This is a genomic window from Frigoribacterium sp. VKM Ac-2859, assembly GCF_013204925.1.
Lineage (GTDB): Bacteria > Actinomycetota > Actinomycetes > Actinomycetales > Microbacteriaceae > Frigoribacterium.
In genome coordinates, this window is the sequence record NZ_JABMLC010000001.1 from 399,622 (window position 1) to 457,292 (window position 57,671).

Here is a 57,671-nt window from a genome sequence, read left to right on the forward strand (position 1 = left end):
CGATCGCGTCACGTGCCTGGACCGAGATCTTCGGCCCGTAGAACGCCGCGCCGGCCGGGTCGGGTACGAGTTCGAGGCCGGTCTCTTCTGCGACCTGCCTCAGCGTCGCCGTCGCCTCGTCCCAGGTGGCGTCGTCGCCCACGTACTTCTCGGGGTCCTTGGTGGACAGCTCGAGGTAGAAGTCGTCGAGGCCGTAGTCGCGCAGCAGGCTGAGGACGAAGTCGAGCGTGCCCTTGAGCTCGGCCGCCATGTCGTCACGGGTGGTGAAGATGTGCGCGTCGTCCTGGGTCATGCCGCGCACGCGGGTGAGCCCGTGGATGACGCCGGACTTCTCGTTGCGGTACACGGTGCCGAACTCGAACAGGCGCTGTGGCAGGTCACGGTAGGACTTGGCCGACGAACGGTACGCCAGGATGTGCATCGGGCAGTTCATCGGCTTGAGGTAGTAGTCCGCACCCTGGCGGGTGATCTCGCCCTCGTCGTTGCGTGCCTCGTCGAGGTGCATCGCCGGGAACATGCCGTCCTTGTACCAACCCAGGTGGCCCGAGGTCTCGAACAGGGCCGCCTTGGTGATGTGCGGCGTGTAGACGAACTCGTACCCGGCCTTCTCGTGGCGCTCGCGCGAGTAGTCCTCCATCTGGCGACGGATGATGCCGCCCTTCGGGTGGAAGATCGCGAGACCCGAGCCGATCTCGTCGGGGAACGAGAAGAGGTCGAGCTCGGCGCCGAGCTTGCGGTGGTCGCGCTTGGCGGCCTCCTCGAGCCGGGCCTGGTAGGCGCGCAGGTCGTCCTTGGTGGGCCACGCCGTGCCGTAGATGCGCTGCAGCTGGGGGTTCTTCTCGGACCCGCGCCAGTAGGCGGCCGCCACGCGCATCAGCTTCGTGGCGTTGCCGAGGAGGCGCGTGCTGGGCACGTGGGGACCGCGGCAGAGGTCGAACCAGACGACCTCGCCGGTCTTCGGGTCGAGGTTGTCGTAGACCGTGAGCTCGGCCCCGCCCACCTCGACCGACTCGCCGTCGGCGCCGAGCTCGTCGGCCGACCCGCCCTTGAGCCCGATGAGCTCGAGCTTGAACGGTTCGTGGGCGAGCAGCTCGCGGGCCTCGTCGTCGGTCACGACGCGACGACGGAAGCGCTGGCCCTGACGGATGATGCGCTCCATGCCCTTCTCGATGGCCTTGAGGTCGTCGGGGGTGAAGGGCTCCGCGACGTCGAAGTCGTAGTAGAAGCCGTCGGTGACGGGCGGTCCGATGCCGAGCCTGGCCTCGGGGTTGATCTGCTGCACCGCCTGGGCCATCACGTGCGCAGCCGAGTGCCGGAGGATGGCCAGGCCGTCGGGCGAGTCGATCGTGACCGGCTCGGCCACGTCGCCCGCGTGCAGTTCGGTCGCGAGGTCGCGGAGCTCGCCGGACACGCGGACGGCCACGACCGACTTGTCGGTGAACAGCTCGGAGCCGGTCGTCGTCGCGGTGGCCTCGACGGCCGAGAGGCCGGTCGCGGCTGAGGAGGCGGTCGGGTCGATGTCGGTCTGGTCGGACACGGCGGTGGTTCCTATCGTCGAGGGGCGGGGACCACTTTAGTCGCCGACCGACCGCCGACCGGTCGACCAGGGCCTCGACGGGCGACGAGGCCCGGGTCGGCTCAGACGGCGCGCAGTTCGGTCGAACAGGCCTCCGCCGCGACCCACGCGAGCATGCCGCACTTCACCCTCATGACGAACTTCGAGACCCCGTGGAACACGACCGCGTCGCCGAGGACCTCGTCGTCGGGCTCCCCGGCGCCCCGGGACCGCATCATCTCGCGGAACTCCCCGACGAGTGCGTCGAGCTCGGTCAGCGTGCGACCCGGAGCCAGCTGCGCCAGCACCGAGGCGGAGGCCATCGAGATGCTGCAGCCGGCGCCCTGCCAGCGGAGGTCGGCGATGCGGTCGGTCCCGGGCTCGAGGGCGACGCGGACGGTGATCTCGTCACCGCAGGTCGGGTTGCGTTCGTGGTGCTGCGCGTCGGCCCCGGGCAGCTCGCCGTCGCCGTGCCGCGCCTTGGCGTGGTCGAGGATGACCTGCTGGTACAGGCCGTCGAGGGCGGCGCTCACCGCGCCTCCTCGGCCTTATCGTCGACGGGCTCCGGGCCGACGACGCCGAAGTAGCCGCGGACCTCGGCGACCCCGGCGACCAGCCGGTCGACCTCGTCGCTCGACGAGTACAGGTAGGTGCTGGCCCGCGTCGTGGCCGTCACCCCGAGACGACGGTGCAGTGGCTGGGCGCAGTGGTGGCCGACCCGCACGGCGATGCCGCGCGCGTCGAGGAACTGGCCGACGTCGTGGGCGTGCACCCCGTCGACGACGAAGCTGGCGAGTCCCGATCGCGGCACGCCGGCGGGCGGGCCCACGACCGTGACGCCGTCGACGGCCTCGAGGCCGCGGACGAGCAGGTCGGCGAGGGCCTCCTCGTGGGCGCGCACCCGGTCCATGCCGACGGCGTCGAGGTAGCGCACGGCCTCGGCCAGGGCGACGGCCTGGGACACGGGCTGCGTGCCGGCCTCGAAGCGCTGCGGAGCGGGGAGGTACTCGGAGCCCTCCATCGTCACCGTCGTGATCATCGAGCCGCCGGTCCGGAACGGCGGCAGGGCGTTCAGCAGTTCGGCCCGGCCGTAGAGGACGCCGATGCCCGTGGGCCCCAGCATCTTGTGGCCCGAGAAGGCGGCGAAGTCGACGTCGAGGTCGTGGAGGTCGACGGGGCGGTGCGGGACCGACTGGCAGGCGTCGAGGACGACGAGGGCGCCGACGTCGTGCGCCAGCGCCACCAGCTCGGCGACGGGCGCGACGAGGCCGGTGACGTTCGAGACGTGGGCGAAGGCGAGGAGGCGCGTGCGGGGTCCGATCACGGTGGCCGCGTCGGCGGTGGTCCAGGTGCCGTCGCCGCGGACCGGCACGAATCGCAGGCTGGCACCGGTCGTCGCGGCGAGTTCTTGCCACGGGACGAGGTTCGCGTGGTGTTCGGCCTCGGTGACGACGATCTCGTCGCCGGGCGCGAGGGCGAAGCGTCGCGCGGCCTCACCACCCCGCCCGTGCGTCGCGTTCGCGACGCCGTACGCGACGAGGTTGAGGGCGTCGGTGGCGTTGGAGGTCCAGACGATCTCGTCGACGTCGGCACCGACGAAGCGGCCGACCGTCTCGCGTGCCTCTTCGTAGGCCTCGGTCGACAGGGCGGCGAGCGTGTGGGCGCCCCGGTGCACGGCCGAGTTCGTCGTCTCGAGGAAGCGCCGCTCGGCGTCGAGCACGGACGCCGGCCGTTGGGCGGTCGCCCCCGAGTCGAGGTAGGCGAGCGGCTCGCCGTTGACGTCCTGCCCGAGGAGCGGGAAGTCGGCGCGCAGACGGCGGGCGTCGTCGTCGGACAGCCCCGGACGGTGGGTGGATGGTGCGGAGGAGGTGGTGGTCACGGTGTCCCTTCCCGTCGATCGTACCGAGGCCCCCCGAGGGGCCCGGCTCCGGCCGACACGGGACGCAACGGACGACGGCCGCCCGGTGTTCCCGAGCGCACGGCTGTGACGTCCCGTGTCGTGCCCGTCGCACTCGTCGGGGGTCGGGGGCCAGAGTGGTGGCGACGAACGGAGCACCCCATGACGACCACCCCCGGCCGCATCGAGACCACCCACGCGGGAAGCCTGCCGCGCACGCCCGAGCTGATCGCCGCGAACGACGCACGCGCCCTCGGCGAGGACGGCTTCACCCTCGAGCGCACCCCCGAGTTCGACACCCTGCTGACCGACGCCGTCGTCGATCTCGTCCGGCGCCAGAGCGATCTCGGCATCACGATCGTCGGCGACGGCGAGTACGGGAAGGCCATGACGAGCGCGGTCGACTACGGCGCCTGGTGGTCGTACTCGTTCCAGAGGGTCGGCGGGCTGTCGCTGACCGGGTCGGACATCTTCAGCCAGCCGGCCGTGCGTTCCTCGCCCGGCGACGTACGACTGACGTCGTTCCCCGACCGCCGGGACTGGCGGGCCTTCCACGACGCCTACACCGACCCGACCTCGGGCATCGGCACGGGCTCGGGTGCCACGCCGTTCCCGAGCACGACGGGGCCCCTGGCCTACGTCGGACACGCCGCCATCGCCTCGGACATCGCCAACCTGAAGGCCGGGCTCGAGGCGAGCGGTTCGACCTCGGGCTTCCTCACGTCGTTGTCCCCGGGCAGCGGTGCCCGCATCGCCAACGACTTCTACGCCACCGAGGAGGAGCACATCTGGGCCTGGGCCGACGTGCTGCGCGAGGAGTACACGGCGATCGTCGAGGCCGGCCTGACCGTCCAGATCGACGACCCCTCGATCGCCGAGAACTGGGACCAGATCAACCCGGAGCCGAGCGTCGAGGACTACCGGGCGTTCACCCGCATCCGCGTCGACGCGCTCAACCACGCCCTCCGTGGCCTGCCGCCGGAGCAGGTGCGCTTCCACCTCTGTTGGGGCTCGTGGCACGGTCCCCACACGACCGACGTCGAGTTCCGTCACATCGTCGACCTCATGCTCGAGATCGAGGCCGGCTCGTACTCGTTCGAGGCGGCCAACGTCCGTCACGAGCACGAGTGGAAGCTCTGGCGCGACGTCGAGCTGCCGACCGGCAAGACGATCGTGCCGGGCGTCGTCAGCCACGCCACGAACGTGGTCGAACACCCCGAACTCGTGGCCGACCGCATCGAACGGTTCGCCTCGCTGGTCGGCCCCGAGAACGTCGTCGCCTCGACCGACTGCGGCCTGGGTGGTCGGATCCACCCGCAGATCGCGGTGGCCAAGCTGGCCGCGCTCGGCGAGGGCGCGCGCATCGCCTCGCACCGCCTGTTCGGCTGAGCGTCCCGGACCGCGTCGACCCGCGCCTCCTGGTCCCCGATCGAGGAGGCGCGGGTCGATCGTCGCGCCGACGTCCCGTCAGTCGTCGAGCGGCTTGAGCACCCGTTGCAGGAACTGCTGCGTGCGGGCCTCGCGGGGGCGGGACAGCACGTCGGCCGGGCGGCCCCGCTCGACGACGACGCCGGCGTCCATGAAGAGCAGCTCGTCGGCCACCCGGCGGGCGAACTCGAGCTCGTGGGTGACGACGATCATCGTCCAGCCCTCGTCGGCGAGTTCCTTCACGACGGTGAGCACGTCACCGACCAGTTCGGGGTCGAGGGCAGAGGTCGGCTCGTCGAAGAGCAGGAGTTCGGGCCGCAGGGCGAGCGCGCGCACGATGCCCACGCGCTGCTGCTGGCCGCCCGAGAGCTCGGCCGGGTAGGCGTCGGCCTTCTCGGCGAGGCCCACGCGCGCGAGGAGTGCCCCGGCCTCGGCCCGCGCCTCCTTCGGATCGCGTCCCTGGACGCGCACCGGTCCCTCGACGACGTTCTGCAGCACCGTGAGGTGCGGGAACAGGTTGAAGTGCTGGAACACCATCGACGAGCGGTCGCGGAGGGCGAGGAGGTCGCGCTTGCCGACCGTGGTGCCGAAGTCGATGGAGCGGCCGTCGGAGAGCGTGACGACTCCCCCGTCGGGCACCTCGAGGCTGTTGAGCGACCGCAGCACGGTCGTCTTGCCCGAACCCGAGGGCCCGATGATGGCGACGACGCGTCCGCGGCGCACCTCGAGGTCGATGCCGCGCAGCACCTCGTTCGCGCCGAACGCCTTGTGCAGCCCGCGGACGGTCAGCACGGGGGCACCGGTCTCGTCGGCCGGCCGGGGCGGGGTGACGTCAGCGGGCAACGTGGCGGTCCAATCTCTTCTCGAGGGCGTCCTGCCCGAACGACAGGATCAGGCAGATCACCCAGTAGACCAGGGCGGCCTCGAGGTAGATCAGCAGGAACTGGTTCGAGACGGTCGCGATCTGCTCTGCCTGACGGAACAGCTCGACGACGAGGATGACGCTCGCCAACGAGGTGTCCTTGACCAGGCTGATGAAGGTGTTCGACAGCGGGGGCACCGAGACGCGCGCCGCCTGCGGCAGGATGATCCGCCGGAGGGCGAGCCCCCGCGACATGCCGATCGTGTGGGCGGCCTCCCACTGGCCCTTGGGCACCGAGAGGATGGCCGCGCGGATGACCTCGGCCGCGTACCCGCCGACGTTCAAGGAGAACGCGATGATGGCGCTGGGCCACGGATCGAGCTTGACGCCGATCGACGGGAGGCCGTAGAACACGACGAAGAGCTGCACGAGCAGCGGCGTGCCCCGGATGATCGAGATGTAGACCCGGGCGATGCCCGCGAGCGCCGCTTTGCCCGACAGGCGCATCAGCGCGATGACGACGGCGATGACCAGCCCGATCGCCATCGATGCGAAGGCGAGCGGGATCGACGCGACGAGCGCCCCCGACACGATCGGCCAGAGCGACCGCCAGAAGAGGTCGAGGGAGGACTGCACGCCTACTCGCTGACGTCCTGGCCGAAGTACTTCTCGCTGATGGTCGCCAGCGTGCCGTCGGTCTTTAGCTCGGCGAGGGCGTCGTCGATCGCCGACACGAGGTCGTCGCTGCCCTTCGTGGTGACCAGGGCCGAGCGCGAGACGTCGTCCGTGGTCGCCGCGATCTTGATGCCGGCGGCCTGGTCGGGGTTGGTCTTGACGTAGTCGAGGAAGGTCAGTTCGTCGTTGACGGTCGCGTCGATGCGACCCTGCTCGAGGAGCGCGACCGACTGGGCCCAGCCGTCGACGACCTGCACGTCCGCGCCCGCGTCCTTGGCGGTCGTGTAGAAGTTGCTCGACTGCGACTGGGCCGTCGTCTTGCCCTCGAGGTCGGAGAGCGAGGTGATGTCGGTGTTGTCGGCGGCCGTGATCACGACACCGCGGCTGACCGTGTAGGGCGTCGAGAAGTCGTACGTGGCCTCACGCTCGTCGGTGATCGAGATCTGGTTCGCCACGAGGTCGAAGCGGCCGGCGGTGAGTCCGGCGAGCAGGGCGTCGAACTGCGTCTCCTCGAAGGTCGGCGTGACGCCGAGCTTCTCGGCGACGGCCGTGGCGACGTCGACGTCGTAGCCGGTCAGTGCGCCGGCCCCGCCCTCGTGGTAGGTGAACGGCTGGTAGGTGCCCTCGGTGCCGATGACGAGCTCGCCGGCGGCCTGGATGTCGGACAGGCTCTTCGCCGCGCTCGTGTCGGCGGTCGCACTGCCGGTGGACTGGACGACCCCGTCGGTGGAGGCGGGCGCGCAGGCGGCCAGCGCGATGGCGGCGGCGGCGGCGACGACGCCGACGGAGGCGAGTCGACGGACGGTGCGGACGGCGGTGATCTTCACGAGGGTTCCTTTGCTGCGGCTCGGGGGTCGGACGAGCCTCCCGACACTAACGCCGCGGGGGCGGGCGTGATTCCCGATGACTCCGCATGACCTGGCGGCCACGGAGGCCGGGCGTCGTCGCACACCCGTCGGCGTCGCCACGCGCCCGTCAGCGTCGCGCGATCGCCTCCGCCACCGAGGGGGCGCCGTCGAGTCGCACGTGCCGGTGGGCCACGTCGTCGGCCGAGACGGCGACGGTGCTCAGCGACAGCGAATGGAAGAGGTGTCCGTCGACCAGGTCGGCCCGCACGAGCGCGTCGTCGTCGTCGGTCGGCAGTGCGCTGCTCTCGCGCAGCAGGTCGAGCCACGGCGTCCAGCTGCCCTCGCCCTCGGCCCTCGTCGGCAGCGGACCGGTCGGAGGCGCGACGTCACGGAACCGAGGCAGCCAGCGGTCGACGCGCGGCACGGACCGGTCGTCGGGGGCGGCGTGCGTGAGCAGATGCACCCCGGGGGCGAGGCGGGCCGTCTCGGTGGCGGTGCCGTCCCAGACGGAGTGCACCGCGCCTCCTGCGTCGGCGGTGAGCAGGTTGAAGGTGCGGGTCGTCTGCGGCCCGTCGGGAAGGACGCCGTCGGCGGCCGCCCGGAGGGGCAGAGCACCGCGGGTGGTCCATCCCCCGGGCGGCGACGCGGGCGCCTCGTGACGGTTGAGCACGACGCTCGCCCGGCTCGGGCCCCGGGCGGTCGCCAACCAGGCCCCGCCCGCCTCGCGGTCGTGCACCCCGGTCACCCGCTCACCGAGGTCGGGCCACCAGGCGCCGGGCTCGTCCCAGGGGCGGTCGGGCGACTCGTCCCGGAGCCCGAGGAAGACGACGGGCCAGGGCGCGTCCGGCTGGACGGCGACGACGACGGTGCACATGGGGTCCTCAGGGTGGGGGCTCGTCGGGGCGGGTGCCGACGCTCGACCGCGGGATGCGGCATCGTGGTGGGCAACGCTACCGACCCGGCACCGGGTCGGCCGACCGACGCATCGATCGACGAGGCCCACCGTGACGCACGACCACCCCCGATCCTCCCCCGCCGGCGCCCCGCGTCGCCTGTCCGTCGTCGTCGGCGTCTCGGGCGGCATCGCGGCGTACAAGGCCGTCGGGGTCGTCCGCGGCCTCGTGCTGCGGGGGCACGACGTCCACGTCGTGCCGACCGAGGCCGCCCTGCGCTTCGTCGGGGCGCCCACCTGGGAGGCCACGAGCCGCAACCCCGTGCACACGTCCGTCTTCGACGACGTCGCCGAGGTGCGGCACGTGGCCCTGGGGCAGCGCGCCGACCTCATCGTCGTGGCCCCCGCGACCGCCCACACCCTGGCGAAGATCGCCCACGGGCTGTCCGACGACCTGCTCGGCACGACGATCCTCGCGAGCACCGCGCCGCTCGTCGTCGCGCCCGCCATGCACACCGAGATGTGGCGGAACCCGGCGACGGTCGCGAACGTCGACCTGCTGAGGTCGCGCGGGGTGACCGTCGTCGGGCCGGACGACGGCCCGCTGACCGGGGGCGACGTGGGGCCCGGCCGGCTGAGCGAACCCGACGAGATCGTCGCCGCGGCACTCGCCCTCGTGACCGGCCCGGGCTCCCCCGACGCCCCGCCCGCCGTCGCCCCGCCCGCCGTCGTCTCGGGTGCTCGGGACCAGGAGGCGCGGGTCGGCGACCTGGACGGCCTCCGGTTGGTCGTCTCGGCCGGCGGCACCCGTGAGCCCCTAGACCCCGTGCGGTTCGTCGGCAACCGGTCGAGCGGTACGCAGGGGGCGGCGCTCGCCCTCGGGGCGGCCCGCCGCGGTGCCCACGTCACCGTCGTCGCGGCCGCACTCGACGGAGCCGTGCGGCAGACGCTCGAGACGGAGGGGACGATCGACGTCGTCGAGGTCGGCACCGCCCTCGAGCTCGACGCCGCGATGGGCGAGCACGCCCCGGCGGCGGACGTCGTGATCATGGCGGCCGCGGTGGCGGACTACCGGCCGTCGTCGGTGGCCGACGGGAAGATCCGGAAGGACGACTCGGGCGACGAGCTGACCGTCCGTCTCGTCCGGACCCCGGACGTCCTGGCCGGGCTCGTCTCCCGTCGGGCCGTGGGGCAGGTGGTCGTCGGCTTCGCGGCCGAGACGGCCGCCGACCGGGACGAACTGCTCTCGCTCGGGCGCGCCAAGCAGCGGCGGAAGGGAGCGGACCTGCTCGTCCTCAACACGGTGGGCTGGACGACCGGCTTCGGCAGCGACGACACGGCCGTCGTCGTGATCGACGCCGACGGTGACGTGGTGTCCGAGGCCGAGGGGTCGAAGACCGCCGTGGCCGAGACGGTGCTCGACGCCGTGGTGTCCCGTCGGGTCGCGAGTCGGGGGTCGGGTGGCGGCACTCCTCCCGTGCTCCCCGGCGCGTCGACGGGAGCGGGCGCATGAGCCCCCGCGAGCAGGCCGATCCCCGCCTCGGCACGACCGTCGGCGGTCGCTACCGCCTCGACGCGATCGTCGGGCGCGGAGGCATGGGGGCCGTCTACCGGGCGAGCGACCTCGAGCTCGGCCGGGTCGTCGCCGTCAAGCTCTTCTCCTCGGATGGGCACGACGTCCACGACCTCAGCCGCCAGGTCAGCGAGGTGCGCCTCCTCGCCTCCCTCAACCACCCGGGGCTCGTCACGCTCTACGACGCCCGGGTCGAGGGCGACGGCCACGACGACGACGCCTACCTCGTGATGGAGTACGTCGACGGCCCCACCCTGCAGACCGTGCTCGCCGACTGTCCGTTGTCGCACGCCGAGGCCGCGGCGTTGCTCGGCGACGTCGCGGACGGCCTGGCGGCGGTGCACCGCGCCGGCGTCGTCCACCGGGACGTCAAGCCCGCGAACATCCTGCTCGCCGCGCCGCACCACGAAGGCGACCCCCGACGGGCCAAGCTCGCCGACTTCGGCATCGCCTACCTGATCGACTCGACGCGGGTGACGGCCACGGGAACCCTGATGGGCACCGCCGCCTTCGTCAGCCCTGAGCAGGCCGAGGGGCGTCCGCCGGCCCCCGCGTCCGACGTCTATTCGCTCGGGTTGGTGCTGGTCGAGGCGCTGACCGGGCGGCGCGTCTTCACGGGGTCGGTCGTCGAGTCGGTCATGGCCCGTCTCACCCGCGACCCCGAGATCCCGGCCTCGATCGGCTCGGGGTGGGCGGAACTGTTGACGCGCATGACCGCGCGAGCACCCGACGACCGTCCGGCCGCCGCCGAGGTCGCCCGAGCGGCCCGCACGCTGGCCGTCGAGGGCGCCGGGTCGACCGATGCCGTCACGCGCGTCATGGCCGCTCCCGACGTGCCGACGGCTGCCCTGCCCGGCGGCGACGCCCCCACTCGCGTCCTGCCCCGGAACGATGCCCGCACGCCGGTGTTCGGGGCGGGGGCGGCCTCCCGCGCCGACGCCACGGACCTGGTCGCCGACGTCACGGCGGACGACTGGACCCGGAAGCGTCGGCGTTGGCCCCTCGTGCTGGTGGCGATCGTCGTCGCCGGGTTGCTGGCGGCGGGCATCGGTTGGGCCGCCACCCGCGACGGTGGGACGGTCGACCCGACGGAGAGCACGAGTCCGAGCGTCGAGACGGATCCGTCGACGACGCCGTCCGAGTCGTCGGACGTCGACTCGCCGTCACCGTCCGACGACTCCACCGACGACTCACCGGTCGACCCGGCTCCCTCGGACGAGGTGAGCCCCACCCAGGAGGCGCCGGTCGAGCCGACGACGCAGCCGACGGTCGACCCCGTGACGCCCCCGACGGTCGACGTCCCTGGCGTCGACGTCCCCGGAGGGAACAGCGGGCCCGGCAACAGCGGCAACGGCAACGGCGGACCGGGCACCAACGGGAACGGGAACGGCCGGGGCAACGGAGTCGGTCTCGGTACGGGGACCGACACCCCCTAGAGGGATGCCGCGGGACGTCACGACTCGTCGCTCACATCGTGAGGTGGGCGGCCGGTCGGGCCTCTCGGCAGGAGAGGCGGGCCTCTGCTGAGAAAAGGAGCCCGGACATGACGAAAGCCCCGGCCGAGGCCGGGGCTTTCTGTGTGTGAGCGATACTGGGATCGAACCAGCGACCTCTTCCGTGTCAGGGAAGCGCGCTACCGCTGCGCCAATCGCTCATGTCTCAACGATCCGAGAGTCTCCCCTCGAACCGCACTATTCAATTGCAACATCGAGTCTAGACCTAGGTCTAGATCGAATGGAGGTGGAGACGGGATTTGAACCCGCGTGAACGGCTTTGCAGGCCGGTGCCTCGCCTCTCGGCCACTCCACCATACGAGTAGCCCCCCAGAGGGAGGCCACCAGTCGGTGGACCACCCTCTGGTGAGCATTACACTCGAGCGGATGACGAGATTCGAACTCGCGACCCTCACCTTGGCAAGGTGATGCGCTACCGCTGCGCCACATCCGCATTTCGCTTTGCATTTCTGCGTGCAAAAGAACAATACCCACACCCCGGGGCAGAAACCAAATCGAGGGAAGTTCGTGTCTTGATCGATCACGGGGCAGCTCACGACGGTGACCTCGACGACCGGCCGAATGGCGTTCGAGCACCGCGATGCACTAGCATCGTCGAGTCCCACACGGGCGATTGGCGCAGTTGGTAGCGCGCTTCCTTCACACGGAAGAGGTCATCGGTTCGAGCCCGGTATCGCCCACGATCACCATCGAAAGGCCCTGCTCCTGCAGGGCCTTTCGTCGTTCCTGGCCCGCGATCCCCGGCCCGGTGCCGCCGTCGGAGCATCGACGCCGCCCACTGCCGAGACGTGGCATCCTCGCCCCATGACCGACTCCCCCACCTCCCGCGCCGCCGCGACCCGCCCCACGCCCGTCCCCGACGCCGACTGGTGGCGGCAGGCCGTGGTGTACCAGGTGTATCCGCGCAGCTTCGCCGACGCGAACGACGACGGCATCGGTGACCTGGCCGGCGTGACCTCGCGCGTGCCGTACCTGCAGCGGCTCGGGGTCGACGCCGTCTGGCTGAGCCCCTTCTATCCGTCACCGCTCGCCGACGGCGGGTACGACGTCGCCGACTACCGCGACGTCGACCCCCGCCTCGGCACCCTCGACGACTTCGACGAGATGGTCGCCGCCCTCCACTCGGCCGGGCTGAGGGTCGTCGTCGACATCGTCCCGAACCACACCTCGAGCGACCACGAGTGGTTCCGTGAGGCGGTGGCGTCCGAGCCCGGCAGCGCCGCCCGTGGCCGGTACGTGTTCCGGGACGGCCTCGGCGAGGGAGGAGACACTCCCCCGTCGACCTGGGTCTCGAACTTCGGCGGTGGCGCCTGGACCCGCCTGCAGCGCCCCGACGGCACGCCCGATCAGTGGTACCTGCACCTGTTCGCCCCCGAGCAACCCGACCTCGACTGGAGCAACCCCGAGGTCCGCACCGACTTCGAACGCACGCTGCGGTTCTGGTCGGACCGTGGCGTCGACGGATTCCGGGTCGACGTCGCCCACGGGCTCGCGAAGGACCTCACCGAGCCCCTCCGCGACGCGGCCGAACGTCAGCTCCTGCCGGTCGACGGCAGCGATGCGCTCTACGACCGTGACGAGGTGCACACGATCTTCGAGGGGTGGCGCCGGGTCCTCGACGAGTACGACCCGCCCCGGAGCGCCGTGGCCGAGGCCTGGGTGCAGCCCGAGCGGGTGCCGCTCTACGCCCGCCCCACCGAGCTCGGCCAGGCCTTCAGCTTCGCCCTGACGCGCGCCGACTTCGATGCCGACCAGTACCGGACCATCATCGCGTCGACCCTCGAGCAGGCGGCCGTCAGCGGGGCGACGAGCACGTGGGTGCTCTCGAACCACGACGTCGTCCGTCACGCCACGCGCTACGGCCTGCCGAAGGGGCAGGACCTGGACGCCTTCGTGCTGAGCGACGGTCGCCGACCCACTCTGAACCCCGACGCGGGCCTCCGTCGGGCCCGTGCGGCGACGCTGCTCATGCTCGCCCTCCCGGGTTCGGCCTACGTCTACCAAGGAGAAGAACTGGGCCTCTTCGAGGTGGCCGACCTGCGTCCCGACGACCTGCAGGACCCGGTCTGGGTCCGCACGGGCCACCGGCGCAAGGGCCGCGACGGCAGCCGGGTGCCGCTGCCCTGGGACACGAGCGAGCCCGCCCTGGGCTTCGGGGACCACGCCCCGCACCTGCCGCAACCCGAGTGGTTCGAGGACCTCGCCGTCTCGGTGCAGGACGACGAGGACGAGTCCACGTTGTCGATCTACCGGCGAGCCCTCGCCCTCCGCCGCGAGCTGCAGCGGGGTGAGGCCTTCCTCTGGGCCGACGGCACCTCGGAGGACGTCGTGCTCTTCTCCCGCCACGAGGGGTGGCACTCGCTGACGAACTTCGGCGGCGGCCCGGTCGACCTGCCCACCGGGGCACGCGTCCTGGCCTCCAGCGAGCCGTTGCACGACACGCTCGCCGGCGTCACCGAGGTGCCGGGCGAGACCACGGTCTGGTTCTCGCTGACCTGAGACCCGGGCCCGGTCCGACCGGGCGAACACCCGAAGGAGGCGCGGTGCGACGCGGTCGCGCACCGCGCCTCCAGCGTTCTGCCGCGGTCGGGACGCGGAACGGCCCCAGTCCGAGGACCGGGGCCGTTCGTCGTGCGACGTGGGTCAGGCGCGCGAGTTCTCGAGGACGTAGCCCTCTTCACCGTGCAGGGCGAGGTCGATGCCGGCCACCTCGTCCTCGTTCTTCACGCGGAAGCCGATGGTCTTCTCGATGACGAAGCCGATGACGAAGGCCAGGACGAACGAGTAGAGCATGACGGCCAGGGCCGAGAGGGCCTGAATGCCGAGCTGCGTGAAGGTGCCCGAGAAGATGAGGCCGGTGTCGTTCGCGAAGATGCCGAGGTACAGCGTCCCGATGAGGCCACCGACGAGGTGGATGCCCACGACGTCGAGGGAGTCGTCGAACCCGAGCTTGAACTTGAGGTCGATGGCGAGGGCGCAGACGGCACCCGCGACGACGCCGAGGACGACGGCCCACCCCGGGGTGAGGGCGGCGCAGGCCGGGGTGATGGCGACGAGGCCGGCGACGGCACCCGAGGCGGCGCCGACCGAGGTGGCCTTGCCGTCCTTGAGCTTCTCGACGACCAGCCAGCCGAGCACGGCGGCGGCCGGTGCGGCGATGGTGTTCAGGAACGCCAGGGCGGCCACGCCGTCGGCCGCGAGCTCGGAGCCGGCGTTGAAGCCGAACCAGCCGAACCAGAGCAGCCCGGCACCCAGCAGGACGAAGGGCGGGTTGTGCGGCTTGTCGGCACCCTTGGCGAAGCCGACGCGCTTGCCGAGGACGAGTGCCAGGGCGAGGGCCGCGGCACCGGCGTTGATGTGGACGGCCGTGCCGCCGGCGAAGTCGATGACGCCCATGGCGGCGATCCAGCCACCGACGGTGTTGCCGTCGGCGTCCTTCGTGAAGTTGAAGACCCAGCTGGCGACCGGGAAGTAGACGACCGTGGCCCAGACGCCGGCGAAGATCATCCACGCCCCGAACTTGGCCCGGTCGGCGATGGCGCCCGAGATGAGGGCCACCGTGATGATCGCGAAGGTGGCCTGGAAGGCGGCGAAGGCGATCGTGGGGTAGGCGCCGGTCGGGTCCAGGCTGTCCTCGAAGGCGGCGCCGAGGCCGAGGTTCGCGACGTCGAGGCCGATCAGGCCCTGGATGCCCACGAAGCTCTCGCTCCCACCGGGGATCGAGGTCGGGTTGCCGAAGGCGATCGCGTAGCCGAAGAGCACCCACAGGACGCCGATGAGGCCCATCGCGCCGAAGCTGAGCATCATCATGCTGATGACGCTCTTGGCCTTGACGAGGCCGCCGTAGAAGAAGGCCAGGCCGGGGGTCATGAGCAGCACGAGTGCCGCGCAGATCAACATGAAGGCGGTGTTGCCTTGGTCCATGGGTGGGTCACCTCTCGAGTTTCGGAGCCGGGGAGGCACCGACGTCGAGGTCGACCGTGTGGGTTCACGGGCTGTGGTGACGAACGCTCTCGTCCGGTGCGGCCCCCAGTGTCGCGGGGAGAGGTTTCGGGCCGTGTGCGGGATTGTTTCCCCGATGTAACACGATTCGGGCGCAGGTAAACAACGTGTTACCGGATGCCCGGTGCGGGGTGGGTATCCCGTCAGAGCGAGGTCAGGGCCACCAGGCGCGACACGGCCCGCAGGTACTTCTTGCGGTAGCCGCCGGCGAGCATCTCGTCCGAGAAGACCTGGTCGAGGGGCGTGCCCGAGGCGACCACCCGGATCTGCGCGTCGTACAAGCGGTCCACGAAGGCCACGAGGCGCAGGGCGTCCACCTGGCTCGTGAGGACGTGGACGTCACGCAGCCCCACCGCGTCGAGGTCGTCGACGAGCTTCACGTACTTGCTGGGGTGGACCGTCGCGAGGTGGGCGACCACGCCGTCGAAGTCGTCGAGCGACACGGTCCCGCCGAGGGCGGCCGCCGCCGCGTCGACGTCGTCGACCACGTGCGCCCGGGCCTCGACCTCGCGACGCCGGTAGTCGTCCCCGTCGATGCGCAGGGTGAGGAACTTGTCGCTGAGCCCCTGGATCTCGCGGAGGAAGTCGGCGGCGGCGAACCGGCCCTCACCCAGGGCGTTGGGCGGCGTGTTCGAGGTGGCGGCGATGCGCGTGCCGTCGTCGGCCAAGTCGCCGAGCAGTCGGGTCATCATCATCGTGTCGCCCGGGTCGTCGAGTTCGAACTCGTCGATGCAGACCAGGGCGGCGCCCTTCAGCTGCGACGCGGCCCCGGCGTAGCCGACGGCGCCGACCAACGCGGTGTACTCGATGAAGGTGCCGAAGTACCGCCGGCCGGGCGTGCGGTTCCAGAGGGCGGCGAGCAGGTGGGTCTTGCCCACGCCGAAGCCGCCGTCGAGGTACAGGCCGGGACGCACGGCCGGGGCAGCCGGCTTCTTGCGGAACAGGCCCCTCCGCGGCGCGTCGGGACCCGCGCCTCCGAACGCCGTCACGGCGGCCACCGCCTCGGCCTGGGAGGCGAAGGCCGGGTCGGGCCGGTAGTTCTCGAGCGAGGCCTCCGCGAACTGACGAGGAGGCACGAGTTGCGTCACGATCTCGGCCCCCGTGATCGTCGGGGTGCGGTCGCTCAGCGAGACGAGGGTGCTGACGGATTCGGGGGGCATGGGCGAGGCCTCGCGGTGGGGTGGGCGGGGATCTGTGTCAGAGTCGTACGGTTCCCGGGCGACGGTCACGCGGCATGCGTAACCTCGACGGGGCCGACCAGAGGCGATCCTACGCCGCCGGGCACCACGCGTCGCCCGGCGTCGGCTCCACCCCGACCCCCGCACAAGGAGACACCATGGCCGTCGAGCACGACACGTCCGCCCGCTTCGGCGAGTACGCCCATCCCGAGCGTCTCGTCGGCACCGAGTGGCTGCAGCAGCACCTCGGCACCCCCGGGCTCGTCGTCGTCGAGTCCGACGAGGACGTCCTCCTGTACGAGACCGGCCACATCGCCGGCGCCGTCAAGATCGACTGGCACCTCGACCTCAACGACCCGGTGCAGCGCGACTACGTCGACGGCGAGGGCTTCGCCGCGCTGATGAGCCGCAGCGGCATCACGCGCGACAGCACGGTCGTCATCTACGGCGACAAGAACAACTGGTGGGCCGCGTACGCGCTGTGGGTCTTCTCGCTCTTCGGGCACGAGGACGTCCGTCTGCTCGACGGCGGCCGCGCGAAGTGGGAGGCCGAGGGACGCGACTACACGACCGAGGCGCCCGAGGTCGAGGCCACCGACTACCCCGTCGTCGAGCGGGACGACAGCGTCATCCGCGCCTACAAGGACGACGTGCTGGCGCACCTCGGCAAACCCCTGATCGACGTGCGCTCGCCCGAGGAGTTCTCCGGCCAGCGCACCACGGCCCCGGCCTACCCCGACGAGGGCGCCCTGCGGGCCGGTCACATCCCGAGCGCCCAGAACGTGCCGTGGGGCAAGGCCGCGGCCGACGACGGCACCTTCCGGCCTCTCGCCGAACTCGACTCCATCTACCGCGACGGGGCGGGCCTCTCCGACGGCGACGAGGTCGTCGCCTACTGCCGCATCGGTGAGCGGTCGAGCCACACCTGGTTCGTCCTGACGCACCTGATGGGCTTCGAGGACGTGCGCAACTACGACGGCTCCTGGACCGAGTGGGGTAGCGCCGTGCGGGTCCCCATCGTGCAGGGCACCGAGCCGGGCGAGGTGCCGGCCCGGTGACCGACGCGGCCCTGCCCGAGGCGCTCGTCGAGATCCGCGAGGAGTTCCTCGCCCTCGACGTGCGGAACCGTCTGCAGCTGTTGCTCGAGTTCTCGAACGAGCTGCCCGAGCTGCCCGCCAGGTACGCCGACCATCCCGACCTGCTCGAACGGGTGGTCGAGTGCCAGTCCCCCGTGTTCCTGTTCGTCGAGGTCACCGACGGTCGGGTGCACCTGCACGCGACGGCACCGCGCGAGGCGCCGACGACCCGGGGCTTCGCCTCGATCCTCGCCCAGGGGCTCGACGGACTGACCGTCGAGCAGGTGCTCGACGACGTCCCCGACGACTACCCGCAGACGATCGGCCTGACCGAGGCCGTGAGCCCGCTGCGCATCCGCGGCATGACCGCGCTGCTCGGCCGCGCCAAGCGTCAGATCCGCGAACGGACCGCCGTCGCGTGACGCTCCGGGTGCTGCACGCCCTCGGACGTCCCGGCGACGTCGGGCTCGAGCTCGAGATCGACGAGGACTCGACCCCCGCCCGCATCCGCGAGCTGTACGCCCCGCCGAGCGAGACGTGGCTGCGACTCAACCTGATCGCGGCGGTCAGCGGTGACGCCGCGGGGTCCGACGGCACCTCCGAGACGCTGAGCAACGCCACCGACCGCACGATCCTGGCCGCCATCCGCTCGCTCGCCGACGGTGTCCTCGTCGGTGCGGCGAGCGTGCGCGCCGAGGGCTACCGGGTGCCGAAGTCCTCGCGACTCGTCGTCGTCACGGCGTCGGGCGACCTCTCCGGCCACCGGATGGACCCGGCCGAAGCCGAGCGGGTCGTCGTGGTCTGCCCCGAATCCGCGCGGGCACGGGTCCGCGAGACCCTCGGTGAGGCGATCTGGGCGGCCGCCCGCGTGTTGTCGGCGACCGACGACGGCGGCCGGTTGGAGCCCGCCGCGATCCTCCGGTGCCTGCGCGAGCAGCGCCTCCGTTCGCTCGTCTGCGAGGGCGGCCCCTCGCTCGCCGGGCAGTTCCTCCGGGACGGCCTCGTCGACGAGCTGTGCCTGTCGACTTCGCCGGTCGTGATCGGCAGCGGCCTGCCCGTCTTCGGTCGCGAACGTTTCGACCCGGCGTCGCTCGTCCTCGGCCAACTGCTGGTCGACGAGCAGAGCACGCTCTACGCGCGGTGGTCGGTGGACGGTGGGCCCGCGAGTCGCTGACGGTCGAGCCATCGACCGATCGCCCCCTCGAACCGCTCGGGGTCGAGGTTCCAGAGCTTGGTGTGCCGGGCGACGTCGAACACCTCGAAGGTCACGATGTCGGGCCGCGCCTCGGCCAGCGCGTGTGACGCGGTGGACGGCACGAAGCCGTCGTCGTCGCTGTGCAGCACCAGCACCGGGAGGTCGAGCTCGCCCGCGCGCGAGACGAGGTCGAGCCGGTCGAAGTCGATGGGCTCGGCGCTGCCGGCCAGCCGGCAGAGCAGGGGCGACCCCAGGAGGCGCAGCACCAGACCCTGGACGACCCCCGGCACCCGCATGGCCGCGCCCTGGTAGGCGAGCGTCGTCCGCCAGTCGACGACGGGCGACTCGAGCACGAGACCCGAGACGGCGCCGCGCAGGGTGGAGCGGGTGGCGGCCTGCAACACCAGCGCCCCACCCATGGACCATCCCATCAGCACGACGGACGTCGCCCCGTGGTCGAGGGCGAACCGGATCGCCGCCTCGACGTCGCGCCACTCGGAGTCGCCCAGCGCGTAACGGCCGTCGGGCGAACGGGGCGCCTCGCCGTCGTTGCGGTACGACACGAGGAGCGAGGTGAAGCCCTCTCGCCGGAAGACCGGTGCCGCACGGATCGTCTCGGCGCGCGTCACCCCGCGACCGTGAACCCCGATCATCCACGGACCGTCGAGCCCGCCCTCGGCGGGGACCAGCCAGGCGGGCGCCGGACCGACCTCGGTGTCGACCACGACCCCGTCGGCCGTGAGGCCCGCGTCGTGCGGCGTCGGGTACAGCCAGCCGCCGATGCGACCCCGGTGGGATCGCCGCAGGCCGGATGCCTCGACTCCTTCGACGCCCCCGACGCCGTCCTCGTGTTCGACCCGACGTTCGACGTACCGGCCGTCGTCGTGCACCACCTCGCCGATGCGGGCGTGCCCTCGGCCCCGGTCGTACCAGAAGCTGTAGCGACCGGGGAGGCGCGTGTCGGGCGTCGAACGCAGGGTGATCGTCCCGGCCACGGCGTCGTGGGCCTCGATGCGCACGTCGTCGCGTCGCCTCCGGGCAGGGGTGACGATCTTCCGGGCGATGGCGACGATCCCCGAGACGAGGGCTGCGGACGACACCACCACGGTGCCCCCGACCGCGATCGAGACGACGGCGAGCGGGCCGACGCCCCGTCGACCGGTGGATGCGGGGCGGTTCACGGGCGGCTCCTCGGACGGCGTGAGATGGAGCGGGGAGACCTGTGGATCTGCTGAGCCGGGCGCGGCGTGCCGCGGGGGTCGCCCTCAGGATCGACCCTAGTCTTCCAAGGTGTCCGAGATCCCCCCGACGTCGACCCGCCCGCCCGCGTTCGCCGCGGCCGTCGAGTCCGTCCACCGTGCCGCCGCGCGGGACGCCCTCACCGTGACCGAGATCCCCGCTCCGAACGGCCTCGCCCCCCACGCCCTGGCCCTCGCCGGGGACGTCATCGGCGCGTCCGGTCGCCCGGACCCCGACCTCGGCACCGGACGCTTCGTGCTGCTCTACGACGACGACGAACCCGAGGCCTGGGGCGGACCCTTCCGGGTCGTCAGCTTCGCGCAGGCGCCCCTCGAGACCGAGATCGCCCTCGATCCGTTCGTGGCCGACGTCGCGTGGTCCTGGCTCGTCGACAGCCTCGACGCCCGCGGTGCCGTCTACGACCAGGCATCGGGCACCGCCACCAAGATCCTCTCGACCGGATACGGTGAGCTGGCCAACCACGGTGACGGGGCCCAGCTCGAACTCCGGGCGTCCTGGAGCCCCGCCACCACCGACCTGGCCCCGCACATCGAGGCCTGGAGCGAGCTGATCTGCACGCTCGCCGGCCTGCCCCCGACCGTCGAGGGCGTCACCCTCCTCGCCTCGAGGCGGGTCGGACGAGACTGAACCACCGGAACAGAACAGCGCCCCCGGAGAGAACAGCGGAGACATGACCACAGCGACACCAGACGAGGCCGCACCAGACGCGGCGGCGGCCGACGCGGCAGCACCCCACGGCTCCAAGCCGCGCGACACCCGCCCCCGGGTCTCCGTCCGACCCGTCGTCGAGACCGCCGACTCGCAGCACGGCGAGGTGACCGTCATCGACGACCGCGAGGGGTACCTGGCCGCCGTCGAGGCGATCCGCGCCGGAACCGGGCCGGTCTCGATCGACGCCGAGCGCGCCTCCGGCTATCGCTACTCGCAGCGGGCCTACCTCATCCAGGTGTTCCGACGCGGCTCGGGGGTGTTCCTCCTCGACCCACCCGCCATCGGCTCGTTCGCCGAACTGCAAGCCGTCATCGGCGACGAGGAGTGGGTGCTCCACGCCGCCAGCCAAGACCTCGCGTGCCTGCGCGAGGTCGGCCTCGATCCGAGCCGCATCTTCGACACCGAACTGGGTGCGCGCCTCGCCGGGCTCCCCAAGGTCGGGCTCGGAGCCGTCGTCGAACAGCTCCTGGGCGTCCACCTCGCGAAAGAACACAGTGCCGCCGACTGGTCGACGCGACCGTTGCCGCAGAGCTGGCTCGTCTACGCGGCGCTCGACGTCGAGCTGCTCGTCGACCTCCGGGACGCCATGGAGGCGGTCCTCGCGGACGCGGGCAAGCTCGAGATCGCGCGCCAGGAGTTCGACGCGACCCTGAGGCGGGAGGCAAAGCCCGCGAAGGTCGACCCGTGGCGTCGACTGACCGGGCTGCACAGCCTGCGCGGGTCCCGGTCCCTCGCCGTGGCTCGTGAACTCTGGCAGGCGCGGGACGACTACGCGCGCGAGATCGACACGGCCCCGGGCCGTCTCGTCCCGGACTCCTCGCTCTTGGCCGCCACGAAGGCGATGCCCACCGACAAACGGTCCCTCGCCGGCATCAAGGAGTTCGTCGGCCGGGCCAGTCGCAGTGAGCTGGACCGCTGGTTCGCGGCGATCGAACGCGGCCGTGAGACGACGGACCTGCCCTCGCACCGGGGGCCGGCGAGCGACACCCTCCCCCCGCCCCGATCGTGGGCGGACAAGAACCCGCTGGCCGACGCGCGCTACAAGGCCGTCCGCCCCAAGGTGACCGAGATCGCCGAGGGGCTCGACCTGCCGGTCGAGAACCTGCTCACACCCGAGACCCTGCGCCGGCTGGCCTGGGACCCGCCCATCCCCTTCGACGCACCGACCATCGCGGCCGCACTCGTCGAGCTCGGTGCGCGGACCTGGCAGGTCGAGGCCGTGGCCGAGGCGGTCGCCGAGGCCTTTGTCGACGCCCACCAAGAGCCCGAGGCGACGGGCGACGGCGCTTCGTAGGATTGCTCGAACGATTCTCGGGCCCCCGGCGTCGTCCCTAAGATCAGGACCAGATCCTGACACTGGAGGCACTGTGGCTGAGAGCAACGATGTCGTGTTCGTCGACGGGGTACGCACCCCATTCGGTCGGGCCGGCGACAAAGGCATGTACTGGCAGACCCGCGCCGACGATCTGGTCGTCAAAGCGATGAAGGGTCTGCTCGAACGCAACCCGTCCCTACCGCCCGAACGCATCGACGACGTCGCCATCGCGGCGACCACGCAACAGGGCGATCAAGGCCTCACCCTCGGACGCACGACGTCGCTCCTCGCGGGTCTCCCCCAGTCCGTGCCCGGGTACGCCATCGACCGGATGTGCGCCGGCGCCATGACGAGCGTGACGAGCGTCGCCGGCGGCATCGCCTTCGGCGCGTACGACGTCGCCCTCGCCGGCGGAGTCGAGCACATGGGGCGTCACCCCATGGGGTTCGCCGCCGACCCCAATCCGCGCTTCGCCGCCGAGAAGCTCGTCAGCGGCGAGGCCCTGAACATGGGCAACACCGCGGAGCGCATCCACGACCGGTTCCCCCAGCTCACGAAGGAGCGCTCCGACCGGTACGCCCTGCGGTCGCAACAGAAACTCGCAGCGGCCTACGACGCCGGCCAGATCCAACCCGACCTCGTCCCGGTGGCCATCAAGACGGACCAGGGCTGGGGGCTCGCCACCCGTGACGAGGCGCCTCGACCCGAGACCACGATGGAGGGTCTCGCCGGGCTGCGCACTCCCTTCCGGCCGCACGGCCGCGTCACGGCGGGGAACTCGTCGGGTCTCAACGACGGGGCGACGGTCAGCCTGATGGCGTCGGGCGCCGCGGCGAAGGAACTCGGGCTCACCCCCAAGATGCGCCTCGTCAGCTTCGCCTTCGCCGGCGTCGAGCCCGAGATCATGGGCATCGGTCCCGTGCCGTCCACCGAGAAGGCCCTCCGCAAGGCGGGGCTGTCGATCGACGACATCGGCCTCTTCGAACTGAACGAGGCGTTCGCGGTGCAGGTCCTCTCCCTGCTCGACCACTTCGGCATCGACGACGACGACCCGCGCGTGAACCCCTGGGGCGGGGCCATCGCCGTCGGTCACCCCCTCGCGTCCTCGGGCGTGAGGCTGATGATCCAGCTCGCCCGCCAGTTCGAGCAGCACCCCGAGGTGCGGTACGGCCTCACGGCCATGTGCATCGGCCTCGGTCAGGGCGGCAGCGTCATCTGGGAGAACCCCCACTACTCGAAGAAGGCGGCACGCGCATGAGCACGGCGACCGAACAACTGACCGAGCTGTCGGCCGACGAGGTCGTCACGCACTCCTACGTCCGCGACGTGCCGTTGCCCTCCGGCGGCCTCCTGGCCCTCGTCACCCTCGACAACGGCCGCGACCACACCCGGCCGAGCACGCTGGGGCCCGCGACGCTGCACGAGTTCGGCGCGACCCTCGACGCCGTCCGCAGCCGCGCCTCCTCGGGCGAGATCGCGGCGATCGCCGTCACCGGCAAGCCGTACTTCCTGGCGGCGGGTGCCGACCTCAGCAAGGTGAGCGCCATCCCCAGCCGCGAGGTCGCCCGCGAGCTCGCCCGGCTCGGCCACGCCGTGCTCGGCAAGCTGCACGACGCCCCGGTGCCCACGTTCGTCTTCGTCAACGGGCTCGCCCTGGGCGGTGGCGTCGAGATCGGGCTGCACGCCGACTACCGCACGGTCGACTCGTCGGCCGCCGCCATCGCCCTGCCGGAGGTCTTCCTCGGCATCATCCCCGGGTGGGGTGGCGCCTGGTTGTTGCCGAACCTGATCGGCATCGAGAACGCCCTCAAGGTCGTCATCGAGAACCCCCTGAAGAACAACCGCACCCTGAAGCCCGCCCAGGCGCTCGAACTCGGCATCGTCGACGCGATGTTCGGCCCCGCGTCCTTCCTCGAGGACAGCATCCGGTGGACCGACGGCGTGCTGACCGGCCGCGTCACCGTCAAGCGGCCGAACGTCCCGGGCAGGCTCGAGCGTGCCGTCAAGTGGGACGTCGCGATCTCGGTGGCGCGCAAGTCGCTCGAGTCGAAGATCGGCACCGTCGCGAAGTCGCCCTACGCCGCCCTCGACCTGCTGAAGGCCGCGAAGAACACCGACCGGACGACCGGCTTCGCGGCCGAGGACGAAGCGCTGGCCGACCTCGTGGCAGGCGACCAGTTCCACGCCAGCATGTACGCCTTCGATCTCGTCCAGAAGCGGGCCAAGAAGCCCGCCGGTGCACCCTCCCCCGACCTCGCCCGGAAGATCGGCAAGGTGGGCATCGTCGGGGCCGGACTCATGGCGAGCCAGTTCGCGCTGCTCTTCGTGCGCCGTCTGCGCGTCCCGGTCGTCATCACCGACCTCGACCAGGCTCGGGTCGACGCGGCACTCTCCCGCATCAGAGGCGAGATCGACGAGTTGCAGGGCGGGGGTCGGATCTCGCGGGACGAGTCCAACCGCCTCAAGGCGCTCATCACGGGCACGACCGATCTCGCCGACTTCGCCGACGCCGACTGGGTCATCGAGGCCGTGTTCGAAGAGCTGTCGGTCAAACAGGAGGTGTTCGCGAACGTCGAGGCCGTCGTCTCGGACACGACGGTGCTGGCGACCAACACGTCGTCGCTCAGCGTCGAGCAGATCGGGGCGCGTCTCGCGCATCCCGAGCGACTGGTCGGATTCCACTTCTTCAACCCGGTCGCGGTGATGCCCCTCGTCGAGGTCGTCAAGACCCCGGCGACCGACGACGAGACGCTGAGCACGGCGATGGTGACGGCGAAGGCCCTGCGGAAGAACGCCGTCATCACGGCCGACACCCCGGGGTTCGTGGTCAACCGGATCCTGGCCAAACTACTGGGCGAGGCCATGCACGCCGTCGAGACGGGGACGCCGTTCGAGGTCGTCGATCGGGCCACGGCGCCGTTCGGCCTCCCGATGACGCCGTTCGAGTTGCTCGAGCTGGTGGGGCTGACCGTCGGGGCGCACGTCCTCGACACCCACCATGCCGCCTTCCCCGACCGGTTCTTCGCCAGTGACGGACTGCACCGCCTGGCCGAGCACGGCACGATCTTCGAACGCGACTCGAAGGGCCGTCGCAAGGGATTCGACAAGAAGGCCGTCGCCCTCGCCGCCGGACCGGGAACGGCCCTGACCGACGACGAGTTGCGCATCCGCATCGAGGACGGTCTCGCCGACGAGGTCGGGCGCATGCTCGACGACCACGTCGTGGCCGCGGCCGAGGACATCGACCTCTGCCTGATCCTCGGCGCCGGGTACCCGTTCCAGATGGGCGGGGTCACGCCGTACCTCGACCGGGTCGGTGCCTCACGTCGGGTGCGGGGACGCGACTTCCACGAACCCGCGATCCGCGGCGTCGAGTAAGACCACCCACGCCGAACGCCCCGTCTCGAGAGGGACGGGGCGTTCGACGTCTGTCGTGCGGCGTGACACCGCACCGGGGCTCAGTCGTGCCGGGCGTCCTCGTGCCGGGATGCGGCAGCGGTCTCGTCCAGTGGCCTCGCCACCGGGATTCGGCTGCCGAGCACCTGGGCGACGACGTCGCGAGCGATGTGCTGCGGCGTGAGGCCGGCCTCGTCGAGGATCTCGGCCCGGGACCCGTGTTCGAGGAACTCGTCGGGCAGTCCCAACTCGGTCACGGCCGTGTCGACGCCTGCGCCACGGAGGTCCTGTCGCACACGGGTGCCGATCCCGCCCACCCGCACGCCGTCCTCGATCGTGATGACGAGCCGGTGGGCAGCGGCCAGCTCGATGATGCTGGCCGGGACGGGGACGACCCATCGAGGGTCGACGACCGTGGCACCGATGCCCTGGGCCTCCAGTCGCTCGGCGACCTCGAGTCCGATGCCGGCCATCGGGCCGACGCAGACGATGAGGACGTCGTCGCGGCCGGTGCGTCGCAGCACCTCGACACCGTCCTCGAGTCGTTCGACGGCGTCGTGCTCGACGCCGACGGCGCCTTTCGAGAACCGGATGACGGTGGGCGCGTCGTCGACCGCCACGGCCTCCCGGAGCTCTTCGCGTAGTCGCGTCGCATCACGAGGGGCGGCCAGACGGATGTGCGGCACGATCTGCAGGAGGGCGAGGTCCCACATGCCGTGGTGGCTCGGGCCGTCCGGTCCGGTCACACCGGCGCGGTCCAGCACGAAGGTGACCCCGGCCCGGTGGAGGGCGACGTCCATCAGCACCTGGTCGAAGGCGCGGTTCACGAAGGTGGCGTACAGCGCGACGACGGGGTGCAGTCCACCGAACGCGAGACCCGCGGCACTCGTGACCGCGTGCTGTTCGGCGATGCCGACGTCGAAGACCCGCTTCGGGAACCGTTCGGCGAGCTTGTGCAGGCCCACCGGACGCAGCATCGCCGCCGTGATGCCGACGACTTTCTCGTCGTGCTCGGCGATGTCGACGATCTCGTCCGCGAAGACCGACGTCCACGACGGCGAGGTGGACGCCTCGAGGGGTTCGCCCGTCTCGGGGTCGATCTGCCCGACCGCGTGGAACTGGTCGGCGACGTCGGCGCGCGCCGGATCGAATCCCCGGCCCTTCTCGGTGATGGCGTGCACGATCACGGGCGCCCCGTAGTTCTTCGCCTGGAGCAGCGCTTCTTCCATGGCGACCTGGTCGTGACCGTCGACCGGCCCGATGTACTTGATGTCCAGGTTCGAGTAGAGGGCCTCGTTGTTCGTGAACCGGCTCAGGAAGCCGTGCAGACCACCCCGGACGCCGCGGTAGACCGCACGACCCGGATGTCCGAGTCGGTCGAAGACGGCCCTGCTGCCGACGTGGAGCTCGCGGTAGGCCTGGCGGGTGCGGACCGTGTTGAGGAAACGGGCCATTCCTCCGATGGTCGGGGCGTAGGACCGGCCGTTGTCGTTGACCACGATGGTGAGGCGACGGTCGTTGTCGTCGCTGATGTTGTTCAGGGCCTCCCACGTCATGCCCCCGGTCAACGCGCCGTCCCCCACGACGGCGACCACGTGCCGATCGTCCCGGCCCGTCAGTTGGAAGGCCCGGGAGATGCCGTCGGCCCACGAGAGCGAACTCGAGGCGTGTGAGCTCTCGACGATGTCGTGCTCGGACTCGGACCGCTGCGGGTATCCGGCGAGACCGCCCCGGAGCCGGAGCCCCGAGAAGTCCTGGCGACCGGTGAGGAGCTTGTGGACGTACGACTGGTGGCCGGTGTCGAAGACGAAGGCGTCGTGCGGCGAGTGGAACACCCGGTGCATGGCCAACGTCAACTCGACGACGCCGAGGTTCGGCCCGAGGTGGCCCCCGGTCTTCGACACTTCGGTCACGAGGAACCGGCGGATGTCGGCGGCCAGTTCGACCATCTGTTCGTTCGTCAGGCGGTCGAGGTCACGAGGCCCCGTGATCGTCTGCAGCAGGCTCATGCTGGCCTTCCCTCTCGGCCCTCTCGGGCATCCCGCCAGTCTAGGCACGCGACCGGCGAGAACGCCGTGTGACCCCCGGACGACGCGGGCGATCGTCCGGGGGCCTGGTCACTGCGGGGTCCGTCGCTCAGACCAGGCTGCGCAGGACGTACTGCAGGATGCCACCGTTGCGGTAGTAGTCGGCCTCGCCGGGGGTGTCGATGCGCACGACGGCGTCGAACTCGACCGGCTGCTTGCCCGCAGGCGAATGGGTGGTGGGGGTCGCCGTGACGTGGACCGTCTTCGGCGTCGTGCCCTCGTTGAGCTGCTCGATGCCGACGATGTCGATCTGCTCCGTGCCGTCGAGACCGAGCGACTCCCAGCTCTCGCCCTGCGGGAACTGCAGGGGAACCACTCCCATGCCGATCAGGTTCGATCGGTGGATGCGTTCGAAGCTCTCGGTGATGACCGCCTTGACCCCGAGCAGGCTCGTACCCTTCGCGGCCCAGTCCCGGGACGAGCCCGAGCCGTATTCCTTGCCGCCCAGGATGACCAGGGGCGTGCCCTGCTCCTGGTAGCGAGCACTGGCGTCGTAGATGAACGACTGCGGCCCCTCGGCCTGGGTGAAGTCGCGGGTGTAGCCACCCTCGACCCCGTCCAGCAGCTGGTTCTTGAGACGGATGTTCGCGAACGTGCCCCGGATCATGACCTCGTGGTTGCCGCGACGGGACCCGTACGAGTTGAAGTCCTTGCGGTCCACGCCGTGCTCGTCGAGGTAGTGGCCGGCCGGGCTGTCGACCTTGATCGACCCGGCGGGGCTGATGTGGTCGGTCGTGACCGAGTCGCCGAGCTTGGCCAGCACGCGGGCGCCCTGGATGTCGGTCACCGGCGTGGTCTCGATCGTCATGCCCTCGAAGTACGGAGGTTTGCGCACGTAGGTCGACTCGGAGTCCCACTCGAAGGTGGCACCCGTGGGGGTCGGCAGGGAGCGCCAGCGCTCGTCGCCGTCGAACACCCCGGCGTACTCGTGGGTGAACATCCCGGTGTCGATGGACGAGTCGATCGTCTGCTGCACCTCGGCCGCGTCGGGCCAGATGTCGCGGAGGTAGACGTCGGAGCCGTCGTCGGCGGTGCCCAGGGCGTCGTTCTCGAAGTCGAAGTTCATCGACCCGGCGAGGGCGTACGCGATGACCAGGGGCGGGCTGGCCAGGTAGTTCATCTTGACGTCGGGGTTGATGCGACCCTCGAAGTTGCGGTTGCCCGACAGGACGGCCGTGACGGCGAGGTCGTTGTCCTGCACCGCCGTCGAGATCTCGTCGAGCAGCGGGCCCGAGTTGCCGATGCAGGTCGTGCAGCCGTAGCCGACGGTGTAGAAACCGAGGTCCTCGAGATAGGTGGTCAGGCCGGCCTTCTCGTAGTAGTCCGTGACGACCTTCGACCCGGGCGCGAGGGTCGTCTTGACCCACGGCTTGGCCTTGAGCCCCTTCTTGCTGGCGTTGCGGGCGAGCAGGCCCGCGGCGAGCATGACGGAGGGGTTCGACGTGTTCGTGCACGACGTGATGGCCGCGATGGCCACGGCGCCGTGGTCGAGCGTGAAGGTCGAGCCGTCGCCGAGTGCCACGGAGGTGGGCTTGGAGACCTTGGCCGGTGCGTGCGACGTGTGCGAGATCGAGTGCGGCTGGGCGTCGTCGTCGTCCTCGGCCGTGAAGCCGATCGGGTCGGAGGCCGGGAACGTGCCCTCGACCGCGGCGTCGACGTGCGAGTGGTCCGTCGTGGCGTAGTTCTCGAGGTCGACCTCGAACTGCGACTTGGCCTCGGTGAGCTCGATGCGGTCCTGCGGGCGCTTCGGCCCGGCGATGGACGGGACGACCGTCCCGAGGTCGAGCTCGAGGTACTCGCTGAACACGGGTTCGGTCGAGGGGTCGTGCCACAGGCCCTGCAGCTTGGAGTACTGCTCGACGAGGTCGATCTGCTCCTCGGAGCGCCCGGTCAGCCGCAGGTAGTCGAGGGTCACGTCGTCGATCGGGAAGATCGCCGCCGTCGAACCGAACTCGGGGCTCATGTTGCCGATGGTGGCCCGGTTGGCCAGGGGCACCTCGGCGACGCCTTCGCCGTAGAACTCGACGAACTTGCCGACGACGCCGTGCCGGCGCAGCTGCTGCGTGATGGTGAGCACCACGTCGGTCGCCGTCACGCCGGTCGGGATCGAGCCGGAGAGCTTGAAGCCGACGACCTTGGGGATCAACATCGACACGGGCTGACCGAGCATCGCGGCCTCGGCCTCGATGCCCCCGACGCCCCAGCCGAGCACGCCCAGGCCGTTGACCATCGTCGTGTGCGAGTCGGTGCCGACGAGGGTGTCGGGGTACGCCTGCAGCGCTCCGCCGACCTCGCGGCTGTAGGTGACGCGCGCCAGGTACTCGATGTTGACCTGGTGGACGATGCCGGTGCCCGGCGGGACGACCTTGAAGTCGTCGAAGGCCGTCTGCCCCCAGCGGAGGAACTGGTACCGCTCGCCGTTGCGCTCGTACTCGATCTCGACGTTGCGTTCGAGCGCGTTCTCGGAGCCGAAGAGGTCCGCGATGACCGAGTGGTCGATGACGAGTTCGGCCGGTGCCAGCGGGTTGATCTTGGTCGGGTCTCCGCCGAGCTCGGCGACGGCCTCTCGCATGGTGGCGAGGTCGACGATGCAGGGCACCCCCGTGAAGTCCTGCATGACCACGCGCGCCGGCGTGAACTGGATCTCGGTGTCGGGCTCGGCGGCGGGCTGCCACGAGCCGAGGGCCCGGATCTGGTCACCCGTGACGTTCGCACCGTCCTCGGTGCGGAGCAGGTTCTCGAGCAGGATCTTGAGGCTGAACGGAAGCTTCGAAGAACCCTCGACCGCGTCGATGCGGTAGACCTCGTAGTCGGTGGACCCGACCGTGAGGGTGTTCTTCGAGCCGAAACTGTTGATTGCAGACACGTGCCGTCTCCCTTGCTGACTACGCCCTCATCTTGGCCGGTGCGCGCGACGCCCACCAGCGAGGTCAGCCTAAGTCCGCGGGGTGTCCCCGGGGCCGATCCCAGCGATTTGTCTCGATGTCGAGACAAAACATAGCACCAGGAGGCGCGGGTCAGGCCGAGGGGCCCCGCGCGTCGTCCGCCGCCTCGCGTCCGCGGTAGACCGTCCGCACGAGGAGCCAGGTCACCCAGAGCAACCCCGCGTAGAGCGGCACGCCCATGACGAGCTTGAGCGTCCCGAGGAGAGCGACGTCCCCGGCCAGCCACAGCGGCACCTGGACGGCGAGGCGGGCGGCGAACAGTCCGGCCCACAACCAGGTCGCCAGGACGAGGACGCGTCGTTTCGCCCGGTCCCCCCGCCAGCCCGTGCCGTCGTTCGTGAGGAGTCCGACCACGATGCCGATGAGCGGCCAGCGCACGGCGATGCTGACGAGCATCGCGGCGAGCGACGCGGCGTTGATCAGCAGGCCGGGCACGAAGTTGTTCTCGGCACGGCCGGAGAGCAAGGCGATCCCCGCGGAGAGGGCGATGCCGAAGACGCCCGCGAGGGCCTGGGCGACCGGACCGCGCTGGACCGCACGTGCGACGACGAACGCCACGGCCAGGACCAGCGGGATGAGGACCGACGGGACGACGTCCTGCGTGATCGTGTAGACGACCACGAAGCCGAGCCCGGGGACGATGGACTCGACGAGCCCCCGCACCCCGCCGATGGCCGTGAGCAGCGCCGACGCCGTCGGGACCTCGCCGGGGGCGACCTGGCCGATGCCGGCCCGTCGGGCGGCGGCTTGCAACTGGGCCGCGAGCGACACCCGGGGGTCGTCGAGCGGCGACGGATCAGCCGGATCGGGCCGGTCGTCGGACGCGGACACGTCGGGTCAGACGACCGAGGGCGTGGTGCCCGGGGCGTCGGTCGGGCCGGCCTTCGGCATCGACAGCGGGATCAGCTCGCGCGGAGGCATCGGGGTCGTCCCGCGGACCACGACGATGCTGCGGAAGAGTTCTTCGATCTTCTCGGCAGCGTCGCCTTCGTGAGCCGCGTCGCCCGCGATCACGCCGCGGAGGAACCAGCGGGGCCCGTCGACGCCGATGAAGCGTGCTCGCCGGGTCGTGCCGGGGTCACCGCCCATCACCGGGATCTCGGCGCGGACCTCGGGACCGAAGGGCCCCTCGACCTCGGCCGTCGTGCCGCCCTGCTTCTCGATCTGCTCGCTGATCTGACCTCGGATCTCGTTCCAGAGTCCCGTCGTGCGGGGCGCCGCGAACGGCTGCACCTGCAGCGTCGACTTGGCGAAGTCGAGGCCGACGGCGACGACCCTCTTGCTTCCCTCTTCGACTTCGAGTCGCAGGTGGAGCCCTTCGCGGGGAAGGATCTTGACGCCACCGAGATCGACGTACGGGCGGACGGGGTTGGCCTCGGTCTCGTCCAGCGGGCCCACCTCGGAGCGGTCCGCGGGTGCCGACTTGGAGTCGTCGAACACCTCGACCTCGGCGTCGTCGAGCGACTCGATGTCGATCTCGACGTCGGCGACGTCGGCCGACTCGACGTCGATCTCGACTGCGGCCAGTTCTTGCTCGCGGCGTTTGGACTTCCTCACGCGGTGCCTCCTGGGTTGTGTGCGTATCCGGTGGATCCGTGACCGTCGACCCCTCGGACGCTCTCGGGGAGCGTCGCGACGGGAACGAAGGTCGCGCGGACGACCGGCATGATGACGAGCTGGGCGATCTTGTCACCGACGGCGACGTGGTGCTCGGCCTCGAGGTCGGTGTTGAGCAGCGAGACCTTGATCTCTCCGCGGTACCCCGCGTCGACGGTGCCCGGGGCGTTCACGACGGTGATGCCGTGCTTGGCGGCGAGGCCGCTGCGGGGCATGACGAAGGCGGCGAAACCCTCAGGAAGGGCGATGGAGACGCCCGTGCCGACCAGGGCGCGGTGGCCGGGCCTCAATACGAGGTCCTCGGTCGAGACCAGGTCGGCGCCGGCGTCGCCCGGGTGGGAATACACGGGCACCGACATCGCCTCGGCGGCGATGAGGACGTCGAGGGTCTGGATCACGTGTCGAGGGTAGTGCAGAAGTCTGGTCGAATGGACGTCATGAACCCCTACCGTGAGCGCCTGCTCCCGCCGCTCTCCGTCTTCGTGGCCTGCGCGCTCCTCGTCCCCGCCACCCTCCTGGTCTTCCTGCCGATCAACTCGACGGTCGGCGTGGTGATGGCCGTCGTGTTCTACGCGGCCGCCGTCGTCCTGCTCATCCTGACCTCGCCCGTGCTGACGATCGACGACGAGGGCTTCACCGCGGGGCGGGCCCGTCTGTTCGCCCACGAGATCGGTGACGCCGAGGGGTTCACCGGCGCCGACGCGACACGAGAAAGAGGGCCCCGGCTCGACGCGCGAGCCTGGACCCTCTTCCGGGGGTGGGTGCGACCGGTGGTCAAGATCTCGTTGACGGACCTCGACGACCCGGCGCCCTACTGGTTGGTGTCGACCCGTCGACCCGACGAGGTCGTGCGACGGTTGGAGGCGATCAGGCGGCGCACTCCCGGCAGATAGCGCCCAGCTTGGTCTCGTGGTCGAGCTGCGAACGGTGCTTGACCAGGAAGCACTCGACACAGGTGAACTCGTCGACCTGCGGGGGGAGGACGACGACGTCGAGGTCGAGGTCCGAGAGGTCCTGCCCGGCGAGCTCGAACGAGCCCGGGTTGTCGGCGTCGTCGTCGACGACGCCGGTCATCTTGTCGGGGACCCTCTCTTTGAGCCCCTCGATCGACTCCGAGCCGTCGTCGTCGTTCTTGCGAGGTGCGTCGTAGTCGGTGGCCATGCCCATCCAGTTCTTCGGTGATTCGTGTGCCCGATTCGGCGGGTGCAGTTTGCATCACTCGTTGTCGAATAGCAAACCAGTTCCCACGGCCTTTCAGCCGCCTCGGAAGAACTGACGGCACGCCCGTCGTATTCCCGTGAGAACGGCCGCCGACGTGCGACTCTTGGCACCGGATCACGACGGTGAAAGGCGTGGAAAATGCAGGATCTCAGGGTCATAGGCGTCCAGAGCGGAGCTCTGCTCGTCGCCACCGACGCCGGTGGCGAGTACCGCCTTCCCGTCACCCACACCCTCCACTCCCAGCTGAGGGCGGCAAGCCCCGGTGATGCCCCGGTCGAACGGAAGGCCCCGCCCCGCGAGATCCAGGCCCTGGTCCGGGCGGGCAAGACTCCTCAGCAGGTGTCCGACCTGACCGGCGCCGACCTCGACTACGTGCACCGGTACGAAGGGCCGGTCCTCGCCGAGCGCGCCTTCGTGCTCGAGAGCGCCAGGGCCGTCCCGGTGTCCGTCGACGACGACGCGGCGTCCGCTGTGCAGGCGACCACCTTCGGAGCCGTCATCGACGAGCGACTGGACGGTGCCGAGACCTCGCAGCGCGACTGGAGCGCCTACAAGGACGCCGAGCACGGCTGGGTGGTCCACCTGGCCTTCGTCACGCACGAGGTCGAGCGCGACGCGACGTGGCGCTTCGACCCGAAGAAGTCGGTCCTCGCCCCCCTCGGCGGCGACGCCCACCGTCTCTCGCAGCACGGCGAGGACGTCGGTCCACTCGTCCCCCGTCTCCGGGCCGTCTCCCGTGAGCCGCGCCACGACGACACCTCGGGCCGTTTCGACAGCGGCGCCTTCCTGGTCGAGCAGGCCGACGCGGTCGAACTGCCGGCCGAGACCGCGACCGACCGGTTGCGTCCCGGCGTCCGCAGCACCGCCTCCTTCGCCGCCGCCAACCGGGCACCCGACGACGAGAGCGGGCACGACCAGACCGCGGACCTCCTCGAGGCGCTGCGACGCCGACGCGGAGAACGCGAGGCCGCCCGGTTCTCCGACGACGACGGGCGCCCGGACCACCAGGCCACCGGGGCGGTCCGCGTGATCGACGTCCCCCTGGACGACTTCGACCTGCCCGAAGGGGCCACCAAACCCACCCCCGTGCTGCCCGACCGGTCGACCCGAGGTGACGCCCCGGCGGGCGACGCACCGGTCCAGCCCACGGGCATCCGGGGCAGCCGGGGACGGGCTGGCCGACGCGAGATGCCCAGCGCGGCCCAGTCGACGAAGAAGGCGCGGGGGCGCACCTCGATGCCGAGCTGGGACGAGATCGTCTTCGGAGCGCGCACGGACGACGACCCCGCCTGACCTCAGCGGCCCGCCCCGGCGGCCACGATCACCGCCGGTAGGCGCCGAACGTCCTCAGGGGCACGAGCGTCTCGTCGTCGGACCACGATCCGTGGTGACCGACCATGGTTCCCGGAGCACCACCGCGATCTCGTCCGTCGTAGTAGGCGACGCCCCGTCGGGCGGCGACGATCACGTCGCCGATGCGGGGCAGGACCGCCGGGTCCACGGCCCCGAACCAACCGGCGTCGACGGCCTCCGACCGGGTCAACACCCAGGCTCGGTCGCCTTCGGCTGCTCGCCACGCGTCGAGCACCGCACCCCGGCGGCCCTCGTCGGCGTCGGGCTCGAGGTGCAGTTGCAAGCACCGGGGCTCCCCCGCCACGTGCCTCACCCCGTCGACCAGCGCGGGCATGCCCCCGAAGACGATGCGCCTCCGTTCGGCCACGTCGACGATGCCGTGGTCGGCCGTGACGATCACCCCGACGTCGGGCGCGACCGAGGCCTCCAGCCTCCGGACCTCGGCGTCGACGCCCTCGAGGGCGTCGATCCATTCGTCCGATTCCCAGCCGGCACGGTGAGCGATCATGTCGAGCTCGGGGACGTAGAGGTACACCAAGGAGGCGCGGGTCGAGTCGACGAGCGTCGCCGCGGTCTCGAAGCGGTCGGCCACGCTCTCCGCCACGTCGTAGGTGGCGCCCCGGAGGATGGCCTCGGTCAGGCCGGACGAGCGGTAGCGCTTGGGGCCGACGGCGTGGGACTCCACGTCGGTGGCCGTCTCGAACAACGTGGGACGCCGCTGCCACTCGTCGGGCCGCATGCGATCGTCCCACCCCGAGAGCTGCTTCACCACTCGATCGTTCTCGGGGTCGAGGGCCGAGTAGCCGACGAGGCCGTGCTCGCCGGGGAGCGCCCCGGTCGTCAGCGTCGTGAGCGCCGCTGCGGTGGTCGTGGGCCACCCGGACCACAGGCTGCCCTTAACCCCCGACAACGTCCGGGCGTGGCCCCGACGGGCGCCGAGGGCCGCCTGGCCGAGACCGTCCACCAGGACGACCACCGCGGCCCGCGCGGCGGGCAGGCGGAGCGCGTTCGGCTCGCCCCGCAGGGACGCGAGACTCGAGGGCACCACGTCGGCCAGGCTCACGGCCCCTCTGGGGCGCGCCGGTACGATGGAGGACACCGGCCCCAGTCTGGCACAGCGACGATCGGGTGCCCCGTCCACCCCGATCCGTGAGAAGTGCATGACCACCACCGAGAACACGAGCAGCTCCGACCACGGCGAACGCATCGAGGACATCGACGTCTCGCTCGAGATGCAGGGGTCGTTCCTCGAGTACGCGTACTCGGTCATCTACTCCCGAGCGCTGCCCGACGCCCGGGACGGCCTCAAGCCCGTCCAGCGTCGCATCCTCTACCAGATGTCCGAGATGGGCCTCCGGCCCGACCGGGGCCACGTCAAGAGCGCGCGCGTCGTCGGTGAGGTCATGGGCAAGCTCCACCCGCACGGCGACACCGCGATCTACGACGCCATGGTCCGTCAGGCGCAGCCCTTCACCATGCGGGTGCCGCTCATCGACGGGCACGGCAACTTCGGCTCGCTCGACGACGGGCCGGCCGCACCGCGGTACACCGAGGCCCGTCTCGCCGAGGCGTCGCTGGCCATGACCCAGGGACTCGGCGAGGACGTCGTCGACTTCGTCCCCAACTACGACAACCAGTTGATGCAGCCCGAGGTGCTTCCGGCAGCCTTCCCGAACCTGCTCGTGAACGGTGCGAGCGGCATCGCGGTGGGCATGGCGACCAACATGGCGCCCCACAACCTCGTCGAGGTCGTCGGTGCCGCCCGGCACCTGATCGACCACCCCGACGCCAGCCTGGACGACCTGATGGCGTTCGTGCCGGGTCCCGACCTGCCGACCGGCGGCACGATCGCCGGGCTGGCCGGGGTCCGCGACGCCTACGCCACGGGTCGAGGCAGCTTCAAGACCCGGGCGAGGGTCGGCGTCGAGAGCATCACCGCACGGAAGAACGGTCTCGTGGTCACCGAGCTGCCGTACCTCGTGGGGCCCGAGAAGGTGATCGAGAAGATCAAGGACGGGGTGCAGGCGAAGAAGCTCACCGGCATCACGGACGTCACCGACCTGACCGACCACAAGCACGGTCTCCGTCTCGTGATCGGCATCAAGACGGGTTTCAGCCCCGAGGCGGTCCTCGAGCAGCTCTATCGCTACACCCCGCTCGAAGACGGCTTCAGCATCAACAACGTCGCCCTGGTCGAGGGGCAGCCGCGGACCCTCGGCCTGAAGGAGATGCTCGAGGTCTACGTCGCGCACCGCCTCTCGGTCGTCACGCGTCGCAGCCGCTACCGGCTGGCCAAGAAAGAGGACCGCCTCCATCTCGTCGAGGGCCTCCTCGTCGCCATCCTCGACATCGACGAGGTCATCCAGGTGATCCGGACGAGCGACGACACGCCTGCCGCCCGGGCACGCCTGCGCGAGGTCTTCGACCTCAGCGAGATCCAGGCCGAGTACATCCTCGACCTGCAGCTGCGCCGACTCACCAAGTTCAGCCGCATCGAACTCGAAGCCGAGCGCGACGAGCTGCTCGCGGCCATCGCCGACCTCAAGGATCTGCTGGCCGACCCCGCCCGCCTCCGGGCCCTCGTCTCGAGCGAGCTCGGTGAGATCGCCGAGCAGTTCGGCACGCCGCGTCGGACCCTGCTCACGGAGGCCAAGGCGAGCGTCGCGACGACCGGTCGCGGCAGCAGGTCGGCCCCGGTGCTCGAGATCGCCGACACCCCGACCCGCGTTTTCCTCTCGACGACGGGCCGCGTCCTGCGGGTGGACCACCTCGACCCCGACTCCGCTGCCCCCACTCCCCCGACCCGACGCACGAAGCACGATGCCGTCCTCTCGTCGATCGACACGACGACGCGGACCGAGATCGGCGCCGTGACGAACCTCGGCCGCCTCGTCCGGTTCACCCCCGTCGACCTCCCGTCCGTGCCGCCCACGTCCGTCCAGCTGGGTGCGGGGGTGCCCATCCGGGACTACATCGGCGTGGTCGACAAGAAGGAGCGCGTGCTCGGGCTCGTCTCGCTGACCGCCGACCGGAGCATCGCGCTCGGCACGGCCCGCGGGGTCGTCAAACGGGTCGCGACCGGCCAGTACCCCGCCCGACCCGACTTCCCGGTCATCACGCTGAAGAAGGGCGACCAGGTCGTCGGCGTCGCCCAAGGGGTCGACGAGGACGAACTCGTCTTCGTCACGTCCGCCACGCAGTTGCTCCGGTTCACCGCCTCCGCCGTCCGGCCGCAGGGGCCCGCGGGTGGCGGGGTGGCCGGCATCAACCTTCCGGACGACGCGACCGTGATCTTCTTCGGTGCCGTGCCCGCGGGTCGCGAGGCCGTCGTCGCGACGGTCTCGTCGAGCAGCTCGACGATCGCCGGCACCGACCCCGGACGTGCCAAGCTCAGCGCGTTCGACGAGTACCCGGCCAAGGGGCGTGCCACTGGCGGCGTCCGGTCCCACTCGTTGCTGAAGGGCGAGGACGCCCTGTCGCTGGCCTGGGTCGGCCCGGCTCCCGCTCAGGCGGTCGGGCCGGACGGTTCGGTCCGCACTCTGCCCGCCGAGCTCTCACGCCGTGACGGATCGGGCACGCCCCTGGACGCGCCCGTGGGCTCGGTCGGCGCCTCGGTGGCTCACATCGCCGATTCGGCCACCGGCCTCGAGGCGGGTGCCGAACCGGTCGAGTGACCCCTCGACGGACCGACCGAGACGGCGTCCTCGACGTCGAGACAGGGCGTTCTCGTTCTCGGTGACGGCCTGCTCAGGACTCAGACGTCGATGCGGTCCCGGCTGAGACCGGCGCCGTCGATGATGAACTCCTTGCGAGGAGCCACGTCGTTGCCCATCAGCAGTTCGAAGACGCGGGCGGCGTTCTCGGCGTCGTCGACCTTGACCCGCCGCAGCATGCGGTTCTGGCGTTCCATCGTCGTGGTGCGGAGCTGTTCGGCGTCCATCTCGCCGAGTCCCTTGTACCGCTGGATGGGGTCCTGGAACTTCTTGTTCGTGCGTTTGAGCCCCGCGAGGACGTCGTGCAGCTCTTTCTCGGAGTACGTGTAGATCGTCTCGTTCGGCTTGCTGCCGGGGTGCATCACGACCACGCGGTGCAGAGGGGGGACGGCTGCGAAGACGCGACCGGCCTCGATCATCGGTCTCATGTACCGGAAGAACAGCGTCAGCAGCAGCGTCCGGATGTGGGCACCGTCCACGTCGGCGTCGCTCATGATGATGACCTTGCCGTAGCGGGCCGCCTCGAGATCGAAGGACCGTCCTGACCCGGCTCCCAGCACCTGGATGATGGAGGCGCACTCGAGGTTCGAGAGCATGTCGCTGACGGAGGCCTTCTGCACGTTGAGGATCTTGCCGCGGATGGGCAGGAGTGCCTGGAACTCGCTGTTCCGGGCGACCTTGGCCGTGCCCAGCGCGGAGTCTCCTTCGACGATGAACAGCTCGCTGTTCGCCACGTCGTTCGACCGGCAGTCGACCAGTTTGGCCGGCAGGGTCGAGTTCTCCAGGGCGTTCTTGCGACGCTGGGTCTCTTTGTGCGCCCGTGCGGCGATGCGGGTCTTCATCTCGGCGACGACCTTGTCGAGCACGAGGGCGGTCTGCGCCTTGTCTTCTCGCCGGGTCGACGTGAACAACGCGCCCAGCTCGTTCGCCACGACGTTGGCGACGATCGCGCGGACGGCCGGCGTGCCCAGGATCTCTTTCGTCTGGCCCTCGAATTGTGGCTCGGGCAGGCGCACCGTGAGGACCGCCGTCAGACCGGCCAGGACGTCGTCCTTCTCGATCTTGTCGTTGCCCACCTTGAGGCGACGGGCGTTGACCTCGACCTGCTGCCGCACGAACTTGAGCAGCCCGGCCTCGAAGCCGGTCTGGTGCGATCCGCCCTTCGGCGTCGCGATGATGTTGACGTAGCTGCGGAAGACCGTCTCGTACCCTCCGCCCCAGCGCAAGGCGATGTCGACGTCGCACTGCCGTTCGAGTTCGGTGGCGATCATGGCACCACCGTCGGTGAGCACGGGCACCGTCTCGGTGTAGGTGCCCGACCCGGTCAGACGCCACGTGTCGGTCACGGCGGTGTCGGGGGCGAGGAACTCGACGTATTCGCTGATGCCTCCGTCGAAGCGGAAGGTGCTCTCGAGGGGGAAGCCGCCGTCCGTGAGCGAACCCACGCGTTCGTCGCGCAGGGTCAGCGTCAGCCCCGGGATGAGGAAGGCCGTCTGCCGGGCCCTCGCCGACAGTTCGTCCGTCTGGAACGAGGCCCCTCGGGTGAAGATCTGGCGATCGGCCCAGTAACGCACCCGCGTGCCGGTGACGCCGCGCTTGGTCTTGCCCACTTCTCGGAGGACGCTGCCGGACACGAAGGGAGTGAACGGTGAATCGGGGGTGGGTTCGTCGACGTCCTCGAAGGTGCCGGGTTCACCGCGTCGGAACGACATGGCGTACGTCTTGCCGCCCCGGTCGACCTCGACGTCGAGCCTCTCGGACAGTGCGTTGACGACGGAGGCGCCGACGCCGTGGAGGCCGCCGGACGACGTGTAGGACCCGCCGCCGAACTTTCCGCCGGCGTGCAGCTTCGTGAACACGACCTCGACACCGCTCAGACCCGTCTTGGGTTCGATGTCGACGGGCACCCCGCGTCCGCTGTCGCGGACCTCGACGCTGTCGTCGGGGTGCAGCACGACGTCGATGGTGTCGCCGTGCCCGCCCAGGGCCTCGTCGACCGAGTTGTCGATGATCTCCCACAGACAGTGCATCAGGCCCCGGGAGTCGGTCGACCCGATGTACATGCCGGGGCGTTTGCGCACGGCCTCGAGGCCTTCGAGCACCGAGAGGTGCCGAGCCGAGTAGTCGGAGGCGGGGGCGGACGAGGTGGGGGGCATTGTTCTCCTGAGGGGCCCGCCGCCATCTCTCGACGACGGGAATGCGGGGAGGCGGTGACCGCGTTACAGACTACCGAGGGCCGCCGACACGGCAGTCCCGACACTCGACCGGCCCCTCGCCGCTACGCGATGAGCGAAATCCGGTGCCGATGGCACGCGATACCGACGTCGGCGTGTTTTGATGAGTGTCTCACCCACCGCACCACCGTCAGGAGGAGCATCACATGACTCAGATGGCCACCGACCAGACCGCCGTCGACGAGCTCGGCTCCCGTTACCAGTTGAGCGCCGCGGACCGCTGCGACAGCTGCGGAGCCCAGGCCTACATCCGCGCGACCATGGCCACCGGCGAACTGCTCTTCTGCGCCCACCACGGCGCGAAGTTCAAGGAGAAGCTGCAGCCCACCGCCATCGAGTGGCTCGACGAGAGTTCGAAGCTCCTCGCCCACTGAGACGCCGCGCCTCCCCGGACCACAGCCCGGGCCGGCGGTACGACGAAGGCCCCGCATCCGATCGATGCGGGGCCTTCGTCGTGTCTGCGGACCGACGTCGTCACATGGCCTTGAACGAACGCTCGAGGTTGTCGGCGATGACCTTCTGCGACGCGGCGGCGTACTCGTCGAGCTTCGCGTGCCCGGGGCCTGCCGAGTAGGAGATCATCCGGCGGCTCAGGGCGACGCGGAGCACCCGGTCGGCGAGGGCGGGGTTGAGCGGCAGGACCGGGCCCTTCAGCTGCGTGCCGAAGGAGACCCCGCGTCGGACGCCCTCGCGCCCGTCGCCGTTCCCGCCTCCGTGGACGACGGTCCCGAAGGCCTCCGCGTCCACGCCGAGTTCGAGATGCGCGGCATGATCCTCGAAACCGAAGAGGGTGACCTCGTCGCCCTGGTAGTCGGTCGTCACCTGCAGGTAGTTCGTCCGTCGCGGAGCCCCGCGGCGGACCACGGCGTCGAAGAAACCGACTCCCTCGACCGTCGCCCCGTCGACGTCCTCGACGCCCCGACTGAGGAGCTCGAGACCGCCCCCCACCGCCACGACCGGCACACCGGACGCCGCGAACGACTCGAGCGCCGGCGCGAGGCGGCGAGCATCGGCGGCGACGGCTCGCACGCCGGACAGGGGGCCGTGCCCCACGACGACCACGTCGGCGACGGTCGGCACGTCGTCGCCCACGCGGTACTCGAGCACGCGGCTGTCGATCCCGGCTCGGTGCGCGCGCACCGAGAGCGACGTCACGTTGCCCCGATCGCCGCTCACGCCGAGCTCTTCCGGGTAGAGGTGGACGATTCGGAGGACGTCGTCGCTCACGCGGTCTTCTCCAGGTCGGGGTGGCCGAGGATGCGACGGGCCAGCATCATCTGCTCGTAGTTCGTCACGAAGTGCTTAGTCTTGTCGCTCGGGGACGGAAGGGCTCGCATCAGACGGATGGCCTTCGAGATGTCTTCTTCGATCACGTGGACCGGGATGCCCTCGTGCTCGAGCCTCAAGGCCAACTGCCAGGCCTTAGCGCCGGCGAGGACGTCGACGTGGTCGAGGTGCGAGAAGTCGATGTCGTAGATCCACGAGATGTCGGGCGTGCCCTCGTCGATGGCCAACATGACCTGCTCGACGCCCTGCGGGAGTGCGTCGAGGTTCATCTGGAGGCTCGCCGCGTTCTTGAACATGATGAACTCGGCTTCGTCGGCGCCGAGGGACATGCGCTCACCACGACCGTAGGCCGGCTTCATGCTCTCGAACGCCCGCCGGACGGCGGCCGGGTCGACCGGGTGCCCCAGGACGACCGAGGCCGTCTGGAGCGCCGCTGCCGCGTCGACCGCGTAGTGGAGACCACGGGCCGGCAGCCGGACGTCGATCGGAGTGCCCGAGACCGTGATGGTGGCACCCGTGCCCGTAAGCGCGGTCACCTCGGTCTCCGCGGTCAACGAGGAGTCGGCCTCACGGCTGAAGTCGTGCGCGTTCTGCAGGCCGTTGGGTGACGCGGAGACGACCTCGGAGGAAGCGCCGAACCGGGTCACCGTCTGGCGACCGACCGGCTGGTAGGGGCCGAGGTGCTGGTCGTCGCGGTTCGTGACGACCGCGACCGTCGCCTCGGCGGCGGTGTCGGTCATCATCGTGCCGACCCGCTCGGTCTCGAAGAACCGGTACAACTGGTCGACCTGCACGTTGAGCATGAGCACCGTGGAGGGGTGCAGGGACTTCGTCAACTCGACCGCGAAGGCCTCGTCGACCTCGATCACCCCGATGTCGTCACGGACGCGACCGAAGGGCGTCACCTCACGGAGGAAGGCCGACGCGATGCCCTGCGGGAGGTTGGCACCCGTGGGGTTCGTGAACACCCTCAACCCGTGGGCACGAAGCGTCTCGGTGAGCATCATCGTGGTCGTCGACTTGCCGTTCGACCCGAGCACGAACACGACACCGCGATCGAACTGGGACGACACATGGGTGAGGAAGTCGGGCGCGAGCTTCAGGACCGTCTGCCCCGGGTACGCCGACCCGCCACCACGCAACCGGGCGACCGCCCGGACGAGACGGCCGGCCAGCACGGGGACCAGGTAACGCACGGGCCTACTCGAGGTAGTCGCGGAGCGACTGTGAACGCGACGGGTGGCGGAGTTTCGCCATCGTCTTGGACTCGATCTGGCGGATGCGCTCGCGCGTCACGCCGAACGTGTCACCGATCTGGTCGAGGGTCTTCGGCATGCCGTCACCGAGCCCGAAGCGCATGCGAATGACACCGGCCTCGCGCTCGGACAGGCTGTCGAGCAGCGATTCGAGCTGTTTCTGCAGCATCGTGAACCCGACGGCGTCGGCCGGCACGACGGCCTCGGTGTCCTCGATGAGGTCGCCGAACTCGCTGTCGCCGTCCTCACCCAGGGGCGTGTGGAGCGAGATGGGCTCGCGGCCGTACTTCTGGACCTCGACGACCTTCTCGGGCGTCATGTCGAGTTCACGCGAGAGCTCTTCGGGCGTGGGCTCGCGTCCCAGGTCTTGCAGCATCTGACGCTGGACACGGGCGAGCTTGTTGATGACCTCGACCATGTGCACCGGGATGCGGATGGTGCGAGCCTGGTCCGCCATGGCCCGCGTGATGGCCTGACGGATCCACCAGGTGGCGTAGGTGGAGAACTTGAAGCCCTTGGTGTAGTCGAACTTTTCGACGGCGCGGATCAGGCCGAGGTTTCCCTCTTGGATCAGGTCGAGGAACTGCATGCCACGGCCCGTGTAACGCTTGGCGAGGCTGACCACGAGTCGGAGGTTGGCACCGAGCAGGTGGCTCTTGGCCCGCTGACCGTCGCGCGACACCCAGCGCAGCTCACGCTCGAGCTCGCGGCTCAGGCCGGTGCTGTTCGCGAGCTTGTCGTCGGCGAAGAGACCCGCCTCGATCCGCATGGCGAGCTCGACCTCTTCGGCCGCGTTCAACAGGGCGACCTTGCCGATCTGCTTCAGGTAGTCCTTGACGGGGTCGGCCGTCGCACCCGTGATCGTCGTCGAGTAGACGGGCATCTCGTCGTCGTCGTCCTGCGAGATGACGAGCGCGCCGGTGGGGAGGATCTCGGGGACGGGCTTGGCGCCCTCGCCGTCCGCGTCGTCGGCGGCAGCCGGGTCGACCGCGGCCTCGGCGTCGACCTCGTCGTCGGCGGGTTCGGCTGCGGCGGCCTTCTTGGCCGCGGCGGTCTTGGCCGGAGCCTTCGTCGCCGCCTTCTTGGCGGGAGCCCTCTTGGCCGGCGCCTTCTTGGCGGGAGGAGCCGTGGTCTCGGCCTCGACGGCCGTGTCGTCGGTCACGGCCTCGTCGGGGGCCGTGGTCGCCTTGCTTCGTGTAGCCATGCGAACACCTTTCAGTTCTCGGTACGTTCCGGACCGGACGCGATCGTCGCGTTCACGTGCGCCGGTGGGGACGTCGACCGGCACTGGGCGTCGGCCGAATTCGGGCAGTACTAGGACCCATGTCAAGTCCTCGATCGAATGCGCGTCGACGACGTCGACGCGGTAACTCGATCGATGGACATGAACGGGTCCGTATCCCATTATTGCACGTCCGACCGGTGCCGAGCGACAAGGGCGACCTCAGGCGGTCGGTCCCCTCCGGGCCCGGGTGCGTGCGGCATGCCATCTCTTGTTGAGGGCAACCCAGAGCGGCGCCACCTCTATTCCTTCCTCCAGCCGCAGGCCCCGGCGGGTGCGCCGACGCTCGACGAGCAGAGCCACCACGCCACCGCCGATCACCACGTACTGCACGAGCAGCGCGATGCGGAACGACTCGAACGCGAAGAGGTCGCTCGGCTGACCCGAGGCGATGCGGGCGGCATCGAGTCGATCGAGCACGACGCCGATGAGGAACATCATCACGAAGCTCGCCAGGAAGCCACCGACGTTGACCACCCCGTTGGCCACGCCGAGGCTGCGAAGCGGGTTGAAGGTCCGCGCGAAGTCGAAGCCGATCAGGGAACCGGGCCCGCCCACTCCGAGCACGACCACGAGCACGTAGGCGAGCCAGTGCGGGGGTGTCCCCGGCCACGCGAGCAGAGTCGTCCAGACCACGGCCAGCACCGTGACGATGCCGAGGACCAGGTTGGAGCGTCGCATCGGGTACCGGGCGACCAGCACCCCGAGGACCGGCCCCGCCACGACACCGGACAGCACGAGGAGGGAGAGCATGCCGGAGGCCTCGGCGGTCGTGAAGCCCAGACCGCCCACCAACAGGGGAACGCCCCACAGCAGGCTGAAGACCGTGCCCGACGACTGCGTCACGAAGTGCGACCAGAACCCCAGCCGGGTACCGGGACGCCGGACGCTCTGTCCGAGCTGTCGCCCCGCGTCGGCCCAACTGACGACCGTCTCGGAGCGGACGCGACCGGTCGGCGACTCCTTCACGACCAGGAGCACCACCACGGCGGCCACGACCGACAACGACGCCGCGCTGAGGAAGGCCGGGCCCCACCCCGCCCCGTGCAGGACGATCGACAGCGGCACGGCCGACAGCACCTGTCCCAGTTGTCCGACGTTGCCGGTCCACTGCGACACCTGCGGCAGGATCGGACCACGGAACCACGAGGGCAGCAGACGGATCACCGAGATGAAGGTCATCGCGTCGCCGGCTCCGACCAGCACGCGGCCCACGACGGCCACGCCGATCGTCGGGGGCGAGAGCGCCACGACCAGCTGGCCCGCCGCCAGCAGGACGGCCCCTGCGACGATGAGCCTCTTGGGCCCCACCCGGTCGAGCAGGACCCCGACCGGGATCTGCAGCCCGGCGTAGACGACGAGTTGGACGACGGCCAGGGTCGACAGGGTGGAGGCCGAGACGCCGAAGAGCTGCTGGGCCTCGACGCCCGAGACGCCGAGCGACGACCGCTGCAGGACGGCGACGACGTAGGCGAAGACGGCGGCGCCCCAGACGAGCCAGGCGCGTGCGGAGTTCACCCCGTGACCCTAGCCGACCGGGCGCCGGACGCCGGCCCGCGCCTCCTGCGTCCGCGGATCGGAACGGACCCGGGAGGTGCGGTGCCGGTCAGGCGCGGTCGTCGCCCTCGCCGTCGACCCGCCGTGTGGCGAGGAACTTCTCGAGTTCGGCCGCCAGTGCGTCGGCCGTGGGCACCTGGCCGTCCTGGTCGGTCAACGGCGACGGCAGCGGGTTTCCCTGCATGTAGGTGTCGTGACGTTCCTCGAGCGTGGCGACCAGGCGCGAGAGCTCGTGGTTGCCGGCAACCTGCTCGTCGACCTTGACCATGAAGTCACGACCCTCTTCGCGGAGGCGGTCGGTCGGGAAGATCAGACCCGTCGCGGCACTGATGCTCGACAGTGCCGCCACGGCGGCGTCGGGGAACTCGGTGTCGGCCAGGTAGTGCGGGACGAGCAGGACGAAGCCCGCCGTGGGGTGACCCGTCTCGCCGAGCCGGTGTTCGACGAGGTGCAGGGCGTTGGCGGGGGCCTGGGTCACGGGCTTCCAGACGGACATCGCCTCGACCAGGTCGGACCGGTTGCCGCTGACCGTCACGCCGATGGGACGGGTGTGGGGCACGGGCATCGGGATCGAGTGCACCCAGGTCGTGGTCGAGACGCGGTAGCGCTCGACGAGCTGCACGACGGCCGCGGTGAAGCGCTGCCACTGGAAGTCGGGTTCGAAGCCCGCCAGGAGGAGGAACCGCTGACCGAGGTCGTCGTGGACGAGGTAGAGGGAGAGGGTCGACGGCTCGATCTCGGAGATGTGGTCCTGGTCGAACGTGAAGGTCGGGCGACGGGCCCGGTAGTCGAGGAGCTCGTCGGCGTCGAACGTCGCCACGAGGGTGTGGTCGAGGGTGTCGAGGACGTACTCCGCGAGCTGGCTCACCGCCGAGCCCGCGTCGGCGAACCCGGTGAGTCCGGCGACGAGCGGGAGGCCCTCGGGCACGCCGTCGGCGTCGGGGGTGAAGTCGTAGAGAGCTGCGGGGTCGTGCATGGTCTCCATGCTAGGCACCGGTCGTCGCCAGGAGGGCCCGCGACCACGTGCCGAGAGCGAACACCACGGTGGATACGATGGATGGATGACCGTCGCCACCCTCTCCGTCCTGCCGTCCGATCCGATCACCGCCGAGGCCGACGTCCTCGTCGTCGGAGTGGTGAAGGGGGCCGACGGTCCCGAGCCGACCCTCGAGGTCCCGGGGCTCGCCGAGTCCTTCGCCGCCCTCGGTGTGACGGGCGCGCGGGACGAACTCGTCAAGGTCCCCGCGTCCGGCGTCACGGCCACCATCGTGGCGCTGGTCGGCCTGGGCGACGCCGTCACGGCCGAGAGCCTGCGCTACGCCGCCGGCTCGGCCGTCCGTCAGCTCACGGCCGTCGACCGGGTCGTCCTGGCCCTGCCCGTGGGCGACGCCGCCGACGCACTGGCCGCCCTCGAGGGCGCCGCGATCGCCTCGTACGAGTTCGACGCGTTCCGGCACTCCTCGGCGTCCGACACCCGTCGACACGCTCGCGACATCGCCCTCGCGACGGCCACGGAGGTCCAGGAGTCCGTCCTCGACCGTGCCGCCGTGGTGGCCGAGGCGGTGCACACCGTCCGTGACCTCGCCACGACTCCCCCGCAGCAGATGTACCCCCAGGCACTCGCCGACTTCGCCGTCGCGCACGCGTCGGACGACGCCCTCTCGGTGACCGTGCTCGACGAGGACGGCCTCCGTGACGGCGGGTACGGGGGCATCCTCGGCGTCGGCCAGGGCTCGAGCCGCGGTCCCCGACTCGTCAAGGTCGAGTACTCCCCCGCCGGAGCCGCCAAGCACCTCGCCCTGGTCGGCAAGGGCATCACGTACGACACGGGCGGGTTGTCCCTCAAGCCCGCCGGGAGCATGCTCGGCATGAAGGACGACATGACGGGGGCCGCCACGGTCCTCGCCGTGACGGTGGCCGTGGCCAAGCTGCGGCTCCCCGTGCGGCTGACCGCCTGGCTCTGCATCGCCGAGAACATGCCGAGCGGCACGGCGATCCGACCCGACGACGTCCTCACCATCAAGGGCGGCACGACCGTCGAGGTGACGAACACCGACGCCGAGGGCCGCCTGGTCATGGCGGACGGGTTGGTCGCGGCGAGCGACGAGCAGCCCGACGCCATCGTCGACGTGGCCACCCTCACGGGTGCCCAGGTCGTCGCCCTGGGCATGCGCTACGTCGGCGTCATGGGCAACGACGACCTCGCGTCCGAGATCGTGTCGCTCGCCGACACGGCCGGCGAGACCTTCTGGCGCATGCCGCTGGCCTCCGAACTCCGCGCGCGCCTGAACTCCGACGTGGCCGACCTCGTGAACGCGACCCCGGGCAACACGGCCGCAGGCATGCTGCTCGCCGGCGTCTTCCTCAACGAGTTCGTCGGCTCGCGGGAGGGCACGACGACGCCGATCCCCTGGGCCCACCTCGACATCGCCGGTCCGTCCAACAACAAGGGCGGCGGATACGGCTACACGGCCAAGGGCTCGACGGGCGTGACCGTCCGTACCCTGATCGAGCTGGCCGACAAGTTTTCTGCTGCGTAGTAGGGTCGAGGGGGCGGGAGAAACCCGCTGAGATCGGTCCCCCGAGAGCATCCTCCGACGCGCGTCACGACGACGCCGCCGAACGGTGCGGTCGGTTCGGGGACGGGCGTCGTCGCCACCGCGACGGCCCCGCCTCGGCGTCGGGGCACCGCGGACGCACGAGGGAGTTGCTGGGTGTCGGAACAGAATTTTGACCTGGTGGTGCTCGGTGGCGGGAGCGGCGGATACGCCGCAGCGCTGCGAGCGAGCGAGTTGGGCCTGAGCGTCGCACTCGTCGAGAAGGACAAGGTCGGGGGCACGTGCCTCCACCGAGGCTGCATCCCCACCAAGGCGCTGTTGCACTCGGCCGAGGTGGCCGACGTGTCGCGCGAATCCGCCAAGTACGGCGTCAACACCGATTTCCACGGCATCGACATCGCCGCCGTTACCTCGTACCGCGAGGGCATCGTCGCCAGCAAGTACAAGGGTCTCCAGGGGCTCGTCAAGGCACGTGGCATCACGACCGTCGAGGGTGAGGGCAAGCTCACGTCGCCCTCGACCGTCCAGGTCGGCGAGACCACGCTCAAGGCCAAGAACGTCGTGCTCGCGACGGGTTCGTACTCGCGGAGCCTCCCCGGTCTCGAGATCGGCGGCAAGGTCATCACCAGCGAGCACGCCCTCGCGCTCGACCACGTGCCGAACAAGGTCGTCATCCTCGGCGGTGGCGTCATCGGCGTCGAGTTCGCCAGCGTCTGGAAGAGCTTCGGCGTCGACGTGACCATCGTCGAGGCCCTGCCGCACCTCGTCCCCAACGAGGAGGAGTCGATCTCGAAGCAGTTCGAGCGCGCGTTCCGCAAGCGCGGCATCGCCTTCTCGCTGGGCGTCCGGTTCCAGGGAGTCGAGCAGAACGACGACGGCGTCGTCGTCACCCTCGAGGACGGCAAGACGTTCGACGCCGACCTCATGCTCGTCGCCGTCGGCCGTGGCCCGTCGACCGCCGGTCTCGGCTACGAAGAGGTCGGCATCACGATGGACCGCGGTTTCGTCCTGACGAACGAACGTCTCGCGACGAACGTGCCCGGCGTCTACGCCCTGGGCGACATCGTGCCCGGCCTGCAGCTCGCGCACCGCAGCTTCCAGCACGGCATCTTCGTCGCGGAAGAGATCGCCGGCCTCAAGCCGCAGGTGATCTCCGACGTGAACATCCCCAAGGTCACCTACTCCGACCCCGAAGTCGCTTCGGTCGGCCTGACCGAGGTCAAGGCCGCCGACCAGTACGGCGCCGACAAGGTCACCAGCTACGACTACAACCTCGCGGGCAACGGCAAGAGCCACATCATCGGGACCAGCGGCTCGGTCAAGGTGGTCCGCGTCGTCGACGGTCCCGTCGTGGGCGTGCACATGATCGGCGCCCGTGTCGGCGAACTGATCGGTGAGGCACAGCTCGCCGTCAACTGGGAGGCCTACCCGGAGGACGTCGCTCCCCTGATCCACGCGCACCCCACCCAGAACGAAGCCCTCGGCGAAGCCATGCTGGCCCTCGCGGGCAAACCGCTGCACGCGATGTAGATCCCTGGCACCATCGCTCCTGCTCAGCAGGGGCCCGCACCACCACCAGAGCAACCACAGACACACATGTCGTCAAAGGAGCCCCACAGATGAGCGAATCCGTCAACCTCCCGGCACTCGGAGAGAGTGTCACCGAGGGTACGGTCACCCGCTGGTTGAAGAACGTCGGTGACCGCGTCGAGGTCGACGAGCCGCTGCTCGAGGTCTCGACCGACAAGGTCGACACCGAGATCCCTTCGCCCGTCGCCGGCGTGATCGAGGAGATCCTCGTCGCCGAGGACGAGACCGTCGAGGTGGGCACGGCCCTCGTCCGCATCGGAGACGGCAGCGCCTCGCAGTCGCCGGCGGACGAACCGGAAGCCGCCGCAGAGCCGGAGCAGGCACCCTCGGCACCTGCCGAGCCGGAGGCCGAGGAGCCCGAGCTCCCGTCGTCCGCGGCCCCTGCCCCGGGTGAGGACTCAGCCGCCAGCGCGCCCGAGCCCGCCCCCGCGGTGGACCCCGCGCCCGCCGCACAGCAGGACGGCGCACAGCAGGACGCCGCCGGCCAGCAGCCGGCCGCCGCACAGCCCCAGGCCGCCCGGCCCAGCAGCGAGCAGCCGGCCCCGTCGGCACCGACGCCGTCGCCCGCCACGGGTTCGTCCGAGACGTCGGCACCCGCCACGCCGGCCCCGAGCAGCGGTGCGCCGGTCGGTTACGTCACCCCGCTCGTCCGCAAGCTGGCGAACGAGAAGGGTGTCGACATCTCGACCCTGTCCGGCAGTGGCGTCGGCGGTCGCATCCGCAAGGAGGACGTCCTCGCCGCCGCCGAAGCCGCCGCGACCTCGACGACCTCGGAGCCGGCCTCCTCCGGTCCCGCCCCGATCGAGGTGTCGCCGTTGCGCGGCACGACCGTTCCGATGTCGCGCCTCCGCAAGGTCGTCGCCGAGCGTGCGGTCCAGTCGATGCAGGCCATGGCCCAACTCACCAGCGTGGTCGAGGTCGACGTCACCAAGGTCGCGGCCTTCCGCGACGCCAACAAGGGTGCCTTCCTCGAGAAGACCGGCAACAAGCTGTCCTTCCTGCCGTTCTTCACCCTGGCGGCCGCCGAGGCGCTCAAGGCGCACCCGAAGCTGAACGCCACCGTCGACGGTGACTCGATCGTCTACCCCGACCACGAGCACGTGGCCATGGCGGTCGACACGGAGCGCGGCCTGCTGACGCCGGTCATCAAGAACGCCTCGGACCTCGACCTCGCGGGCATCGCCGGCCAGATCGCCGACCTCGCGCAGCGCACGCGTGACAACAAGCTGAAGCCTGACGAGCTGGCCGGTGGCACCTTCACCGTCACCAACACGGGATCGCGCGGCGCCCTGTTCGACACCCCCGTGGTCTTCCTTCCGCAGGTGGCCATCCTCGGCACCGGCATCGTCGTCAAGCGCCCCGTGGTCATCAAGGCCGACGGTTCGGAGTCCATTGCCATCCGGTCCATGGTCTACCTGGCCCTGTCGTACGACCACCGCATCGTCGACGGCGCCGACGCGGCGCGCTTCCTGGTCGCCGTCAAGGAGCGCCTCGAGGGCGGGGACTTCACGTCCAAGCTCGGCATCTGACGCCCCTCGCGTGAGGCCCGACCGGCCTCACCGATCGACGATCACGTCGCGAAGCCGCCAACCGGCCTCGGTCCTCATCACGAGGACCGAGGCCGTTTCGCCGTGCGGGCCCGTCGCCTCGAGGAACACCGTCCCCCCGGTTCGTGACATTCGTCCCGTGAGCTCGAGAGGGACCGTCGCCGCCGCGGCGAGCGAGGGGTCGTCGAGCACGTCGGCGTCCCGGAGGGCGATCGGTGAACCGGGTTGATCGACGGCGTCGAGACAACTCGGCGTGACGTCGCGCAGGCACGTCAGCCGTGCCTGCAGGAGCACCTCGGCGGCCGCACCGGCATCGTCACCCCCCACCAGGGCTTCGACCTCGCCGGGCGTCACCGCCCCGCCCGTCCGAGCGGGTGCAGGCGTGCGGGTGTCCGCGGAGTCGCCGGACGGGCTCACCGGCGCCGACGACTCGGACCCGGGCGCGACCGGACCCACCCCGTCGGACGGTCCGTCCTGACGTGGAACGTCATCACGTCCCGAGGCGGCCGGTCCGAGGACGAGAGCCACCCCGGCGACGACGACGCCCGCGGCCGCGAGCAGTCGGTATCGCCGACGGACGGCTCGCAGGGCGTCGACCAGCCGCCGTGGGCGGAGGTCGGCCACGCCCGCGATCACCCGGTCGATCGCCTCCGACTCGGGCAGGAGGGCGAGCCAGCCCGGCATGACCCGTTCGTCCGCTGCGACCGACTCGACGCGTTCGCCCTGGGGGACCTCGTCGCCCTCGACCACGGCGTCGACACTCGAGAGCGGGACAGCCTCGCCGAGGTCGAAGACCGATTCGACGAGGGACTCGAAGCTCGTCGAGTCCAGGACCGGCGGCGAGGATCGCGAGGCCGGTCGCACCGCCCGCTCGACCAGGGCCCGGGCGAACTCCGCCGCCACGGGCAGCGAGGTGCGCTCGGCGTCCGGCCCCGCATCCGACCCCGCGTCCACAGGATGGACGCCGACCAGGACGGGTGCCCCGCGGGCGTCGATCTCGACGTCGTCGACGTCCAGCGCACGCACGGCCGTGCCCCGACGGGCCAGATGCTGGATGGCGCCGAGCACGGGGACGACGAGGGTGATGACCTCCCCGGTCTCGGGCCGACCGCGGGCGGCCAGCCACGAGGCGAGTGGGTCGCCGCCGACGTCCGCGAAGACGAGCACGACCTCGCCGGACGGGTCCGTCACCACGTCGACGAGGGTGGCGACGTGGGCGTGGTCCGCCCGGGAGAAGGCGACCGCCTCGGCGACGGGAGAGCGCCCGGTCGGACGTGACCCGCGCCTCCTGAGCACGACGCGTGAGCCGTCGGGCGCCTCGGCGAGGATGCGCTCCGCCCCGCCGTCGAGGCGCCGGGAGAGCACGCGGTAGGGGCCGATCGACTCGTTCGTCATGAGGCGATGGTGTCGTCCGGTGGTCGTCGGCGCCCTCCCGCCGGGGAGCCCTGTCGACCGGCGACGGACCGGAGTCCCTGGGGAGGATTCGTCGGGACCGCCGACCCCGTATCCTGGTGCACATGGCTCGACGCACGTCTCCCGAGAACACGTCCCCGAAACCGCCGAAGGAACCCGGCCGTTTCAAGCAGATGTGGCAGGTCTTCCAGATGACCCGCCGCGTCGACAAGACGGCGCTGCCGATGATGCTGCTGGCGTTCTTCGTGCCCGTGCTGCTCGGCGTGGCCGCGGCGCTGCTGCTCACGGGTGGCAACGTGCTCGCGCTGGTGCTCTACATCGTCGTCGGTGTCATGCTCGGGTTCCTGCTGCTGCTGATCGTGCTGGGTCGGAAGGCCGAGCGCGCGGCCTACTCGCAGATCGAGGGGCAGCCGGGTGCCGTCGGTGCCGTCATGAAGAGCGGCCTGCGTCGTGCGTGGCGCGCCGCCGAGATGCCCGTCGCCGTCCAGGGGCGCAGTCAGGCCGCGGTGTACCGCGCGGTCGGCCGGCCGGGCGTGGTGCTCATCGCCGAGGGCGGCGCCGGCCAGACCCGCCGACTCGTCGACGAAGAGCGTCGCAAGGTCACGCGCATCCTGCCGAACGTGCCGGTCCACGTGCTGAACGTCGGTCCCGATGCCGACTCCGTGCCCCTCCACAAGCTCGCCGGACGCATGAACAAGCTCAAGTCGTCCATCAACCGCAACGAGGTGCTGGCCGTCAGCAACCGCCTCCAGTCCCTCGGCCAGAACGGCCTGCCCATCCCCAAGGGTGTCGACCCCTTCAAGGTGCGGTCGGGCCGTCCGCGCTGACCCGGCGACCCCCGCCTCGACGTGACGTGACGACGGCGCCCCTCCGACCAGGAGGGGCGCCGTCGTGCGTACGGGACGGGTGCTTCAGACGCGGACGAGCAGCGTCCCGGCGACGCGATCGTGCAGCCCGCGCTGATCGAGGTCCCAGACGACGGCCGGGATGACGAGCACGAGCAGCACCGACCGCAGGACCGGCCGGCCGACGCCGATGCGACCGCCCGCCATCGGCACGAGGCGCATGCCCAGGGCGAGGTGCCCGAGGGTGCCGCCGAAGAGCACCAGGAACAGGATCTGCATCAGCAGGAACACCCCGGTGATGGCCAGGCCCTCACCGCCGAAGAAGAGTGCGGCGACGGCGTAGGCGATCGCCCAGTCGACGGCCAGCCCCCCCACGCGCCGTCCGAGTCGGGCCACGGAGCGCGGCCCCTTCTCGGGCAGCCCGAGACGCTCACCCGGCCAGCGTTGCGCGCCGTCGTCGGGGCCGCCCACGGAGGCGGGACGGGAAGGAGGCGCGGTGCGATCGGGCATGCATCGAGCCTACCGAGGGGCCGAGCCGTAACATGCCCGAAACATCAGGGACACCGCAGCGAAACGGCCCCTCCGTAGCCTCGACGGAGGCTGCGTCCCGCATCCGATCCGTTCCAAGCCCATTGGAGAGACATCTAGATGTTCACTGATTCTTCCGAGGTGCTGAAGTTCATCAAGGACACCGACGTCAAGTTCCTTGACATCCGCTTCACCGATCTTCCCGGTGTCCAGCAGCACTTCAACATCCCCGCCTCCACGGTCGACGAGGAGTTCTTCTCCGTCGGACAGCTCTTCGACGGGTCCTCCATCCGGGGCTTCGCCTCGATCCACGAGTCGGACATGCAGCTCATCCCCGACGTCACGACCGGGTACGTCGACCCGTTCCGCGCCGAGCGCACGCTCGTCCTCGTCTTCGACATCTTCAACCCGCGTAACGGCGAGCTGTACAGCCGTGACCCGCGTCAGGTCGCCAAGAAGGCCGAGAAGTACCTCGCGTCGACCGGCATCGCCGACACCGCCTTCTTCGCCCCCGAGGCGGAGTTCTACATCTTCGACGACGTCCGCTACGAGGTGAAGCAGAACGCCAGCTTCTACAGCGTCGACTCCGAAGAGGGCGCCTGGAACACCGGCCGCGTCGAAGAGGGCGGGAACCTCGCCAACAAGACGGCGTACAAGGGCGGCTACTTCCCCGTCAGCCCCGTCGACAAGACGGCCGACCTGCGCGACGACATCAGCCTCAAGCTGATCGACTCGGGCCTCGAGCTCGAGCGTGCGCACCACGAGGTGGGCACCGGCGGCCAGCAGGAGATCAACTACAAGTTCGACACGATGGTCCACGCCGCGGACGACATCCTCAAGTTCAAGTACATCGTCAAGAACACCGCCGAGCAGTGGGGCAAGGTCGCGACCTTCATGCCGAAGCCCCTCTTCGGCGACAACGGTTCGGGCATGCACACCCACCAGTCGCTCTGGAACGACGGCAAGCCACTGTTCTACGACGAGAACGGCTACGGCGGCCTGTCCGACCTCGCCCGCTGGTACATCGGTGGCCTGCTCAAGCACGCTCCCGCCGTCCTCGCCTTCACGAACCCGTCGATCAACTCGTACCACCGTCTTATCCCGGGCTTCGAGGCGCCCGTGAACCTCGTGTACTCGGCCGGCAACCGTTCGGCGGCCATCCGCATCCCGATCACCGGCACGAACCCGAAGGCCAAGCGCATCGAGTTCCGCGTCCCCGACGCCGCCTCGAACCCGTACCTGGCCTTCGCCGCGCAGCTGATGGCCGGCCTCGACGGCATCCAGAACCGCATCGAGCCGCACGAGCCGGTCGACAAGGACCTCTACGAGCTGCCGCCCGAGGAGGCGAAGAACATCCCGCAGGTGCCCGCGTCGCTCGAGGGTGCGCTCGACGCGCTCGAGGCCGACCACGAGTTCCTGACCAAGGGCAACGTGTTCACCGAGGACCTCATCGAGACCTGGATCGCCTACAAGCGCGAGAAGGAGATCCTGCCCATGGCGCAGCGTCCTCACCCCTTCGAGTTCGAGCTGTACTTCGGCGTCTGACGCCGTCGCACCACGAGAGGCCCGCATCCCCCCAGGGGGTGCGGGCCTCTCGCGTCGCTGCCGCAGCGGTCCTCGGGGTGACGAACCCGCGCCTCCTCGGGGTCACCCCGGACCAGGAGGCGCGGGGGCGCACGCAGGACGGGCCGCCTCCCGAGGGAGGCGGCCCGTCAGCCCGTGCCCGACGATCCGGTCAGGCGGGTACGGCGGTCGGCGTCAGCACGCGACGCTGGGCCGGCGTGCGACGGCCGCCCAGCGGACGGACCTCCCAGCCGGCGGCCGACCAGACCTCGGCGTCGAGCACGTTGCGCGCGTCGATCACCACGGGGTTGGCGGCGAGCTCGGCGAGCCCGGCCGCGTCCGCCCCGACGAACTCGGGCCACTCGGTGAGGAGCAGCACCGCGTCGGCGTCCGTCACGGCCTCGGCGGCCGAGTCGGCGAATGACAGCGTCGGGAAGCTCCGCTGGGCCGTCTGCGTGGCCTCGGGGTCGACGACGAGCACCTGGGCGCCCCGGAGGTGCAGGGCCGCTGCGACGTTGAGGGCCGGCGAGTCGCGCACGTCGTCGGTGTGCGGCTTGAAGGCCGCCCCGAGCACGGCGATGCGTCGGTTGAGGACCGAGCCGCCGCAGGCGTCGATCGCCTGGTCGATGACCCGCTGGCGCTGGGCCATGTTGATCTCGTCGACCTGTTGCATGAGCCCGACGACGCGGTGGGCGGACAGTTCGTTGGCCCGGAACATCAGGGCACGGATGTCCTTCGGCAGGCACCCGCCGCCGAAGCCGAGCCCCGCGTTCAGGAACTTGCGTCCGATGCGGTCGTCGAAGCCCAGGGCGTCGGCGAGGGTCGAGACGTTGGCACCGGCCGCCTCGCACAACTCGCTGATGGCGTTGATGAACGAGATCTTCGTCGCGAGGAACGCGTTGGCGCTGACCTTGACGAGCTCGGCGGTCGGCAGGTCGCACGAGATGACGGGCGTGCCCGTCGCGATCGGCAGGGCGTAGACCTGACGCATCAGGGCCTCGGTGCGGACGTCGGTACCGCCGAAGACGATGCGGTCGGGACGCAGCGTGTCCTCGACGGCATGGCCCTCGCGGAGGAACTCGGGGTTCCAGACGAGGTCGGCCGAGACACCGGCGGGGACGACGCCCGCCACGATCTCGCGCAGGTGTGCCGCCGTACCGACCGGGACGGTCGACTTGCCGACGATGAGGCCGTCGTGGCTGAGGGCGGCGGCGACGTTGCGGGTCGCCTCCTCGACGTACGAGAGGTTCGCGGCGTGACTCCCCCGGCGCTGCGGCGTGCCGACGCAGATGAAGTGCACGTCCGACAGGGCTACGGCCTCGGCGAGGTCGGTGGTGAAGGAGAGTCGACCGGAACCCACGTGCTCGAGGATGAGTTCGGGCAGGCCGGGCTCGAAGAACGGCACGCGCCCCTCGGCCAGGGCGGCGACCTTGGCGGGGTCGGTGTCGACCCCGATGACGTCGAAGCCCATCTCGGCCATGGCCGCCGCGTGCGTGGCGCCGAGGTAGCCGGTGCCGATGACGCTGATTCGGGGCTTCACCGAGGTGGCGTCGGCCCCCGTCGCGGCGACGGCGGACTCGGGGGTGGTGGCGTCTTTCTTCATGATGCGCTCCTGGGGATGGGGAAGAGGCGGGAGAAGGGGAAGGTGGTGGCTGTCGTCACGGCGACGGCTGCAGGTCGTAACCGACGTCGCGTCGG

The 57,671-nt window shown here is 70.6% G+C and carries 47 protein-coding genes and 4 tRNA genes (2 of these 51 only partly in view); 21 read left to right on the forward strand and 30 right to left on the reverse strand.

All coding sequences use genetic code 11. From position 1 onward, the window contains the following. From thrS to HQQ78_RS01915, 3 genes are all read right to left on the reverse strand, one after another. A protein-coding gene (gene thrS / locus HQQ78_RS01905; protein WP_216844199.1) for a threonine--tRNA ligase crosses the window boundary here: on the reverse strand, window positions 1-1,444 show its 5' portion. It extends 494 nt beyond the left edge of the window; the window shows 1,444 of its 1,938 coding nt (coding positions 1-1,444); the start codon lies at window positions 1,442-1,444; its stop codon lies off the left edge, out of view. A gap of 194 nt (window positions 1,445-1,638) precedes the next feature. After that, a complete protein-coding gene (sufU, locus tag HQQ78_RS01910) occupies window positions 1,639-2,088 on the reverse strand; it encodes a Fe-S cluster assembly sulfur transfer protein SufU (protein ID WP_123570113.1) in 450 nt (149 codons plus the stop codon). Continuing rightward, window positions 2,085-3,392, reverse strand: coding sequence for an aminotransferase class V-fold PLP-dependent enzyme (locus HQQ78_RS01915; RefSeq protein WP_173152075.1), 1,308 nt, complete (start codon window positions 3,390-3,392; stop codon window positions 2,085-2,087). Before HQQ78_RS01915 ends, sufU begins: the two co-directional genes overlap by 4 nt. Window positions 3,393-3,614: 222 nt before the next feature. Here HQQ78_RS01915 and HQQ78_RS01920 point away from each other — a divergent pair, with 222 nt between their 5' ends. After that, window positions 3,615-4,841 (forward strand): cobalamin-independent methionine synthase II family protein, encoded by a 1,227-nt coding sequence (locus HQQ78_RS01920; RefSeq protein WP_173150884.1) that lies wholly within the window; start codon window positions 3,615-3,617, stop codon window positions 4,839-4,841. Window positions 4,842-4,919: 78 nt separating this feature from the next. Here the strand turns inward: HQQ78_RS01920 and HQQ78_RS01925 are convergent, their stop codons facing one another. The 4 genes from HQQ78_RS01925 to HQQ78_RS01940 form a co-directional block, all read right to left on the reverse strand. Beyond that, complete coding sequence (locus HQQ78_RS01925; protein WP_216844141.1) at window positions 4,920-5,723, reverse strand: amino acid ABC transporter ATP-binding protein; 804 nt, start codon at window positions 5,721-5,723, stop codon at window positions 4,920-4,922. Then, a complete protein-coding gene (locus tag HQQ78_RS01930) occupies window positions 5,713-6,378 on the reverse strand; it encodes an amino acid ABC transporter permease (RefSeq protein WP_056045410.1) in 666 nt (221 codons plus the stop codon). The genes HQQ78_RS01925 and HQQ78_RS01930 overlap by 11 nt, the downstream gene beginning before the upstream one ends. 2 nt (window positions 6,379-6,380) lie before the next feature. Next, complete coding sequence (locus HQQ78_RS01935) at window positions 6,381-7,238, reverse strand: amino acid ABC transporter substrate-binding protein (protein ID WP_173152080.1); 858 nt, start codon at window positions 7,236-7,238, stop codon at window positions 6,381-6,383. A gap of 154 nt (window positions 7,239-7,392) precedes the next feature. Continuing rightward, window positions 7,393-8,139, reverse strand: coding sequence for an NRDE family protein (locus HQQ78_RS01940; RefSeq protein ID WP_173150885.1), 747 nt, complete (start codon window positions 8,137-8,139; stop codon window positions 7,393-7,395). 178 nt (window positions 8,140-8,317) lie between these two features. Between HQQ78_RS01940 and HQQ78_RS01945 the strand changes: the two genes are divergently transcribed. Next, complete coding sequence (locus HQQ78_RS01945; protein ID WP_173152082.1) at window positions 8,318-9,670, forward strand: phosphopantothenate--cysteine ligase family flavoprotein; 1,353 nt, start codon at window positions 8,318-8,320, stop codon at window positions 9,668-9,670. Continuing rightward, window positions 9,667-11,166 carry a serine/threonine-protein kinase gene (locus HQQ78_RS01950; RefSeq protein ID WP_173150886.1) on the forward strand — a complete coding sequence of 500 codons (1,500 nt, stop codon included), beginning with the start codon at window positions 9,667-9,669 and terminating at the stop codon, window positions 11,164-11,166. The genes HQQ78_RS01945 and HQQ78_RS01950 overlap by 4 nt, the downstream gene beginning before the upstream one ends. A 146-nt stretch (window positions 11,167-11,312) precedes the next feature. Here the strand turns inward: HQQ78_RS01950 and HQQ78_RS01955 are convergent. The 3 genes from HQQ78_RS01955 to HQQ78_RS01965 form a co-directional block, all read right to left on the reverse strand. Then, window positions 11,313-11,384: transfer RNA gene (locus HQQ78_RS01955), tRNA-Val, on the reverse strand. Between the two features lie 81 nt (window positions 11,385-11,465). After that, window positions 11,466-11,539: transfer RNA gene (locus HQQ78_RS01960), tRNA-Cys, on the reverse strand. Window positions 11,540-11,605: 66 nt separating this feature from the next. After that, window positions 11,606-11,677, reverse strand: a tRNA-Gly gene (locus tag HQQ78_RS01965). Between the two features lie 174 nt (window positions 11,678-11,851). Between HQQ78_RS01965 and HQQ78_RS01970 the strand changes: the two genes are divergently transcribed. Continuing rightward, window positions 11,852-11,924: transfer RNA gene (locus tag HQQ78_RS01970), tRNA-Val, on the forward strand. 124 nt (window positions 11,925-12,048) lie between these two features. Beyond that, window positions 12,049-13,743: an alpha-amylase family glycosyl hydrolase gene (locus HQQ78_RS01975; protein WP_173150887.1), complete on the forward strand. Its 1,695-nt coding sequence runs from the start codon at window positions 12,049-12,051 to the stop codon at window positions 13,741-13,743. Between the two features lie 144 nt (window positions 13,744-13,887). Here the strand turns inward: HQQ78_RS01975 and HQQ78_RS01980 are convergent, their stop codons facing one another. Both HQQ78_RS01980 and zapE read right to left on the reverse strand, forming a co-directional pair. Next, on the reverse strand, window positions 13,888-15,168 hold the full coding sequence (locus HQQ78_RS01980) for an ammonium transporter (protein ID WP_123570119.1): 1,281 nt from the start codon (window positions 15,166-15,168) through the stop codon (window positions 13,888-13,890). 221 nt (window positions 15,169-15,389) lie between these two features. Continuing rightward, window positions 15,390-16,406, reverse strand: coding sequence for a cell division protein ZapE (zapE, locus tag HQQ78_RS01985; protein WP_173150888.1), 1,017 nt, complete (start codon window positions 16,404-16,406; stop codon window positions 15,390-15,392). A gap of 176 nt (window positions 16,407-16,582) precedes the next feature. On the opposite strand from zapE, the gene HQQ78_RS01990 reads away from it, so the two are divergent. Genes HQQ78_RS01990 through HQQ78_RS02000 form a run of 3 tightly spaced genes read left to right on the forward strand, consistent with a single transcriptional unit; the run spans window position 16,583 to window position 18,674 of the window. Continuing rightward, window positions 16,583-17,482 (forward strand): sulfurtransferase, encoded by a 900-nt coding sequence (locus tag HQQ78_RS01990; RefSeq protein ID WP_173152084.1) that lies wholly within the window; start codon window positions 16,583-16,585, stop codon window positions 17,480-17,482. Next, window positions 17,479-17,922: a SufE family protein gene (locus tag HQQ78_RS01995; protein ID WP_123570121.1), complete on the forward strand. Its 444-nt coding sequence runs from the start codon at window positions 17,479-17,481 to the stop codon at window positions 17,920-17,922. Before HQQ78_RS01990 ends, HQQ78_RS01995 begins: the two co-directional genes overlap by 4 nt. After that, window positions 17,919-18,674: a dihydrofolate reductase family protein gene (locus HQQ78_RS02000; RefSeq protein WP_056045434.1), complete on the forward strand. Its 756-nt coding sequence runs from the start codon at window positions 17,919-17,921 to the stop codon at window positions 18,672-18,674. The genes HQQ78_RS01995 and HQQ78_RS02000 overlap by 4 nt, the downstream gene beginning before the upstream one ends. On the opposite strand, the gene HQQ78_RS16295 is transcribed toward HQQ78_RS02000, so the two are convergent. Further along, window positions 18,632-19,876, reverse strand: coding sequence for an alpha/beta fold hydrolase (locus HQQ78_RS16295; RefSeq protein ID WP_173150889.1), 1,245 nt, complete (start codon window positions 19,874-19,876; stop codon window positions 18,632-18,634). The two genes, HQQ78_RS02000 and HQQ78_RS16295, sit on opposite strands and share 43 nt — an antisense overlap. A 109-nt stretch (window positions 19,877-19,985) precedes the next feature. On the opposite strand from HQQ78_RS16295, the gene HQQ78_RS02010 reads away from it, so the two are divergent. From HQQ78_RS02010 to HQQ78_RS02025, 4 genes are all read left to right on the forward strand, one after another. Beyond that, window positions 19,986-20,582, forward strand: a complete 597-nt coding sequence (locus HQQ78_RS02010) for a DUF3000 domain-containing protein (protein WP_371740311.1) — start codon at window positions 19,986-19,988, stop codon at window positions 20,580-20,582. A 43-nt stretch (window positions 20,583-20,625) separates the two neighbouring features. After that, a complete protein-coding gene (locus tag HQQ78_RS02015) occupies window positions 20,626-21,960 on the forward strand; it encodes an HRDC domain-containing protein (protein ID WP_173150890.1) in 1,335 nt (444 codons plus the stop codon). A 73-nt stretch (window positions 21,961-22,033) separates the two neighbouring features. Further along, on the forward strand, window positions 22,034-23,239 hold the full coding sequence (locus HQQ78_RS02020) for a thiolase family protein (RefSeq protein ID WP_173150891.1): 1,206 nt from the start codon (window positions 22,034-22,036) through the stop codon (window positions 23,237-23,239). Beyond that, window positions 23,236-25,359 (forward strand): 3-hydroxyacyl-CoA dehydrogenase NAD-binding domain-containing protein, encoded by a 2,124-nt coding sequence (locus HQQ78_RS02025; RefSeq protein WP_173150892.1) that lies wholly within the window; start codon window positions 23,236-23,238, stop codon window positions 25,357-25,359. Before HQQ78_RS02020 ends, HQQ78_RS02025 begins: the two co-directional genes overlap by 4 nt. 80 nt (window positions 25,360-25,439) lie before the next feature. Here the strand turns inward: HQQ78_RS02025 and dxs are convergent, their stop codons facing one another. The 5 genes from dxs to dut form a co-directional block, all read right to left on the reverse strand. Continuing rightward, window positions 25,440-27,386 (reverse strand): 1-deoxy-D-xylulose-5-phosphate synthase, encoded by a 1,947-nt coding sequence (gene dxs / locus HQQ78_RS02030; RefSeq protein WP_173150893.1) that lies wholly within the window; start codon window positions 27,384-27,386, stop codon window positions 25,440-25,442. A gap of 127 nt (window positions 27,387-27,513) precedes the next feature. Next, window positions 27,514-30,330: an aconitate hydratase AcnA gene (gene acnA, locus HQQ78_RS02035; RefSeq protein ID WP_173150894.1), complete on the reverse strand. Its 2,817-nt coding sequence runs from the start codon at window positions 30,328-30,330 to the stop codon at window positions 27,514-27,516. Between the two features lie 151 nt (window positions 30,331-30,481). After that, complete coding sequence (locus tag HQQ78_RS02040; protein ID WP_056045452.1) at window positions 30,482-31,240, reverse strand: DUF3159 domain-containing protein; 759 nt, start codon at window positions 31,238-31,240, stop codon at window positions 30,482-30,484. A gap of 6 nt (window positions 31,241-31,246) precedes the next feature. Further along, window positions 31,247-31,885: a DUF3710 domain-containing protein gene (locus HQQ78_RS02045; protein WP_123570779.1), complete on the reverse strand. Its 639-nt coding sequence runs from the start codon at window positions 31,883-31,885 to the stop codon at window positions 31,247-31,249. A 77-nt stretch (window positions 31,886-31,962) separates the two neighbouring features. Next, window positions 31,963-32,424, reverse strand: a complete 462-nt coding sequence (gene dut / locus HQQ78_RS02050) for a dUTP diphosphatase (protein ID WP_173150895.1) — start codon at window positions 32,422-32,424, stop codon at window positions 31,963-31,965. 39 nt (window positions 32,425-32,463) lie between these two features. Between dut and HQQ78_RS02055 the strand changes: the two genes are divergently transcribed. Next, on the forward strand, window positions 32,464-32,919 hold the full coding sequence (locus HQQ78_RS02055; protein WP_173150896.1) for a DUF3093 domain-containing protein: 456 nt from the start codon (window positions 32,464-32,466) through the stop codon (window positions 32,917-32,919). Here HQQ78_RS02055 and HQQ78_RS02060 read toward each other — a convergent pair. Next, complete coding sequence (locus HQQ78_RS02060) at window positions 32,894-33,187, reverse strand: DUF4193 domain-containing protein (RefSeq protein WP_043592858.1); 294 nt, start codon at window positions 33,185-33,187, stop codon at window positions 32,894-32,896. The genes HQQ78_RS02055 and HQQ78_RS02060 overlap by 26 nt on opposite strands. 198 nt (window positions 33,188-33,385) lie before the next feature. Between HQQ78_RS02060 and sepH the strand changes: the two genes are divergently transcribed. After that, entirely contained in the window at window positions 33,386-34,540 is a 1,155-nt protein-coding gene (gene sepH, locus HQQ78_RS02065) for a septation protein SepH (protein ID WP_173150897.1), read from the forward strand. A 28-nt stretch (window positions 34,541-34,568) separates the two neighbouring features. On the opposite strand, the gene HQQ78_RS02070 is transcribed toward sepH, so the two are convergent. Continuing rightward, window positions 34,569-35,699, reverse strand: coding sequence for an alkaline phosphatase family protein (locus HQQ78_RS02070; RefSeq protein WP_371740314.1), 1,131 nt, complete (start codon window positions 35,697-35,699; stop codon window positions 34,569-34,571). A gap of 61 nt (window positions 35,700-35,760) precedes the next feature. Between HQQ78_RS02070 and HQQ78_RS02075 the strand changes: the two genes are divergently transcribed. Further along, on the forward strand, window positions 35,761-38,274 hold the full coding sequence (locus tag HQQ78_RS02075; protein ID WP_173150898.1) for a DNA topoisomerase (ATP-hydrolyzing) subunit A: 2,514 nt from the start codon (window positions 35,761-35,763) through the stop codon (window positions 38,272-38,274). A gap of 80 nt (window positions 38,275-38,354) precedes the next feature. On the opposite strand, the gene HQQ78_RS02080 is transcribed toward HQQ78_RS02075, so the two are convergent. Next, window positions 38,355-40,469 (reverse strand): type IIA DNA topoisomerase subunit B, encoded by a 2,115-nt coding sequence (locus HQQ78_RS02080; protein WP_173150899.1) that lies wholly within the window; start codon window positions 40,467-40,469, stop codon window positions 38,355-38,357. A gap of 224 nt (window positions 40,470-40,693) precedes the next feature. Here HQQ78_RS02080 and HQQ78_RS02085 point away from each other — a divergent pair, with 224 nt between their 5' ends. Then, window positions 40,694-40,921 (forward strand): hypothetical protein, encoded by a 228-nt coding sequence (locus HQQ78_RS02085; protein WP_043592677.1) that lies wholly within the window; start codon window positions 40,694-40,696, stop codon window positions 40,919-40,921. 100 nt (window positions 40,922-41,021) lie between these two features. On the opposite strand, the gene HQQ78_RS02090 is transcribed toward HQQ78_RS02085, so the two are convergent. From HQQ78_RS02090 to HQQ78_RS02110, 5 genes are all read right to left on the reverse strand, one after another. Then, on the reverse strand, window positions 41,022-41,774 hold the full coding sequence (locus HQQ78_RS02090) for a hypothetical protein (RefSeq protein WP_173150900.1): 753 nt from the start codon (window positions 41,772-41,774) through the stop codon (window positions 41,022-41,024). Then, on the reverse strand, window positions 41,771-43,030 hold the full coding sequence (locus tag HQQ78_RS02095; RefSeq protein WP_173150901.1) for a MurT ligase domain-containing protein: 1,260 nt from the start codon (window positions 43,028-43,030) through the stop codon (window positions 41,771-41,773). The genes HQQ78_RS02090 and HQQ78_RS02095 overlap by 4 nt, the downstream gene beginning before the upstream one ends. A gap of 4 nt (window positions 43,031-43,034) precedes the next feature. Next, window positions 43,035-44,294 (reverse strand): RNA polymerase sigma factor, encoded by a 1,260-nt coding sequence (locus HQQ78_RS02100; protein ID WP_056047486.1) that lies wholly within the window; start codon window positions 44,292-44,294, stop codon window positions 43,035-43,037. 240 nt (window positions 44,295-44,534) lie between these two features. Continuing rightward, window positions 44,535-45,890, reverse strand: coding sequence for a nitrate/nitrite transporter (locus HQQ78_RS02105; RefSeq protein ID WP_173150902.1), 1,356 nt, complete (start codon window positions 45,888-45,890; stop codon window positions 44,535-44,537). Between the two features lie 88 nt (window positions 45,891-45,978). Continuing rightward, on the reverse strand, window positions 45,979-46,905 hold the full coding sequence (locus HQQ78_RS02110; RefSeq protein WP_056047489.1) for a proteasome assembly chaperone family protein: 927 nt from the start codon (window positions 46,903-46,905) through the stop codon (window positions 45,979-45,981). Between the two features lie 85 nt (window positions 46,906-46,990). Here HQQ78_RS02110 and HQQ78_RS02115 point away from each other — a divergent pair, with 85 nt between their 5' ends. From HQQ78_RS02115 to sucB, 3 genes are all read left to right on the forward strand, one after another. After that, the gene (locus HQQ78_RS02115; protein WP_173150903.1) at window positions 46,991-48,469 is read left to right on the forward strand and encodes a leucyl aminopeptidase; all 1,479 of its coding nucleotides are present in this window, start codon (window positions 46,991-46,993) and stop codon (window positions 48,467-48,469) included. Window positions 48,470-48,643: 174 nt separating this feature from the next. Beyond that, on the forward strand, window positions 48,644-50,017 hold the full coding sequence (lpdA, locus tag HQQ78_RS02120; RefSeq protein ID WP_159826512.1) for a dihydrolipoyl dehydrogenase: 1,374 nt from the start codon (window positions 48,644-48,646) through the stop codon (window positions 50,015-50,017). Between the two features lie 89 nt (window positions 50,018-50,106). Continuing rightward, window positions 50,107-51,606, forward strand: a complete 1,500-nt coding sequence (gene sucB, locus HQQ78_RS02125) for a 2-oxoglutarate dehydrogenase, E2 component, dihydrolipoamide succinyltransferase (RefSeq protein WP_173150904.1) — start codon at window positions 50,107-50,109, stop codon at window positions 51,604-51,606. A 27-nt stretch (window positions 51,607-51,633) separates the two neighbouring features. Here the strand turns inward: sucB and HQQ78_RS02130 are convergent, their stop codons facing one another. Beyond that, a complete protein-coding gene (locus HQQ78_RS02130; RefSeq protein ID WP_173150905.1) occupies window positions 51,634-53,019 on the reverse strand; it encodes a hypothetical protein in 1,386 nt (461 codons plus the stop codon). A 122-nt stretch (window positions 53,020-53,141) separates the two neighbouring features. Here HQQ78_RS02130 and HQQ78_RS02135 point away from each other — a divergent pair, with 122 nt between their 5' ends. Next, the gene (locus HQQ78_RS02135; RefSeq protein ID WP_056045492.1) at window positions 53,142-53,864 is read left to right on the forward strand and encodes a DUF4191 domain-containing protein; all 723 of its coding nucleotides are present in this window, start codon (window positions 53,142-53,144) and stop codon (window positions 53,862-53,864) included. An 84-nt stretch (window positions 53,865-53,948) separates the two neighbouring features. Here the strand turns inward: HQQ78_RS02135 and HQQ78_RS02140 are convergent, their stop codons facing one another. After that, a complete protein-coding gene (locus tag HQQ78_RS02140; RefSeq protein WP_056045495.1) occupies window positions 53,949-54,392 on the reverse strand; it encodes an RDD family protein in 444 nt (147 codons plus the stop codon). A gap of 138 nt (window positions 54,393-54,530) precedes the next feature. Between HQQ78_RS02140 and glnA the strand changes: the two genes are divergently transcribed. After that, the gene (gene glnA, locus HQQ78_RS02145) at window positions 54,531-55,955 is read left to right on the forward strand and encodes a type I glutamate--ammonia ligase (protein ID WP_043592663.1); all 1,425 of its coding nucleotides are present in this window, start codon (window positions 54,531-54,533) and stop codon (window positions 55,953-55,955) included. A gap of 190 nt (window positions 55,956-56,145) precedes the next feature. Here glnA and HQQ78_RS02150 read toward each other — a convergent pair whose 3' ends face one another. Further along, window positions 56,146-57,576, reverse strand: coding sequence for a UDP-glucose/GDP-mannose dehydrogenase family protein (locus HQQ78_RS02150; protein ID WP_173150906.1), 1,431 nt, complete (start codon window positions 57,574-57,576; stop codon window positions 56,146-56,148). 55 nt (window positions 57,577-57,631) lie between these two features. Continuing rightward, a protein-coding gene (locus HQQ78_RS02155; protein ID WP_173150907.1) for a glycoside hydrolase family 26 protein crosses the window boundary here: on the reverse strand, window positions 57,632-57,671 show its 3' end. It continues 1,544 nt past the right edge of the window; 40 of the gene's 1,584 nt are visible here — the last part of the coding sequence; its start codon lies beyond the right edge, outside the window; it ends in the stop codon at window positions 57,632-57,634.

Excerpts from the sequence above, each read along its gene's own strand:
- HQQ78_RS01920 (WP_173150884.1), top strand. The coding sequence starts at position 3,615 with ATGACGACCACCCCCGGCCGCATCGAGACCACCCACGCGGGAAGCCTG.
- HQQ78_RS01940 (WP_173150885.1), bottom strand. The coding sequence starts at position 8,139 with ATGTGCACCGTCGTCGTCGCCGTCCAGCCGGACGCGCCCTGGCCCGTC.
- HQQ78_RS01950 (WP_173150886.1), top strand. The coding sequence starts at position 9,667 with ATGAGCCCCCGCGAGCAGGCCGATCCCCGCCTCGGCACGACCGTCGGC.
- HQQ78_RS01975 (WP_173150887.1), top strand. The coding sequence starts at position 12,049 with ATGACCGACTCCCCCACCTCCCGCGCCGCCGCGACCCGCCCCACGCCC.
- HQQ78_RS01980 (WP_123570119.1), bottom strand. The coding sequence starts at position 15,168 with ATGGACCAAGGCAACACCGCCTTCATGTTGATCTGCGCGGCACTCGTG.
- zapE (WP_173150888.1), bottom strand. The coding sequence starts at position 16,406 with ATGCCCCCCGAATCCGTCAGCACCCTCGTCTCGCTGAGCGACCGCACC.
- HQQ78_RS01990 (WP_173152084.1), top strand. The coding sequence starts at position 16,583 with ATGGCCGTCGAGCACGACACGTCCGCCCGCTTCGGCGAGTACGCCCAT.
- HQQ78_RS02015 (WP_173150890.1), top strand. The coding sequence starts at position 20,626 with ATGACCACAGCGACACCAGACGAGGCCGCACCAGACGCGGCGGCGGCC.
- HQQ78_RS02025 (WP_173150892.1), top strand. The coding sequence starts at position 23,236 with ATGAGCACGGCGACCGAACAACTGACCGAGCTGTCGGCCGACGAGGTC.
- dxs (WP_173150893.1), bottom strand. The coding sequence starts at position 27,386 with ATGAGCCTGCTGCAGACGATCACGGGGCCTCGTGACCTCGACCGCCTG.
- HQQ78_RS02055 (WP_173150896.1), top strand. The coding sequence starts at position 32,464 with ATGAACCCCTACCGTGAGCGCCTGCTCCCGCCGCTCTCCGTCTTCGTG.
- HQQ78_RS02060 (WP_043592858.1), bottom strand. The coding sequence starts at position 33,187 with ATGGCCACCGACTACGACGCACCTCGCAAGAACGACGACGACGGCTCG.
- sepH (WP_173150897.1), top strand. The coding sequence starts at position 33,386 with ATGCAGGATCTCAGGGTCATAGGCGTCCAGAGCGGAGCTCTGCTCGTC.
- HQQ78_RS02075 (WP_173150898.1), top strand. The coding sequence starts at position 35,761 with ATGACCACCACCGAGAACACGAGCAGCTCCGACCACGGCGAACGCATC.
- HQQ78_RS02080 (WP_173150899.1), bottom strand. The coding sequence starts at position 40,469 with ATGCCCCCCACCTCGTCCGCCCCCGCCTCCGACTACTCGGCTCGGCAC.
- HQQ78_RS02085 (WP_043592677.1), top strand. The coding sequence starts at position 40,694 with ATGACTCAGATGGCCACCGACCAGACCGCCGTCGACGAGCTCGGCTCC.
- HQQ78_RS02100 (WP_056047486.1), bottom strand. The coding sequence starts at position 44,294 with ATGGCTACACGAAGCAAGGCGACCACGGCCCCCGACGAGGCCGTGACC.
- HQQ78_RS02110 (WP_056047489.1), bottom strand. The coding sequence starts at position 46,905 with ATGCACGACCCCGCAGCTCTCTACGACTTCACCCCCGACGCCGACGGC.
- HQQ78_RS02115 (WP_173150903.1), top strand. The coding sequence starts at position 46,991 with ATGACCGTCGCCACCCTCTCCGTCCTGCCGTCCGATCCGATCACCGCC.
- sucB (WP_173150904.1), top strand. The coding sequence starts at position 50,107 with ATGAGCGAATCCGTCAACCTCCCGGCACTCGGAGAGAGTGTCACCGAG.
- HQQ78_RS02130 (WP_173150905.1), bottom strand. The coding sequence starts at position 53,019 with ATGACGAACGAGTCGATCGGCCCCTACCGCGTGCTCTCCCGGCGCCTC.
- HQQ78_RS02135 (WP_056045492.1), top strand. The coding sequence starts at position 53,142 with ATGGCTCGACGCACGTCTCCCGAGAACACGTCCCCGAAACCGCCGAAG.
- HQQ78_RS02140 (WP_056045495.1), bottom strand. The coding sequence starts at position 54,392 with ATGCCCGATCGCACCGCGCCTCCTTCCCGTCCCGCCTCCGTGGGCGGC.
- glnA (WP_043592663.1), top strand. The coding sequence starts at position 54,531 with ATGTTCACTGATTCTTCCGAGGTGCTGAAGTTCATCAAGGACACCGAC.
- HQQ78_RS02150 (WP_173150906.1), bottom strand. The coding sequence starts at position 57,576 with ATGAAGAAAGACGCCACCACCCCCGAGTCCGCCGTCGCCGCGACGGGG.